Source organism: Biomaibacter sp. TOL (assembly GCF_059717795.1).
The window spans coordinates 692,058-749,728 of sequence record NZ_AP046092.1 but is presented as its reverse complement, the minus strand read 5'-3'; the positions used below and the strand labels follow the sequence as shown (position 1 = coordinate 749,728).

Below are 57,671 nucleotides of genomic sequence, written 5' to 3'. Positions count from 1 at the left end.
AGAAGCGAAGAGTCGGAAATAAGAAAGCTGGCCTGCCGGGAAGACATTCTTGCCTGGCAGAACCATGTGGCGCAGGTGCCTGTGGCAGCCAGTGTCAAGGAAAAAGCCGTCAGGCTCATGCTGGAAACCCATCCTGACAGAACTTCCTTGAGCATTGTAAAGGAGTACGTGAATTGCGGCGCCAGCCCCCGCGGCCTGCAGGCTGTGCTCAGGGGTGCCAGGGTTAGGGCGCTGGCAGAGGGGAGATTCAACGCGTCCTTTGAAGATGTGGCAAAAATGGCATATCCTGCCCTGCGGCACAGGATATTTTTAAATTTCAAGGCTTCTGCGGAAAAAGTCGATGCCGACGTGATTCTGGATGAAATCCTCAGGAGGATAAAGTGACATGGAGGATTTTCTGAGGGAAATGGCGCGGTTAAAGCTCGCCCTGCCGACGGCGGTGATCAAAGGCGGAACCGGCGTGCACCGGGGGGCGGGAGCGGGGCATTCGCAGGAATTTTACGGCCACCACGGCTACATTCCCGGAGAAGACATAAGAAAAATCGACTGGAAGGCGTATGCCAGAACAGAGCAGCTTTTTGTCAAAGAATTTACCGAAGAAAAACAAATGCACGTGAGGATAATTCTGGATGCCAGCGCTTCCATGGGTTTCGGAGGCCGGTGCAAGTGGGAAGCGGCAAAACTAATATCGCTGGGCCTGAGCCATATCGCCTTAAAACAGGGTGATCGCTTGAGTTTTGTGTTGGCAGGACAAAAAATGAAGGTGCTCAAACAGGAGAAGGCAGGCATTGAAAGCTTTTTCGAGCTTGTGCGCCTACTGCAGGATATAAAGCCCGAAGGTGCTGCCGATTTTGAAAGAATAATGGAGACGATGACCGGCAGCACAGCTATGACGTACGTAATCTCCGATTTTTTCGGGGAATGGGTTGGAAAAACCGTGGATTTCCTCGGGAAGGACACACAGTACAGCGTGCTGGTGCAGACCCTGGCGCAGGAGGAAATATCTCCTTCCATAGAAGGCGATTTAAAGCTGATAGACATGGAAACGGGCGCTGTGCGGAGAATCCGTGCCACCCGGCAGCTGAAGGAAAAATACCGGCGCCGGATGACGGAATTCATGAGCCGCATTAAATATATGTGCATGTCGAGGGGCATGGGCTATTTCATGGCTGAATGCGAAGAACCGCCAGTAAAGCTCATAAAAAGCATACCGGGGGTGTATGCATGAGCTTTGCACAGCCGTTTAACCTCTTGTACGGAATTTTCCTCGCCGTTATTGCAATTTTTTATCTCAGGAAAAAGCAGGCGGCAGAACACAGGGTTTCGTGGATAAGGATGTGGGATGAAGTGATAGTGGAAGAAGCGGGTCTTAACGTGAGCCGCCTGCGGCAGAACCTGCTTTTAGCGATGCAGCTTGCCTGCGCGCTGATGCTGGTGCTGTCCTCCGCAAAACCCCTGCTGGCAAGGGGAGAGCAGGAAAAAAGAGTGGTTATAGCCCTGGACGGCTCCATTTCCATGAACGCCCGGGAAAACGGCTTGACGCGCTTTGAGGAAGCGAAGGCTGCAGTGCAGAAGTATATAAAAGCCCTGCCGGCTGATGCGGCTGTAAGCCTTCTGCTTCTAAAAAACGGCGCGGAGGAATATCTGCAGGATGCGGAAAAAAGCAGGGCGCAAAAGGCGCTGCAGGGGCTCACATGCACATCAGATAGTCTGGATGCGCAAAAAGCAGTAGCAGTGCTGGAAACTTACCCGGGCGAAAAGGTGGTGTTCACGGACAAGGATCTGGACTTTGGCACAACTTCCGTAAAAATAGGCGGCAGGCTGGACGATGCAGGCATCGCAGGAGCAAGTTTCGATTACTACTCCCGAACTCTTTTGTGCAGGTTGAAAAATTACTCGGACAAAGGCAAAACCATTGCCGTAAAGGCCGAAGATGATCGGGGCGGGAAAATAATAGGCAGGGCATACGTTCCATCCGGAGGGGAACAATACATAAGCTTTGAGCTGGATCGGATTCCGGATATGGTGAGGCTGAGCATAATAGGCACAGACATGCTGGCGGAAGACGACAGCTATGTGCTGCCCCTGGGAGATGAATATAAAACAAAAGTTGTGATGATAGGGGAAAACCCCTATATGGAGGCGGCGCTGCAGTCCATGGCAGAGATACACTTCGAGAAGGCTAAATCATTCGACGACATAAAAAAAACCTTCGACATATTCGTACTGGCCCAAAAGCAGGGTCCGGCGCATCTTCCGGAGGAATGCTGCGTGTGGAAGCTGTATCCGGATGAGGGCGACTGCGGAGTGGCCTTTGACCATGCCGTGCCTTTACAGCCGGGTAACTCCTCCATATCGTCTGGCCTTGCTCTGGCAGGCATCTATGCGGACAAGGGATGTTTTCTGAAGCAAAAAGAAGGTTTTAAGAGCGTGCTGCTGGCCGACGGAAGGCCTGTCATGATTTGCGGAGATGAAAACGGCCGGCGGCAGATAATCTCTTCCATAGATTTTTCCGGAACCAACATGGTCATGACCCCCGCTTTTCCGGTGCTGGTTCACCGCTCTATAAAATGGCTTTCGGAAGGCATGGCGAAAAGCTTTGAAGCAAATCCCCCCCAAACCTTCGTCACCGGAGCCGAATTCCTTGACCGAAAGGGAACTGCTCGAAAGGGTGCAGCCGGGATGAATCCCGTTACCCGGGATGTCGGCCGCATGTTCGCACTGACAGCCATGGTTTTCATGGCGCTGGAACTGGAGGTCTACAGGCGTGAGCTTTGATTCATCGATAGATACCATAACAATAGCAGTAGCTTCGGCAGTGCTGCTTTATTATATCTTTTGCGCCGGGATTTTTTACAGGGCTTTTTCCAGAAAAAAATTCATCCTGTGGGCTGCGTTTCGATTTGCCGCCCTTGCATGCCTCCTGCTGGCCCTGGCCGGGGCGAGGCTTATTATGCCGAGCAGGATTACAGCCACAATATTCCTGGTGGACCGTTCGCTGAGCGCCAGCCAGAATCAGAGCGAGGTGGAGGAATACATAAACCGTCAGCGGAACAACAAAAAAGCGCGAGATAGGGTGGCGGTGGTAAGCTTTGCAAAAGAACCCATGATAGAGATGGCCTTTACCGGCGAGCCCCGACAGATAAAACTGCAGACAGCGCCCGACCCAGAAACCACCAATCTTGAAAAAGCGCTGGAATTTTGCCGGGATTACTTTCCCTCCAATGTCAACAAGAGGCTGGTGGTCTTCACCGACGGAAAAGAAAACATCGGCAGTGCGGCAAGGATGTGGAAGAGCATGGAACAAAGCGGGATAAATGCGGTGCTCTACCGTTTGAATTCCTCGCAGGGCGGGGATGTGCAGCTGACTTCCATAGAGCTGCCGGAAAACCTTCACCATGGGGAAAAGGCGCCATTGAAGATAACGCTGGATTCAAACATGGAAACCGAAGGCTATTTTTACCTTTACAGAGACGATGATTTAATAATGCAGCAGCCCCTCCGGGTGCAGAAAGGCACCGGCGTATATGAATTTGAAGTGGACTTAGGGGGGAAAAAGGTTCCCTCCTTTAAGGGGGAGATACGCTTTCAGGAAGACACCTGCCCTCAAAACAATACATTCACCCTGGTTCCGTCAATAAAAGGCATGCCGTCTGTCCTGGTTATTGGCGAAGAAAAAAATGTTAAAAACGTCGAGCACCTCCTCGACAGCCTGGGCTTGGAACATAAAACCTATGCTCCGGGTAGGGTGCCGGACACTCTCACATTTCTTTCATCCTTCAGCGAGATTATACTGGCAGATGTGCCCCATGACAGACTATCGGAGAATTTAGAAAAAAACCTTGAACTTTGCGTGAGGGAAAAAGGCACGGGTTTAATCGTGGTGGGCGGCGGGAATGCATTCGCGCCCGGCGGCTACAAAGACACCCTGCTGGAAAAAATGTTGCCGGTATCGTGTACGCCGAAAGGGAAGAAAAGGCAGCCCGATACGGGTCTGGTGCTGGTGCTGGACTGCTCGGGCAGCATGGACGAAGAAAGCGCGGGCGCAAGAAAAATCGATCTGGTAAAGCAGGCTGCCGTAAAGGCGGCACAGGTGCTGGAATCACAGGACGAAATGGGGGTGATTGGTTTTTCCGATGTGGTGGAGTGGGTTCTGCCTTTCAGCCCCGTGGGGGACAAAGAAAAAGTCCGGCAGGAGATGGAGAGTCTGGCGCCCAAAGGCGGCACGCTTATACTTCCGGCTTTGGAAAAGGCCGTGGAAGCCCTTGAAGATGCTGACGTGAAAGTGAGGCACATCATCCTGCTCAGCGACGGGCAGGCGGAAAAGAGCGGGTATGAAAGCATATTGGAAAGATTGAAAAGAGCAAACATCACTCTATCCACTGTGGCCGTCGGCAAGGATGCGGACGCTTCCATGCTCAGGGCCCTGGCCCAGCAGGGCGGGGGCATAAGCTATGTGGCTGAGAACATGTCGGAAATACCGGAAATTTTTGTTAAAGAGACTTATCTGGGTACAAAAAAGTACCTGAACAATGAAAGGTTCATTCCTAAAAAGGTTGATTCTGGCGAACTCTTCAAAAATAAAGCGCTTCCGTCGCTTGATGGGTATACGGCCACCGGCATCAAGCAAAAGGCAGAGCTTATATTGAAAAGTGATTCCGATGACCCGGTGCTGGCACAGTGGTTCTACGGCCTGGGGAAAGTGGCGGTATGGACCTCTGATTTAAGCGGCCAGTGGAGCAGGGACTGGATTATGTGGGAAGGCTTCCAGCGCGAATGGGGCAGGCTGGTAAACTCATGCCTGGCTTTCCAGCCGGAAAACGACCTGGATGTGAGAATAACCCGCAGGGGATGCGATGCACAAGTATATGTGGCCACAAATATTAATGACCCGGGCCAGTCGGTGGAAGCCAGCCTCCAAAGCAGCCAAGGCTTCATGAAAAAAATTCCTCTTGTTCAAATAAGACCCGGCCAGTTCGAAGGAAACATTGCCATGGAAAAGCCGGGAGAGTATTTATTGGCCGTGAGCCTTACAGAGAATGGTAAATCTGTAAAAGAAGCCTCTCGCATAATCCATCTGGATTATTCGCCCGAATACAGCATCTGGGAAGAAGACAGCCAGGCGGCGTATCTGCTTGCAAAAGGAGGTATAGCCAATAAGGACACGGATGTCTTTCGTTTACCCCTGCAGAAAAAAAACTGGAGCCAAAGCCCTATGGACTATATACTGTTGCCGCTGGCCCTGCTGTTTTTCACCATGGATATCTGGACAAGAAAGTTTTTGCAATGAAAAAGCGCGAATACAGAAAGAATTATATTATGGAATAATTAAAACTTATTAAAAATCTTGACGATGTGCGAATTTTGATATAATATATATTACAGACAAGCTGATGAGATTGTTATTGTGCGGCGCCGACCGAACAACGGAAGCACTGCCTGGAAAGGTGGTGCTTTTATTTTTGGTATAGGGTCATCTTCGGCAGCAAGATAACTTTTCACACAACAACTATATTCTTTAAATATTACAAAATATTAGAAAAAGAGGTGGGGAAGGTTGCAAAAGAAAAGGTTTAAAGCACCTGCTTTGTTGCTCGTGTGTATATTGATTGTTCTCATCTCGTATACAGGCAACATCCAGGCGGCGCAGAGCAGCATTACCCGGGAGGATGTGCGCGCTGCCGCTCAGAAAACCATCGATTATTACTACAACACATTTAAAAAGGAGCAGTTTAAAGGTGTACTTGACTGGCCTGCGCTGGGGCTTTTCGGATTCGGGGAAGATGTTAGCGGCCCCAAATGGACCACCGCCGACGGGAAAAACGGCGCTTACTGGCGAGAGCAGGAGGTCAAAAACGGAGTCGGACTTTCCAAGACAAAGAACACCGACTTCCAGCGAACCATCATTGGGATATGCGCCGCAGGGAAAGATCCCAGGAACTTCGGCGGCCTCAATCTGGTGGAGATAGTCAAGAATACCATGTTGCCCAGCGGCCACTTTGCCGACTCGGTAGCCGACAACAAAACCGGAAAACCCGTGGGCGAAGACCTGGTAAACGCCCATATATTCGGAATCATAGCCCTTCATTGTGCGGGCGAACCCATACCGAACAGGGATAAATGCCTGCAGTGGCTGGAAAACCAGCAACACAAGGATGGGGGATTTACCTGGGATGTGAAGTATTTTGACGACCCTGCGGATTATGATTTAGTTGATTCAGACGTGGATATGACTGCCGCGGCCCTAATGGCGTTTGCCATCCTCGGGGAAGATGAGTCAAATCCGCATGTGGCAAGAGCGCTGCAATTTTTAAAAGAAAAACAGCTTGACAATGGCGGATTTTATTCATGGGGCACCGAAAACCCGGAAAGCTGCGCGTGGGTTATTCAGGCACTGACACTTCTGGGCCAAGATCCCATGGGGCCGGAATGGACAAAGCCATCCGGCGGGAACCCGGTGAGCGCCATGCTTCGGTTCCAGCTCCCGGACGGCAGCTTCTCACATGTGCTGAGCGAGGAGGACAACCTGCCCGTATATGATAACGGAATCTCTACATATGAAGCTCTGTATGCGCTGGCGGATGCGTACAACGGGAAGGCCGCATACGACATGCTGCATGAAAAATATCGGCCTGAAGCGGAAAAACACCTGTTTTCGGATTACAAGCCCGGGGATTTTGGTTTTTCCGAGACCATGGAATTGGTTTACGACTATGTTTTATCGGGCAGAGCCGACGGCACCTTCGGTCCGGAACAGCCTGTGACGAGGGCGGAGTTTGCAAAGTATCTCGCATACGGCTTAGGGCTCAAAAAGCAAATTCAGGACGCGAAAGGCTCCAAGCTGTTTTCCGACGTGCCGGAAGGCCACTGGGCCGACGGTTGCATCGGGCTGTGCGCGGAAAAAGGCTTTGTCAGCGGCACCGGCGAAAAAACCTTTTCGCCCGGCCAGAGCATTACGGGCGAACAGCTCATGGCCATGCTGGTGAGGGCTGCGGGGCTCGAGGAAGAGGCGGCTGCCTTGAAAGAGACCAAAGACAGCTGGGCAGATGGATACATTAAGGTTGCTCAGAACCACGGCTTTTTATGGCCTGGTTTTGACGCCAAAAAGCCTGCTACCCGAGCCCAGTGCTCCTGGGCGGTGGTTCGGTTGAAGGAATATATAGGGATTGAGTAAAGAATAAAGACTAAAGTCAGGCGAATTCATATTCGTTCAGCTCTGAATCCTTTTAAATGATCTTGACAATGTGCGAATTTTGATATAATGTTCAACCAAGCCAAATATCACTAGCCCTGCTTCAAAGCAGGGGCTTTTTTGTTTTGAAAATTAAAACGGATAGTGTAAAATTTTATTAGGTCAAAAAGCAGGAAAACGGATAGTGTAAAATTTTATTAGGTCAAAAAGCAGGAAAACGGCAGGCGTACGTAGAAAAAAGACCTCACCATCCTCCAACAGGATGAGTTAAAAACTCAACAGAAAGGTGAGGTCTATATGAGAATAATTCAACTTGTATTACAAAAATTCCTGCTTGTTGTAGAAAAAATAATTGAATTACTGGATGGCAAATGCACCTATCCAGAATTTGAAGCGGAACTGCGAAAACTGCTAAATGAGCTGGGGCGGGAAATCTGTACAGAAGTACTTAATGAACTTGATAAAAAAATATATAAAGACAAACAACAAAGGAAAAACTGGGTGGTGGTTCAAAAAGATTGTCAAAGGACAGTAACAACAGCATTTGGAGATGTCACATATCAAAGGCGGTACTATAAAAATAAACAATCAGGGGAAACCGCATACCTTACAGACAAAGCAGCGGGTATACAAAAATATGAGAGGATAGATGCTGCCCTAAAAGCTGATATAACAGATCTTTCCACGATACTCTCATACCAAAAGAGCACCCAGGAACTCAAAAGGGGCGGGGCAAACTGCAACATCAGCCGTCAAACAGTAATGAACACATTAAGAAAAATCGACAACCTTCAAGCCTACGAAAAACCGAAGAAGAAGAAACAAATACAGACTCTATACATAGAAGCCGATGAAGATCACATTCACCTTCAAAACGGCAAAGCCGGCATGGTCAAACTAATATACGTTCATGAAGGAAAACAAACAATAACAAAAGGCAGAAATGAATTAAAAAATCCCGTATACTTTTCCGGAGTTTACGAGAAAGAAAAAATAGAAGACCTATGGAAACAGGTCTGGGAGTACATCACAAACACCTATGACGAAGACCAAATAAAGCGCATATACATATCGGGAGACGGAGCCGAATGGATAAAATTCGGAGCAAAATACCTGCCCAATGCCATATACGTATTAGACCTTTTCCACCTTCAGAAATACATAACAGCGGCTCTAAAAGACGACAAAAACTCCAAAAAAGCATTATGGAAAGCCATTTTAAAAACAGATAGAGAAAAAGTCAATGAAATATTAACACAAAAATATAATGAACTCGGGCTAAAAAACCCTGAAAACCCCGTAACAAAATGCCAGGCCTATATCAATAACAACTGGAATGGAATATGTTCATACAGCCTTTACAAAAATGAAATAGCAGGCTGCAGTGCAGAAAGCCATGTAAGCCATGTACTTTCAGAAAGACTCTCCCGAGGACCCATTGCATGGAGCAAGGACGGAGCCCACAAAATGGCCCAATTAAGAGCAATAAAAGCAAACGATATATCACTCAAAGATGCCATATTAAAACAGCAATATGAAGCCTTAAAACCGATTGAACTACCAAAGCAAACCCTATATAAAGCAAAACAGCAGCTCAAAAAGATTCAATCAATATATGGGACCATAACAAACCTGCCCATTCTGTTAAACAAAAAGACATTTACAAGCATGGCTATAAAATCTTTATTGTCGCAATGCATGATTTAAAGGGCCGTTCATCGTAGCGTAGCGAAGACCCTTGACATGGAGAATGCCCATGTTAGCCTTCAACGGCTCGGGCCACTAAAGCGAAGCTGGGTGGCCCTCTGGCCCCAAGGAAACATGGGTGCGAGGCTCCATGTCAAGGTCGGCCCTGAGTTTAAGTTAAATACATTCTCATCCGCAATATGATGGTGAGTCTTTTTCAAAAAAAACCTAAAAATACTTGACACGATCATTAAAACGTAGCATTATTGAAAATCATCACTAAGGATGATAATATAAATATAAAGGGAGATTGATATGGAAAACGGAAAAAAGAGTGTTATTCATTATGATAAAATCCTGAAAAACCTGTTTAACATCTCGACGAGACTCACAATATGCGCCATAAACGCCCTTTTTAAAAAGAACTTCAAAGAAGACGCGAAAATAGAACAACTTAATCGGGAATACATAAGGCTGGACAAAACCACCGCCATAGCAGACACCGTCTTGAGTATAGAAATAAACGAACAAAAAACAAAATACCACATAGAATTCCAGACATTAAACGACAGGACACTAATAATCCGCATGATAGATTACGGATTTAGAATAGCCATAGACAACCTGGACTACAGCAACCTAAAACCAGATGAAGAAATAACCGTAGAATTTCCATCTCAAATCATCATATTTTTAAAACACAACGAATCCATACCTGATAAACTAAACCTTACAATAAAAATGCCGTATACAGAACAGAAAATAAAATACATAGTACCCACATTTAAGATCTGGGAATACGATCTGGACTATTATAAAAGGCAAAAGCTTTACATCATGCTCCCGCTGCGGATGATAAACTTAAGTGAGGAACTCGAAAACCTGAAAAGAAGAAAACTTCATGAAGAAGAAATAGCAAAGCTTCAAAACGAATATCGAAGGAAAATAACAGAAGTAATAGAGAGCATAATAAGAGAATTAAAAGACGCCATTGAAACAGATGACATTATCATAGAAGAATGCAACAAAATACTTCTGGAACTGAGCAACCTGGCTGGAGAACTGTTCAGCGAAGAGTTAAAAGATATTGAGCAGGAGGTGAATGAAATGGCAAAAATGATAATCGACCCTGAGATATACAGAAGAGGGTTCGAAGAAGGCTTGGAAAAAGGACTTGAGAAGGGCGTTGAAAAAGGTATTGAAAAAGGCATAGGGAAGGGCATGGCTGAGACCATAATCAGGCAACTGTACAAAAAACTTGGAGAACTGCCCTCTGAGTATAAAGCAAGAATCCTGGGTCAGGACAGGCAGACTCTTGAATTAATAGCGGAAAACATTTTTGACATTGAGTCTTTAAGCGACCTCGATAGATTTTTAAACCAGTGAAAAATATGAACTGCTGTTTGACTTTATTTATTCAGCCCTGATTTCCATTAAATGATCTTGACAATGTGCGAATTTTGATATAATATAGAAAATGAAATCGATGGACAAGCAATAAAAAGATATTGCAAAGCGGCGCCGACCGAACAACGGAAGCACTGCCTGAAAGGGTGGTGCTTTTTGTTTTAAAATGACGGTTTGTATTAAAATTGGTTCTGTCGCCAGCAATGCCGTTTTGCAATATAGATATTCGTATGAAATTTTAATTCTTTCACCAAGCTGACTTTAAGTTAAAATTCATTTTTCCTTATACTGCTTGGCGGCATGGATATTCAGATGTGAAAACCAATTTATATTACGTTATATTAAGTGCTGTTCAGTGCAACGTGAAAATTTAATAGACCACACCGATAAGGTAATCCGATGCAATATGGATTTTAAAAGGGAACCGGGTGAAAATCCCGGGCGGTCCGGCCACTGTGAGTGGGGAGATGCTTTTCAAAAGCCACTGGATATTCTCCGGGAAGGGGAAAAGCAGCGAGGAACCACGAGCCAGGAGACCTGCCTTATCGGCATATCACAGCCTTCCGAGAAAAGGCCGACAGTGAGCGCAAAGTCTGAACAGGTGGAATCGGGCTTTACATATTCTTCGTACCCCGGCTTTCTACGGAAGCCGGGGCTTTTTGCATAAAGATAAATGTATATGCAGGAATATACAATCTCGCATATGCTAAAGCAGTGCGCTTTTTCAGGGGATAAAAAGGGGGAATAAGCTTGAATGACAAAAATGCCGTAGTAAAGAAGGATGCATTTATGCTGACCGAAAAGGAGAGAAAGCTTATCGAGCTCATCCACAGCATGGAATATGGAGAAGTGAGCATCTTCATCCAGAATGGGCAGCCCGTGAGGGTGGAGGAGATCAAAAGGTCCATCAAGCTGTAAATGCAATGCCGACCGGACCACCGGAGGTGCGACGAACCACAATCACAGCCATTTGTTCCTGCCGTAAAAGGCGGGAGCTGTGGCATAGCCTGCCTCCGGGCAGGCGGGGAAGTTCCGGAAGGCGAAAGCAAATGCTACCCCAAAGTACAGTCAAATCAAAAAAATGATAAGGAGTGGATGTTCGATGAAGAAAAAAGTATTGGCCCTGCTGCTTATAGCAGCCCTGTTCTGCTTTGCCGCCACGCCAGCCCTGGCATCGCCGAGGGAATTCACCTACATTTATCCGGACAGCAGTGACGACTATACCTTTGTCTTCAATGTGAGCGGCGACAGCGTGAGTACATCGGCGATTAACATAATCGGGATGCTTCCCGATTATTCGGAAGACGAGCTGACAGCGGAAGAAGCAGCGCTGCTCAGATGGAGCATTCCAAATGACGATGCGGCGCAATTTTCCAATGGGCAAAAGACATATACCGGCAATGGCCCTGTCATCACTGTAACGGGCCGCGACGAAGGCATCACCGTGACTTGCTACTATGACTATGACAATGACAATGTTCAGGATGCCACCGAACCTTCAGTTCCCATATTCCTGGTTGGGGAAACGAATGCCGACAGCAGCTTCACTGTAAGCGGCATCAGCGTGACCATCGATGGGACAACTGTGCCGGATGTGAGCTACTCTGGTTTAGTTCCCCGCTTTGATGTTGGCATGGTGACCGGGGATGACGATACCGACGTGCTGAATAACAATCCCAGCGCGATCCATGCCCTGCTCTATGCCCTGGAGGTGGCCAACGACGATGATGATTATGTCTGGGGAGATGCCGGCTGGGACTGGGACTATGTGACCCCGGCCAATGTGACTTTGATCTCCCAGGGAGGCTATTTGTCAGCAGTGTATAATGACAACAGCGCCAACGGCTACTGGCTGTATACCGTGAATGGCGCTGATCCCGGCCATGCCGCCGGCGCCCACCAATTGCATACGGGTAACGCCGTCGTGTGGACCTACCATCCCTATTAAACATGGAGCAATGCCCGGATAAGACCGGGGAAAATCAACGCCTTCCGGAAAGACCTTCCCGGCAAGGACGGATATCCACCCTTGCCCTTTATCATATCATGTTTATGGGATTTATTGTTTTTCATCCGGACTCATCCCTGCTTTTCTGCAGGGAAACATATTTTCTGCGGAGGAGGGGAATGCAAGGAACATGAGAGGAAAAAAAGTTTCGAGAAACAAGCAGTACAAAGCGGCGTCCGCCCTGATGCTTGTCCTGGTGTTGATGGCCGGGATGGTGCCGGTTCTCGGAACGCCTGCTGCCCGGGCCGACGGGGGAGAGCCGGACCTGAAGGTGGAGCAAATTTCCGTGCCCGCAGTTTTGCAGGCGGGTCAGGCCGCTACAGTCACGGTTCAAGTATATAATTCCGGGGAAGGATCAGCAGGTTCCTTTGGCGTCGCTCTCTACGCCGGGGAAACGGAGGTTGGCACACAGACCGTGGCCTCTTCGGTTTACGGTGGCGAGAAGAAGACGGTAAGCTTTACATGGACCCCGGCGGCTGCTGGAACGGTTACCCTCAGGGCGGTAGCCGACAGCGGCAATACCGTGGCCGAGTCCAATGAGACCAACAATGAAATGATAAAGGAAGTGACGGTTGGGGAGGCCCCGGGGCCTCTGGCCCTGGTAAGCACCACCCCGGACTATACCATAGCCGCCCCGGGGAAGACCATCTCGCCTGACAGCGAATTGAGCCTGCTATTCAACAAGCCGGTGGAGATCGTGGACAGTGCCGCCACGGAGTTGACTCTCTACTGCAACAATTCAAATGCTACAAGTTTGGCGAAAAGAGCCGCCTCAAATTATAAAATAGGAGATTTTGACGGAGTGCTCAGGGTGGACAGCTACAATCCCTGCAAGGTGATTGTCAATTTGAGAGATGAAAACAATAACCCGATTCTCAAAAGCAACCGGATTTATGTGATTAAGCTGGGCAACAACGTGATAAAGGCCCGGGACAGTACGGAATACTGCACTTCCTTCAAGTCCAGCCTTGTGTCCAGCCTTTGGAAGTTTAATACGGGAGCTGTGCCATATCAAGTTCTTCTAGAAGGACCGGAAAGGCTGGTGGCAGGACGCACAAGCAGACTGACGGCCTTTGTTGCCGATATTGAAGGGAAAGCCATCGAGGGGTTAAACCTTATCTGGAACACAAGCAACGAGAATGTGGCATCGGTCAGCGATTCGGGGCTGGTGACCGGAAAACAAAAGGGTAGGGTGACCATTACCGCCCTTTACCGTGATGAGAACGGGTATTATTCCGATAAGAGCGCAAGTTGGTCGATAGATATTCGCGCGGATTATGACTATAAGCTCTCTACGTCCTGGCTGTATGAAATACCTGAGAAGGACGATATGAGGTATATGGGGGTGCCGGTGCCCGGTTCCGATGGTTCGGTATATTATGCATGTAAAGAAGGGGCTTTTGGTACATATACCCTTCGGGCCCTGGACGGGGACGGAAACCCTAGGGACGGCTTCAAGAACCCGGCGATTACCGTGGAGCCGGTGGTAGCCACCATCGGAGGTACAGAATATATCTTGACGGCCCGGGATAAGCTTTTGCTGGCCCTGGACCCTATGACAGGGGAAACCATTTGGTCGGTGGAGTTGCCCGCGAATATCGTGCTTCCGCCAGCTGTTACCCACGGAGGGCTGGTGATCGCAGGCTGTGAGAACAATGTGTTTTACGCCATTTCGCCGGATACCCGCGAGGTCCGGTGGAAATACAACGCGGGCAAGGACTTGCGGGCCATGGGCTCAAGTAATTATAATAATTTTCAAATGGTGCCCACAGTAGACGGGGCAAACCGGGTCTACCTGGTGGCTGGGGATACCCTGTCGGTGGTTGACGGCGCCAGCGGCAGCCTCCTGTGGCGATACACCGCTGCCTGGCCCATACTGGCCGAGGCAGGGGTGGCCCCGGACGGCACCGTGATCCTCCTTGCAGGGGATATTTCGGACGGCACCCTCCGGTATCTCTATGGGCTGACTCCTCCGGCAGAAGTAGGTGGCAGCCCGACGGTAAAATGGTCCCGCACGGATCTGGACAGTTTGTGGGATTTGGGCAAGAAGCCGGTGCTGGACCCGGAGGGGCATGTCTATTTCCTGGTTAAGGAGACTGCTGCCTCGGACATCTTTATTGCCGGCTTTGATCCCGTGGACGGCACCATTGCCCGGAGGCTTTCCGGCACTGCCGGATTTGGGCTGTGGGGCGCCGACAACCGGCTCTATACCAATAGCGAAATCTACAGCCCGGACGGAGAGGGTATGGCATATTATGATGATTATCCCAACAATTTGGATTTCTTTCATTACGGGTATTTTTCTCTGGGAGAAGCAGGGGCCCTGTACCGCTTCTGGATGATAGGAAGTGTTCTGGTAGGAGTAGAAAAAGCGGGACTTTACGACCTTTCCGGTTCGGAGCCCGCATCCCTGATAGTGGATGAGGACAGCCTAACCTTGCAAAACGGGGCCAGCAGGCGCATCGTGCCCAGGGTGCTGGACCAGAACGGCGTGACACTGTCAGGAGCGGAGCTTGTGTGGACAAGCAGCGACGACAGCCTTGTCACGGTGGCGGACGGCCTGCTAACCGCATCTTCCGTGAACACCGGACAGGCGGTAATCACCGTGAGCGTCAAGGACTACCCTGAGATCAGCGCCGCAATCTCAGTAACCGTGAGGAATGTTCCGGTGCCTGCCGGTATCTATCTGATCGAGGAAAAGGGCGACTTCGGTAGCCTGAAGACCGAGGAAGCCGCCCGGGCCTACAGGGTGGAAAAGATAAGCGGCCAGGTGGGAGAAAGTCTGCCGTCGGTGTCGGCCTTCGTCTACGATCAGCATGGGGAGATCATCACCACAGAGCCTTTGACCTGGACCCTGGCGGACGGCGAAGTGGCCAGCATGTTGAACTACCAGGGACTGAGCAGCATATATGACATCCGCTATGATGCCAGCCTTCGGGGGAAGAAGGCTGGAACCACCACCCTCACCGCCACCCTGAAGAATTACCCGGCCCTTTCCTGCACCATCGGGGAGGAGGTGGTGCCGGCTTCCTATGATATCCTCTGGAGCATCGAGCTGGAGGGAGGTTGGTGGAAGAAGTGGGCCCAGCATGTTATGGGCCGGGACGGAAAAATATTTTACGTCAACAATAACCAACTGAAGGCGGCGGAAAAAGCCACAGGCACGCTGCTTTGGACTGCGGACCTTGGGGATCTTTACGGTATTTCCTTGGGGCTCAGGCCCCGAGTGGGACCTGACGGCACCGTATATGTGTTCAGCACCACTAACACCATGGTGATAGCCGTAGATCCTGATACAGGCCAGGTGAAATGGAAGTATCAGGCCGGAAGAGACGGCGTGGCGGACCTGGCGGCCGGGGCGGACAGCATCTATGCCCTCACCTCCGGAGGCAAGCTTTACAGGCTGGACCCGTCGGGACAGCCCCTCTGGGATAGTCCCCTGGACCTTGGCAGCGATGACGGAGGCTTCCTTCTTGCGGAAGACGGTTCGCTCTATGCCGCCGGGGAACAGGGCGTCATGCGGGTGGAAAGAGACAAGCGGCAAACCCTGCTGAATGCTCCTGAGGCCGGTGAGACTCTGTCCTTGAAGACGATGACCCCAGACGGGGACCTGCTGCTGCAGCAGGAAAGGGGAGGAGCCTATACCCTGGTGTGCCTCAGCCCGAAGGGAGTCATAAACTGGACTTATGCGCTGAAACGGTCTGCGAAGGTATCATGTTCCGGCGATGGCGACATATATCTGGTCTATCCCAAGGATATCGTTACTGGGGAGAAAACCTCATTCGTTTTCCTGGACGGCAGGGGCAAAGAACGGTGTTCGGGAATTCTGGACCCGGGAGGGGTTTGCATACATGTGGGAGCCGCCTACGCAGCAGACTTTACGCCGGTTCCGGGAGAAAACGGAGAGGTCTATCTGGTGGGGGACTGGATATATGTTGTGGACGATGCCACCGGTCAGGTGCTGCGCACCATCCAGATTGGGGACGAGTATTCCCTCATGCCGCCCCAGAGCCTGACCGTGGATGAAGACGGCATACTCTATGCCACCTGCGGGGAAGTTGGTCTGATCGCTATCAAGCAAAACGCATACTACGGTCAGGGCGTAGAGATCGGTATTGCCCACAGGGAGCGCTGGAAAGGCAGTTCTCTGGGAGAACTGAGCCTGAAGGTGAAAAATACCCTGGGTGAGACTAAAGATGTTATCATCCTGGTGGAACTGGTGGGAGAAGATGATGCTGCGCCTGCCCGAACCAGGATTGCATTGAATCTGGCGGCGGGGCGGGAGGAGGAGCTGCCGCTGGGGCTGCGCCTTCCTGCTTCCGGATACTACCGATTGCTGATTACCGCCCGGGACGCTGAGACGGGGGAGACCTACGCCAGCGTCCAGGAAACTCTGAATCAATAGGGGAGGAGCGATGAAGATGAAGAAAAGGGCAATACGGATCCTTACCTGGTTTCTGGCAGCCGTAATGCTGGCCGGTATCTGGCCCGTGGTCCCTGCCTGGGCCGGGACAAGTGAATCCCCGGTGATGGAGTGGGTGCGGGATACGGCCGGGCAGCAGCCCTGGATGAGCAGGGGGGAGCTCGTCTTTCCCGAAAATTCCAAGCTGAGGTATGACGAGTGCCCCTCGGTGGACGAGGAGGGCAATGTCTATCTGACGCCGGAAAACGGCTACCTCTACTCCATCAGCCCCGACGGGGAAATGAACTGGAAGGTGGACCTGGACCAGGCGGGGGACTGTTATAAGATTGGAGGCAAGGGGCCCGTCTTTGATGGGGAAGACAACTGCTACATCGCCTCCGGCAACGGCCGCCTTTATGCCATAGATTCAAAGGGAAACGTGCTCTGGACGTGTGAGGTGGGGGAGGTTTGCACCGGCACTTCGCCCGCCCTCTCTCCGGACGGGAATACGGTGTATGTATCCACCAAGGATTATTACCTTCATGCCGTGGATAGGATCACGGGAGCGGAAAAATGGCGCTTTTACCTGGGAGGAACAACTAACAGCAATACCCCTGTGGTGGCCCCGGACGGCACCATTTACGTGGGGATAGGCAGTGTCATCAGCGCCGTTAACCCGGATGGCTCCCGCCGCAAATGGCTCAAGTCGTTTGCCAATTACAGGATGCATGTTTTAGGCGCCAGTGGATATGCCTGGAGCGGTGAACAGCGCATGGCCGTGGATGAGGAGGGCGACCTGTACCTGGCCATGAGCAACCGGGAAGTGGCCAATATAACAGAGCGTAACGTCCTGGTGGCCTTAAACGGTGGAGACGGCAGCGAGAAGTGGCATCTGGACGTGAACCAGCTTCTATCCGCTCCGGCGGTGTATGGGGACACACTATATTACAAGACCGCCGACAATGTGCTCCACGCCCTGGATACGAAGACCGGTGAGGAAAAATGGTCATATGAAGCAGAAGGCAAACTCCTGATGAGGGAAACATACTATGGCCATCCGCCCCGGGTGGATGCGGACGGCACAGTGGTGGTATCTCTGGGCACGGCCCTCTATGCCATAAAGCCCGATGGCAGCCTGAAGTGGACCACTGGGGACACGGGATATGCCTTGAATGCCCCATCCGTTTACGGCCCCAGGGGAGAAATATACGTGGTGGGCTTTGGAGACGGCGGAAAGGCTCAGGCACCTTCTCTCCTGAAGTTCGCCGATGGGAGCTATGCCCCGGAGCCGGTGGAACTTTCCCTGCCTGAGGGAGATTTCGGGATGCTGGCAGGGGGCAGCTATACCTGCCGGCCGGAGATTACCGACGGCTACGGACGCAAGGTGTACCGTGCGGGTCTTATTTGGGAAAGCAGCGACCCATCGGTGGCTACGGTAGATGAGGACGGCCTGGTCACGGCCCTGGCGCCGGGCAAGACTTTGATCAGCGTCAAGGGTGCGGACAATCCGCAGGTCCAGGATGCCGTTACTGTGACTGTATTTTCCGAAACGGATGGACTGAGCCTCCGGGTGAGTTCCACGGTAGACCAGATTGAGATCGGCAAAGCGGCGGCCCTCAAGGCAGAGCTGCTGGAACCGGGCGGAATGGCCGTGCTGGGTGAGCCGCTGGAGTGGGCGAGCAGCCTGGAGGCGGTGGCCACCGTGGATGGCAGCGGCATCGTAACAGGCGTGGCGGAAGGCCAGGCGGTGATCCGGGCCCGGGTCAGGCGCTACCCTGCCCTGGAGGGGAAAATCACCCTGACGGTGAAGTCGGCAGCAGTGGAAACGGTGTCCCTGGATGAAATCCGCAAGGCCCTGGAGCTGACCCTGAACTGGTACAGGAAGAATCAGGGCGCTCCAGAGGATTGGGCAGCCTTCGGCCTCAACGCTGCCGGCGAGGATATCACCGGAGCGCCTTATGTGGACAGCGAGGGCAAGACCTATCTGGAAAGACAGGAAGAAGATATTGCCAAATCCGGTGTTGGCAGTTTGATGACCGATTACGAGCGCACCGTGATGGGTGTGGTATCTGCCGGCGGGGATCCGACCAATGTGGGAGGGGTGGACCTGATCGACGCCATTGTCCGCTGGCCCGGAATGGGGCAGGGGATCAATGCCGCCGTGTGGGGGCTGATCGCCCTGGATGCGGCCAATGCCCCGGATCCTGTGGTAGAAGGCCTTCATAATAGAGAAGAATTTATAAGCTATATCCTGAAAAATAAGGCCGGCGACGGCTGGGCTTACGGCAGCACCACTCCGGACCCGGATATGACCGGGATGGCCCTCTATGCCCTGGCGCCCTACAGGGACCGGGTGGAGGTGAAGGCAGCGGGGGAAAAGGCCATAGCCTGGCTGAGCAAGAATCAGAACTATAATGGGAAATTCGGTTCCTGGGGAAGCCTGAATTCCGAATCCTGCGCCCAGGTCATCATGGGGCTTACAGCGTGGGGAATCGACCCACAGGGGCCGGAATTCACCAAGGGCGGGGGCAACGCCGTGACGGGTTTCCTCAGCTTTCAGATCACCAGCGGATCAAACGCCGGTGTTTTCAAGCATACTGATACGGCAGACCCGGGTATGGCCACAGACCAAGCTTTGCAAGCGCTGGCTGCCTTGGTTCAGTTCTACGAAGAAGGAGTTTCCACCATTTTCTACAGGATACAGGCGGTGGGAAGCCCGGCTACAGGGGAGATTACCTCCCTGGATGTATATCCCGCCGGCCTGGTGCTGAAGCCGGGGCAGAGCATCCGCATCCGGGCAAAAAATCAAAAGGGACTTTTTGTGGATGACAGCCTCATTTCCTGGCAGACCGGCGACGATAACGTGGCAGAAATCACGCAGGAAGCCGATTCGGAAGGCAATATATCCTACCGCGTAAAGGCGCTTGCCCCCGGAACGGTAAAACTCACCGTGACCCTCAAGGATGACGGGACTATCAGCGGCGCCGGCAGCCTGACGGTGGCCGGGGATGATTTTGCCGTGGAAAAACTGGAGGAAGATGAAGGGGACGATTATATGAAACTCGGCGTGGCGGTGACCAATGTTTCATCCTCCACCCAGGCGGCAATCATACAGATCAACGTTTATGACAGGAACACCGGCGGGATGGTGTACCAGACCTTTGCGGGCAAGGATTTTGCCCCCGGGGAGACTTACCGGGTTACCGGGTTTTATAGGGTGCCGGCAGCGGACCGTGACCGCTATATAATGAAAGTCCTTATTTGGGACAAATGGCTGCGGGCAAGGCCGCTGGCCGACGTGATTGCTGAGTGAAGGAGGGAATACTTTGGCGGGGAATAATATCATTAAAATAAAAAGCTACTATTTTTTGACAATTTTCTTGATGCTGGCCCTGGCTCTGGGGGCGCTGCCCCCGGCAGTCCGGGCCACCGACTACCTGACTGCAACGGTGGCGGTGGATGGAAACAGGGTGAGTGCCGCTGGCACCACCACGCCTGACACCGATGTGACTTTGCTGGTCATTCGGACCACCGATGAGAACAAGAGCTATACGGACCAAACCCGGTCAGACGAAACGGGAGCCTTCTCCTTTTGCTTTCAGATGGAAGAGGGCACTTATCAGGCTACCTTTACCAGCAACGGCCTCACGGTGCAGCGGGACTTCACCGTGAAAAGCACCTACACTGGGACGGTCACCGTCCGGGTGGAGGGGGCGGAGGAGAACCTGCTGCCCGAGACGGCGGTTGAGATCACCATAGGGGAAACCACGCTGCTAGAGGCTATTAAGTCTGCATTTGAAAAAGCCGGAATCGCCTATGAGATGTCCAACGGCCTGATCAGCACCATTGAGGGTGAAGAGGGCTGGCAGTGGATGCTTAACGGAAAGGGGGGCCAGGCCCTGCCGTCCACCCTGCTGGCAGACGGGGACTCCATCGTGCTGGTGGACGACGCCCTGTGGGACCCCGTTTTGACTTCCCTATCACTGTCTGAAAACAGGGTGAGTGTGGGTGACAATTTTACAGTAACGCTTGAAAAGATAACAGGAGAAGGCAATTCTCCTGCCGCAAATCAATCCGTTTTTTTCAACGGAACAGAAAAGACGACCGACGCCCAGGGAAAGGCTGAATTTACGGCAACCGAGGAAGGCAATTTTTATGTAACGGCTGAAACGAAAGAAAGCCTCGTCAGGCCGGTACCGGCTTTTATTACGGTTGGCAAGCCCAGCATAATTCCCGACAACAATATAGATGTAAAAATAAGAATCGAAGGATATAAAAAGACCGTCTTCGACGACGTTGTAACGTTTGATCCGGAAAGCTACAAGGCCAGCGACGGAAAGTACAGAATTACCGACCCTGACGGTGAGGAACATGTATTTTCAAAACCCACCGTCATGCTGGCCACCATTGTGGCATGGAATAAGAAAAATATAAAAGACAATTATATAGGATACAATGACAATTACATCGCCCGAATGGCGGGGGAGGAAGAATTCGATTTTAAGAATGAACACCCCACATGCGGATGGCTTGTGAGGGTAAATAAGTATCTCATCAATCAGGGTGCCGGTGTATGGCCCATTAAAGACGGGGACACTGTAGAATGGTATTATGGAGACCTTGATTCGCATTTTGGAGAAATTGATGTTTCGCCCACGACCTTAGATCCAGGTGAGACCATTAAAGTTAAGGTTACGGGAAGGTCGAACAAGGAAGAAGACTTTGGAGGCTACGGCGAAAAGCGCGCTATTGAAGACGCCACCGTTTATGTAGGCAGCAGAGAGTATACCACCGATAAAAACGGAGAAGCGGAAATCACAATGTATACGCGGGGGACGTATGAAGTATATGCTATAAAACTAGACAAGAATTCTAAAAACGGGAATTACTATTTTCCATTAATGTCCAGGACGGAAAAAGTCGAGGTCAAAGTAACCGGATCTGCGTCCTCTTCATTAACCTTGCCGGAAGGAGTAGAAGGCTATACCTTTGAGGAACTGCAGAAACTGCTGGAAAAGGCTGGTATTATCGAATTGTCTGCAGATAAGGTAAAGGTTGAGTCGGGGAAAGCCGCCGTACATCTTGAAGCCTCGGATATTGAAAAAGCCATGGCCCAGACGGATCAAATCCTGCAGACAATGATAGAAAGAGGGCTCATTAAAAAGGAAGATGTTCGATGGCTGAAGACAAAAATTACAATTGTAGCGCCTGAAGTTGTCTGTGATGAAATCAAAATAATCATCGACAAAGAAGCTGAAAAACTGCTCAAACAAATCGATGCACTGAGGGTTAAAAGCAGCATTGCATTTTTTGAAATAACCCCGCGCACATTTGGCGAACAAGCCAATGGAAAAGAGGTTGCTCTTCTAGCCAGGCGAATAGATTATTCAAAACTTGCAGAAAAGGCGAAGGCCGTGGTGCCGCAGAATGCCCGTGTTGTTGAATTTGAAGCGCAGGTTGAATCAAATGCCTTCAATGGTTTCAATGAACCTTTGTGTGTCGGAATTCCCTGCACAGATGATTCTTCTTTAAAGGAACAATTAGCCGTATTTCTTCTCCATCTGGATGGAACGGCAGAAGCGGTGGGCGGACTTTACGACGAAGGTACCGGCATGGTGAAATTCATTGCGAATCACTTCAGCAGATATTTTGTAAAGCAGAGCGTAAAACAATTTTCGGACTTGCAAGGCGTTTTGTGGGCAAAAGATGCCGTTCAGAATCTTGCTGGCAAAGGGATCATCAAGGGGAAGAGCGAATCCATATTCGACCCCAAATCAGGCATTTCTCGTGCCGAATTTTGTGCTCTGATTTCCCGCATGATGAAATATGAACCGAACTATAATACGGTATTGCCGTTTAAAGATGTTGCCAGGAGCAGTTGGTATTACGATGCTGTCGCGGCTGCATATGAAAGCGGCCTGGTGAACGGAAAATCGGCAGATGCATTTGATCCTTCAGGGATTATTACCAGGCAGGAAATGGCAAAGATAATCGGCAATCTATTGGAGAAAAAGGGCTTTAAGCCCGGCGAAGAAAGTCAACTGGAAAGTTTCAAAGACTGGGATAAAATTGATTCCTGGGCTAAAGATGCTGCGGCGATTGTAGCAAGGGAATCTATTATGACCGGCACACCGGAAAGAAAATTTGAGCCTAAACGCCCCACAAGCCGTGCTGAAACGGCGGTTATACTGCTCAGGCTTTACAGGCTTATATTGCACTGACCGAAAAGGAGAGAAAGATTATCGAGCTCATACACAGCATGGAGTATGGTGAAGTGAACATTATACATGGGGCTTTTTTATAATAAGACAATTCATTAAACTTAGCCTCATAGCTTTGAGGCGATTTTTTTTGACACTGGAGTTTTTTTACACTATAATTGATTATGTGATTTTTGTATAAAACTAGAGCTGGCAATCTCGGACAATAAAGCGACTTTCTGCACCAAAATCATTCGGCACAGAATTTTACATATCAGGGTGGTTTTCGTGTTTACCGTAAATGAGGGTATGATTTCAGACATTGCTTCTGAAACAATAAGGCGGCGCGGGTTTGACTATTACAGGAGCGGCGCGGTAAAGAAGGTCTTTTTTGTAGACAAGAAGGTTTACGCCATAGTCAGCGGGGAAAAAGATTATCAGGTTATTTTATATACTGACGGTCAGCGCCTGCAAAGCGCCCTCTGCAATTGTCCCTATTTTATCCAGAATGAAGCAGTATGCAAACATATCGTGGCACTGCTTTATTATCTGCAGAACTCCAACTCCATAATGACGGAAAAATCAGACCCGAAACAGGAATTTATCGATAAACTGCTTCGTATGCGCGCGGATATTGAAAGTCAGGTGCTGGACGAACTACTGAGCTATGATATAAATGAAAACAAAGCTGTGGTAAACGTCGATTACGAGATAGATTTCAACGGTTATCACGACATGGATATTATTGCTGTAATGCGCATGAAAATTGGAGTGGAGCGCATGTACAGCATCAGGAATTATTATGATTTCCTTCAGGCTTATCTGCAAAAAAAACCTTATGAGTTTGGCAAACTGTTTGCTTTCAATCCCCTACTGCACGATTTTGCAGAAGAAGATAAGAGAATCCTGGATGTTTTACTGGAGCTGTATCGGCTGGAGGGCAGCATCGGGAGGTTTGTCCCGTATAATTCCAAAGTTTTCATGAAGGGAAAGAATTTAAATTTAAACATGCTCTTTTTGAAGAAAATAGCTTCAGCCATGGGCGAAAAAAGATTTACTTTATGCTTCCCTCAAAAAAACATGCAGGCCCATTTTGAGTGCAAAATTCCTTTTTCAATAGTCATGGACAGCAAAGAGGATAAAATTTCAATAAAGAGCGAAGAATTTAAAGGCTGCATCCCGCTCGACAGAAACTATAACTTTATACTAAAGGGAGATACAGTTTACATAATCGATGAAAATGATCCTGTTTATCCCATAGTAAAAGGGTTTATCAGGAAAAACAAACCGGAACTTGTTTTTTCGGATGAAGGCTTAAAAAAACTGATTCATATTCTGCCCAGCTTGGAAAAAAGCCCGAACATTGCCATTGGACGAAATTTGAACGAGTTGTATATCAAAAAGCCGCTGAAAATTCAAATGCACTTTGATAAGTATAAACAGGGCATATCGGCAAAACTGAAGTTCTTATACGGCGATCATCAAGTGGACCCGTTTGATGAAAATAGCGATGCAGCGCGGTTTATTGTCAGGGAATACGATAAAGAAAAGCATGTGCTGGAACTACTTGCGGGGTGCGGTTTTAGACGTAATAATGATATGCTGTATCTAGAAGATGATGATAGTATTTATACATTCATAAAGGATGTGGTGCCGCGCCTTGCGGAACTGGGCGATTTGTATTATTCTTCTCAAGTGAAGCACCTTTTTTCTATAAAATCCCCAAAAATAAAGTCTTCCATAAAATCGCTGGGCGGGAACCTTCTCGAGATAAATTTGGATGTATTGGGCATTGACAGGAAGACCGCGGGAGATATTCTGAAATCCATCAGAGAAAAAAAGCGCTTTTTTAAGCTCAAGAGCGGCGAAATCTTAAGCCTCGAAGATGAAAACGTAAAAAAGCTCGGAGAAATACTGAGCGATATCCCAAGAGAGGAAATAAAGGGAAATTCAATAAACATTTCCAGATACAGAATGATGGGGATAATTGGCAAATACCGGTCGGATGTCCCGCTTCTGATAGAAAATGCTGATTCATTGAACAGGGTAATAGATGACATTATTGAATCCCGAAATATGAAGATGGAACTTCCACGGGGTTTGCAGGCCAATATGAGGGAATACCAGGTGACCGGCTATAAATGGCTTGGCGTGCTGGCAAACAATGGGCTGGGAGGAATCCTGGCCGACGACATGGGCCTTGGGAAGACTCTGCAGGCGATTGCACTTTTGCTTTCGGCAAAGGAGAAAGACGCCTCCTGCCACCCGTCCCTGATTGTGGCGCCTTCCACTCTAGTATACAACTGGGAGAGCGAGATTAAAAAATTCGCGCCATCCCTGAAGACTCTTGTGGTTGCCGGGAACAAAAGCACCCGCACATCGCTTGCAGAAACAATACCAGAGTACGATGTGGTTATTACTTCGTATCCTCTGATAAGAAACGACATAGAGCTTTATGAGCGCCACAAATTTTACTGCTGCATACTGGATGAAGCGCAGCATATAAAAAATTTTGAATCGCAAAATGCAAAGAGCGTAAAAAGCATTATTTCAAAAGCAAGGCTTGCCCTGACGGGAACCCCCATGGAAAACTCACCGGCAGAACTATGGTCTATTTTTGACTTTATCATGCCGGGATATCTTTATTCTTATAAATATTTCAAGGAGAATTACCAGAAACCGATTATAGAAGGCGACAGCAAAGCCTTAAAAGAATTACGCAAGCTCATTGCTCCTTTTGTGTTGCGGAGGACAAAAAAAGAGGTGCTGAAGGAACTCCCGGAAAAGATAGAAACGACTCTAATGGTTGATATGACCCCACAGCAGAAAAAGATATACCAGGCTTACCTTATGAAAGTGAAGGAGGAATTGGAGGAGCGCATACAAGAAGAAGGCTTTGAAAACAGCAGAATGCACATTTTTTCGGCTTTATTGAGGCTCCGGCAACTATGCTGCCACCCGGGAATCTTTATAGAAAACTATAAAGGGGAAAGCGGCAAGATGGAGCTTCTGAAGGAACTGCTGGACGAGCTTTTGAGCGCCGGGCACAGGGTGCTTCTGTTTTCGCAGTTTACCTCGATGCTGGATATAATTAAGAAGACCCTGGACAAAATGGACATAAGATATACGTACCTTGACGGAAGCACTGCGGTTTCAGAAAGAAAAAAGATTATTTCGGATTTCAACAGCGGCTCAGGTGAAGTATTCCTTCTATCCCTCAAGGCCGGAGGAGTGGGATTGAACTTAACTTCTGCGGATACCGTAATACACTTTGACCCCTGGTGGAACCCCGCGGTGGAGGAGCAGGCCTCCGACAGGGCTTACAGAATCGGGCAGAAAAACAATGTGCAGATATTCCGACTTATAACAAAGGGGACAATAGAAGAAAAAATCGATGAGCTTCAGAAAAGAAAAAGGGATCTGATTGGTTCCATCATCACAGAAGGCGAAGTATTTATAAACTCCCTTACAAAAGAAGAAGTGATGGAATTGTTTAAAGCCGGAGTTGATGCGTGAAAACTTATCTGAATACTTTCTCAAGGTCTGCGGTCAACCCCTGAAACACAAAGGACTTTGCCGTTTCATGCCCCCTGAATGTAATATCAATAGATAAGCCTGTATTTTATCCGATTGATTATTTCAAAAGATTATAGTATTATAAAGAACAAAGCTATCAGACATTTTCATAATCGCAATATATTAACAACAATTTCAAATCAACTGCAACTACAAGGAGGTTAGATGATGGATTTGACGGCAGCGCATATAGCAGGCATTGCGGCAACTTTGGCAGCCATTACCGTGGTGGGGGTATATTCCGGCAGAAACATAAAAAGCAATGCAGATTTTTCCGTGGGCGGCAGAAAGGCCGGCTCTCTTGTGGTGGCTGGCATAATCATAGGGACCCTGGTGGGAGGTGCATCCACCATAGGGACTGCACAACTTGCTTTCGTATATGGTTTTTCAGCCTGCTGGTTCAATCTCGGAGCGGGCATCGGATGCCTGATACTGGGGCTGCTGTTTGCGAAGCCCCTTTATAATACAGACAAATACACTGTGCCCCAAATGCTGGCAGAGGAGTTCGGGCCGGCGGCAGGGCCCGTATCCAGCCTTTTTTCATCGCTGGGGATTTTTTTGAGCGTTGTGGCCCAGGTTCTATCGGCAGTGGCACTTCTTACGGCTATGTTCAATATGCCGCCCTTAGCAGCTGCCGCTTTTTCAATCATATTGATGGCGGCTTATGTAGGGTTCGGCGGCGTATGGGGCACCGGCCTTGTAGGAATAGCCAAACTTCTGCTCATTTATCTTTCCATGCTGGTGGGGGGCACCATTGCTTTTTCAGGAGGAGGGGGAATTTCTGGATACATGGCTGAATTGCCAGCTTTTCCCTATTTCAGCCTTTTCGGCAGGGGATTCTGGGTAGATTTTGCAGCAGGCTTTTCTCTGGTGATAGGAGTGCTGTCCACCCAAACTTATATACAGGCTGTGATTTCCGGGAAAAGTTTAAAAGAGGCGAGAGCCGGAGCGTTAATAAGCGCTGCTGTAATTCCTCCCATCGGGGTGGCTGGAACTTTCATAGGGCTTTACATGAGAATTCATTTTCCCGATATAAATCCGGCCTTGGCGTTTCCATATTTTGTGCTTAAAATCATGAATCCGTGGTTTGGAGGAATCGTGCTGGCGACTCTCCTTATAGCTACCGTTGGTGGTGGAGCTGGGTTGACCCTTGGAATCAGCACCATACTCACTAATGACATTTACGGCCGTTATATAAAAAAAGATGCAGACGATATATCCAAATTAAAATTTACCCGGTTCATGATAATGTTTGTGCTGTCGCTTACCCTAATCTTCATAATGGGAAATATTAAGTCCATGATATTGAACTGGAATTTCATGTCCATGGGGCTCAGAGGAGCGGGAATTTTTATCCCGCTGTGCGCTGCGCTTTTTTTTAAAGGCAGGGTTAATAAGAATTTTGCCATCCTGTCCATGATAATGGGGCCGCTTTCCATGCTTGCTGGTAAAAACCTATTGCCTGAAAATATCGATCCGCTCTTTCTTGGGATAGCGGTAAATTTTATTATCATTTTAATGGGTTTCGGGCGGGAAACCTTGAATAAAAGAGCATCGAAGAAAATAAGTGCTGTTGACTTCTCTCGGCAAGCTTAATTAATTATTTAAATTTTGTTCAACGGGGTGCTGACTTATGGGAAAAATAGATAAATTTATGAGCTTTATCTGGCTTCTAAATGCTCAGGTAAACAGCTTGTGCGAACCAATGCTGCTTACTCAAAAAGCCGTGCAGCAAGCAAAAGACTATGAGAATACTTTAAGGCAACTCGATAAGGAAGAAGCCGGTATTATTAAAAAAGAACTTGAAAGTTCCCTTTTTTATATCAAAGAGACGAGCAAAAAATTAAATGAGCTGGAAGATGAGATTTTTGCCATGCTGGAGAATTTGACGGAAATGATAAAGGCTGCAGCAGATTAAAACCAAGCTCTATACGGTTTTAGCTTCGATTCTTTCGGAAAGGGCATTCCTGATCGGTAATGGTTCTGGAACAGGTGAAGCAAGTCACTTGCGTTGGAGGTGTTATCTTGAATAGTGATATAAATAAAAAAGTCATGACCGCGCAGGAGGCGGTAAAACGTTTCATAAAACCCGGAACTCACATAGCCTTCGGAGGGTTTACCATTCTCCGACGCCCCATGGCTATTGCCCGGGAAATAGTCAGGCAGGGTATCGGAGAACTTTTCGTGACCATGAATGGCGGCACCCTGGTGGAAGAAATGTTGGCCGGGGCGGGGCTCATCAAATGGCTGGAAACTACATATCTGGGTCTGGAGGGCGGCATGCCGGTGGCTTATGCCATAAGGCAGGGAATTGAGACGGGCAAAATAGAGCTGGTGGAAGACTACAGCAACTGGAGCTTTGCCCAGCGAACCCTGGCTGGGAAATACGGCCTGCCGTTCATGCCTTGCATGGGTGATTTGGGAAGCGATATTTTGAATTACGACACGTTTGGGAAAGCGGGCCTCAGGGGCAGGGATGAAAATGGGGAATTCATACATCCGGGAATCCCACCAAAAAAATATGAAGTAATAGATGATCCCTTCGAGGGTTTCGGTCTGCGGCCCAGGAGATTTAATGCCGGTGAAGATACGTGCGGCAACAGGACGAACGCGTATAGGGAAGGAAAAATAAAGTCCGACAAGTACACCGGCAGAGAAGGCGTCAAAGTCCTGTTGGTGCCGCCGCTTCTGCCGGAAGTGTGTGTGATCCACGCCCAGCGGGTGGCCATTGACGGTACGGTGAGGATAGAAGGTTTAATCGGACCGGATGTGGACCAATCTTTGTGCGGCAGAATCCTTATCGTGGAATGTGAAAGAATATGTCCGCCGGAGGAACTCCGGGCGGTGCCGGAACACAATCAGATTGCGGCCCACTTCGTCCATGCCATAGTGGAGCAGCCTTTCGGGGCATATCCCAGCGCTGTTCCGAATTATTACGATTACGATTACGACTGGTTCAGGCAATATGCAAAAGAGATTAACCATCAGCCTGTGGAAAAAGTACGTGAATTCTGGCACAAGCATGTGGGAAGCACTGCCGATGAATGGGATTATTTTTACAACAAAATCGGTATGAATAAACTTTTTTCTCTAAGGACAAAACCGGAGTATCATTACAATCCAGAACTGGATAGATTTAGGACCACGCGCAAAAGCAGCTAAAAGCTGCGGCGCCGGACCATCTTGCCTGGAAACTGACTTCATGTCTGAATTACATTTTGTCTGAAAGGAGTCATCAGACAGTGACAAACGTTGATATCGGCGAATACAGAGATTATCTTGAAAAAATGGGCCTTGAAGAAGATAAATATACCAACATGGAACTTCTGGCGGTGGCCACCGCCAGGGAAATGCCAGACGGCTGCTTTGCTTTTGTAGGTACAGGCCTGCCGCTTATGGCGGCCATGCTGGCCCAGCATATGCATGCGCCTGATATGACTATCATTCTTGAAGCCGGGACCGTTGGGCCGAAGATAGAACACATCCCCCTTTCGGTGGCAGACCCCAGGGCAGCCTATCAGGCATCGACCCTATCCACCCTGGCGGATGCCTTCGGTACCATAGCAAACAGGGGCTTTTGCACTCTTGGAGTATTGGGGGCTGCAGAGTGCGACAAATATGGCAATTTGAATTCCACTTCCATCGGAGGGTACTGGCCAGCCGGAGTTTCGGGACACGGGAAAGGCCCTGAAGTTAGACTCACCGGCAGCGGTGGAGCAAATAGTATAGCATCGGTGGCAGATAAGATCATTGCCATGATGGTGCATGAAAAGCGTCGTATGCCGGAGAGTGTAGAGTATCTCACAACGCCGGCGGGAATGAGGGGCCCGAAAGGCGAGACGAGATTCGATTACGGGCTTTACCGGGGAGGAGACCTGGTAGTGATAACGGACCTTTGCAAAATGAAGCCCCATCCGGAAACGGGAATACTGTGCATGACCGAAATATATCCGGGTATAGATCCGGATTATGTAAAGGAGAACACAGGCTGGGAACTAGATGTGTCCAGAGCAAAGATCATGGATCCGCCCACGCATGAAGAATTAATGATACTTCGAATGAAGGTGGATCCCGACAGGATATATCTTGGCAGAAAGCCCAAAAGGAAAAATTGAAGGCTTTAAAAAACGTCGAGATATTTTGATATATATAGTAATACCAGTATGACCGGCTGATGGACGAGATAAATGATGAGGGAATATCGGCCCGTCTCGGACAATAGATTTGGTTTTAAATTAATGGACAGAACCCTATTTCCACGCAAATACACCAGTCTGTAAAATACGATTCCTAAAATAAACACCCCCATATATGGGAAAAGAGGATAATAATCAAGAGACGCAAAATCTTTGCCCATAAGACCCAGAGGATATAAATATGGGGAAACGACTGTAATCTTATAAAAAATATCGCCTGTTATTATAATAATTAACCCCATAAAAAGAGATATTCCGGTCTCAAGTTTTTTAAGCAGAGGAGATAACAAATAACCGGCCCCCATAAAATGTAATATGCCGAACTTTATATACATTTTTCTATCAAGCAAAAAAGTAATAAATGTGAGCAGCATGCCGAGGGCGAATATCATGAGCCCTCTTTTTGTGGTCCTTTTGCTGAAATTGGAGCTTATCCCGGCTATAAATATGAACATAAGGGCCGAAAGTTTTCCTTCGTAGTACCAGAAGCCTCTAGTAAATTCTATATCCATGCCGAAAAAATAATTCAGATTGAATACCGTATGAAAAATCATCATCAGAAGTATGGCAATTCCCCGAAAAAAGTCGATTTCGACTATCCTTTTCACAAAAACCCCCCGTTTTTGTTTCGAATCGAAATCTTAGTGCTTTTTTTCCTGGATACCATTTTATCATAATTTATATTAATAGTGTTAAAATTAATGTCACACGATTATTCAACATTATTTCAAAAGTATAATCCAATTTTGCCACAATAATCTTGAAATATGTTAGACTTTTCATAAAAGTAATACCGGTATATAATTTAAAATGAGAAGAAAGGATGGGCCGATGGAAAATGGATGAAAGGTGCGCACAACTTTTGAATACCATAATTTCGGCCGAAAAGCCTGTAAAAATCTCCAATCTTGCGGAACAATTCCGTGTATCGCCCAGGACTATCCGGTATGATCTGGACAGGATAGATGATTTTTTAATGGACAACGGTTTGCCACAATTATTAAGAAAGCCAAACTGTGGCGTGGAATTCCCCGGTTCTCCCAAATTAAAAGAAAAAGCCTTATCCCTGCTTGCCGGTATTGACAGTTATAACTATGTGCTCTCGCCTGAAGAAAGGCAAAAAATTATACTGAGCGAACTTTTTCAGGCAAAGGATTATATAACCATAGAACATCTAGCGGAAGTGCTTTGCGTCAGCCGGGGGAGCGTGATAAATGATCTGAAAAAGGTGAAGGAATGGCTTAAAGATCAGAATCTGGAACTTGAATCCTCGCCAAGGTATGGCATAAAAGTCCTGGGAAACGAAAAAGACCTCCGCCGGGCTGTCGTAAACCTCCTTACCGAAAATTTGGAAATGGAAAAGGCCCTTAATATAATAAAAGCTCCCATTCACCGACGTGTAGGTGTGGCGGTGGATCTCCAGATAAGGAAATTGTTTGAAGACCTGGATTTAATTCCTATTGAAGAAGCCGTGCGCCTGGCGGAAGAACAACTGGGGACGGTATTTTCAGATGGAGCATATTCGGGCCTTGTCATACATCTGGCTCTGGCTTTAAAGAGGATCCAGTTGGGAAAAGATATTACCATGCCGAGAGAAGAGCTATCGGGCCTCGGACTCACAAAAGAATTCGCCGTAGCGTCAAGCATGGTTAAAAGATTGGAAGAAAGTTATAATGTGAAAATTCCGACGGACGAGATAGGATATATTACCATCCACCTGCTTGGCGGCAAAGTTGCGGTATCGGAAATGTATATGAAGGAAAATTGGGCACTGCTCCAGACTCTAACCGCAAAAATCATAGAAGATATCCAGAGTAAACTTGGGATAGATTTTTCGGCGGATGACGAACTTTACAAGGGCTTAATGGAACATCTGGGGCCCACCATATACCGCTTAAAGCATGGATTGCCTTTAAAAAACCCCATTCTCGAAGAAATTAAGATAAATTATGAACACATATTTCGAGTGGTAAAAGACGGACTGAAAGCGCTGGAAAATTTCGTGGGAGCCAAAATCCCCGAAGAAGAAGCAGGTTACATCACCATCCACTTCGGCGCTGCGCTGGAGAGGTGCAAATCTTCCAGCGTCGGCATTTACAGGGTGCTGGTGGTCTGCGGCACAGGCATCGGTACGGCAAAACTGCTGTCCTCCAGATTAAAGGCGGAATTTGCAAATATTCACATAGTCGGCACCATAGCAAGCCACCAGGTTAAAGAAAAAATCTTGAATCACGATAAACATGTAGATCTCATTATATCCACGGTGCCCACTTGCTGCGACAATCTGCCTGAGATAATTGTAAATCCCCTTCTGCCGCCGGAAGACGTGGAAAAGATAAACCGGTATATAAGCCTTCATACTCCAAGAAGCTCTGAATCGGAAAAGGAAAAGGTTTTTAAGCCTTCAATGGAAGAAATCCTGGCAATTATAGAAAGATACTGCACCATCAAATCCCGCAAAGAACTTATTTCGGCCCTAGCAGAATATTTAAAATTGCCGCTACATGAATGCTCGAAGGGAGTTGTCAAGCCGGTGTTAAAAGATTTGCTGACAGAAAAGACCATAAAACTAAATGTAGAAGCGAAAAGTTGGGAAGAGGCCGTAAGAATAGGAGGTGAGATATTAGTAGAAAATGGTTTCGTGGAGCCCCGTTATGTGGATGCCATGGTCAGGACCGTCAGAGAAATGGGTCCCTACATCGTCATCGCCCCGGGCATTGCCATGCCCCATGCCCGCCCGGAAGACGGGGTAAAACAGGTCTGCATGAGTTTAATCACCCTGAAAGAGCCGGTGAACTTCGGGAATGAGGCAAATGATCCGGTGAAATTGGTAATAGAATTTGGGGCAATTGACCATAATGGGCATTTAAAAGCTTTATCGCAATTAGTGAAGTTATTGAACGACACAACTTATATTCAAGGAATTATTAGAGCTTCAGAAAAGCAACATGTGTTAGATATCATCGAAAAAAATTCTGCAGAAAATTAACATAACGGTGGTGAAAAAATGAAAATTTTAGCGGTATGTGGTTTGGGTCAGGGTACTAGCCTCATATTGAGAATGAATATTGAAAGTGTGTTGAAAAAGTTAGGTATTACTGCAGATGTAGATAATACTGATGTAAGTACAGCACTGTTTGAAAATGCAGATCTAATTATTACAAACAAAGAGTTGGCGGAAAATCTTTCAAAATCATCAATACCCGTTTTAATAGTAAAAAATTATTTTGATAAAACCGAAATCGAAAAAGTTTTGTCATCATATTTTAAAAAATAGATGGGAGGAAAGATCAATGTCTCTGGTATTGTGGTTTGCGACAAATATATTGGGGCAACCATCAATTTTAATTGGGTTGGTAGTACTTTTAGGCTTGATTTTGCAGCGGAAAAATTTTAGTCAGACCATGAGCGGTACATTTAAAGCGATAATAGGGTTTTTAATAATAAGTGGAGGCTCAGGGATTATTGTTAATGCTCTCAATGTATTCCAGCCTATGTGGAAAGAAGTGTTCGGCCTGGGAAGCCAACAATTGGGTAATTTTATAGGTCAGGCAGCATTCAATCAAAAATATGGAACAGTTATTACGCTTTCAATGGTGTTGGGATTTTTAGTAAATGTGCTGTTGGCCAAGATTACGAAATGGAATTATATATATTTGACAGGGCATATGATGTTCTGGACTGCTGTAGTTTTTTCAGGGATAATCATAAATATCGCTGGGGCAGTGCCTTCATGGAAAATGATCCTGTTTTTGTCGATTTTTTTAGGTCTTTACTGGACCATTCAACCAGCATTAGCTCAACCGATAATGAGAAAGATTACAGGCGGAGACCAGGTTGCACTTGGACATACAAGTTCGTCGGCTGCTTTGATAGGCGCCTTGCTTGGTCGAATAATTGGAAATAAAGAAAACGATGCAGAATCATTTAGAATACCTAAAGGATTTGAGTTTTTAAGAGATTCAAATGTAATGATAGCTTTAATCATGGGGCTGCTGTACGTTATAGGTTCAATTTTGCTTTTAGTTAGACAGAAAACACCTGGAATTGAAGAGCTATTAAAAGCAGCAGGCGATCAAAATTTTGTTGTATTTTCATTCATTCAAGCTCTCCAATTTGCTGCAGGCATTGCCATAGTTTTATTTGGAGTTAGAATGTTGATTGGTGAAATTGTACCGGCTTTTAAGGGTATTGCTGACACGATTGTGCCGAATGCAAAGCCTGCTCTTGACTGCCCTATCGTATATCCTTATGCTCCAACTGCTTCTATACTGGGATTTGTAGGAGCTTTTGCCGGGTCTTTGCTATGGCTTTTAATAATAGGGAAAACTGTCGGGTATGTTTTTGTACCTACGATGATAGTGTTGTTTTTCCATTCTGCGACTGCAGGCGTATTTGGAAATGCAACAGGTGGTATCCGAGGAGCGTTGATTGCCGGATTTATTACAGCAACTATAGTGGCATGGGGACAATATTATATGGTGACATATCTGATTAATAGCACAATACCGGATACGGCTATGTGGGCTGCAGATTCGGACATGTTTATTCTTGGCCCGATTGTAGCCCTGCTGAGCAAGTTATTTTTCTAATTCTAATTTATATTTATTAACTCAACTTTCGCAGGAACAAAGTGCCAACTTTTCCTTAAGGAAAGTGGGCAGACAAGACATAAAATAATCTAAAAACTCACTGATTGCTTCCTTTGAAAGCACGAGCTTTTCACGCAAAGCAGTCTTAAGAGCATCAATCAATAGCTGCAAAGCTTCCATGAACTTTATATCCTGAAGCTCATCACAGAAGTAATAGAACAAGCCTCCTATAGTCCGCAAATCCTTGTTATTGCGGTTTTCAACAGCCAGCATTATGTACCTTGCAAAAACAATAGTAGTATGGGCAACAATGGAATCATAAGAACGCCCCTGAAACTCTTTTGCAAGACTAAGGTAAGACTTGCATATCTTGAAAAATATCTCAATATCCCAGCGCTTGCCATATATCCTTATGATTTCTTCATCAGAAAGCGTTGTATCTGTAGAAATAATGGCAAGCCAGTTGCGAGATCTGTTGCGATCCCTTACAAATACAATCTTTGCAAGAACTTCATTACCATCATTGTCAGTGCCGATACCAACTACAACTGATGAAAGTATCTTTGCCTTACCGCGTTTTTTTCTTACGCAAGAATATATAGACTGAAGGCTCATTCTTTTGCCTTGAAAACTGTAATAAATTTTCTTCATGTTCTTAACCATGGCTATGACGTGGAGGTTTAATCCGAGGATCTTCAACAATATGCTTGGGTAAGTAAACCAGCTATCAAACAGCACATATTTTGCAGGGATGTTATTCTCCACTGCCTGTTTTAGCAGGTCTATCATGGCATCGGTTTCTTTCGCGAGTGAAGAAATTCGGCGCTTGTAGCCTATGCTCCTTTTATCAATTTCACTGTTCATAGGTTGCAACCTGTTTTCAGAAGTTTGTGCACTCAAGAGGTTGAATCCGAGCGGGATGAAGGTATTTCCATCAGACCATCCAAGGGTGAGAAGTCTGAATCCCTTAACGTATTTTTGTGCCACATGGTCTCTTACTCTGGCTAAAAGTTCGACAACCTTGCTTCTATTCCTACTGTATATAGAATCGTCTATTATTAGGACATTGACACGATGTCAAACATACCAACTTGCTGCGGATTATGGATGATGCCAGCAACATAAGAAACTTCTGCCAGTTATAATATATAGAGTTCAGGAATCTATATATGACATCCTTGGCAAAGGGCAAATTGGAATTTTGCGACTCCAGAATCCTGTAAAGATTCTTACCGGAGAATACAAGAGTGAACAGGAACTTGAAAACAGCATAGCATGAAATTCCCTTTTCCTTATAGAAATTGCTCTGTTTTAGTAGGAACCCTATGCGATTTTCTTTTAAAAAATTGTCGACAGTTGAGGAAAAGCGGTTTTCATTTTCGTTATAATGTGATATAATGGACATTGCAAGGATCTTCCTTTCTTGTGTATTTTGTCCAATTCCATTATATCACAAAAAGGAAGCTCCTTGCATTTTTGTTTGCTTATTTTTATTGATTTATCAAGGTTTGTAGTTATAGTTTGATCTGCGAAACTTGAGTTATTAAATTAAAATTAAGGAATGATTTATAATGAGTTTTATTCGCACTTTTGATGGTGATATTAATCCCGAAAAAATTGGATTGACGTATTCTCATGAACATATAGTCTGTATTCCACCTTATTGGAAAGAAAAAGAGGAAGAAGATTTGCTTTTGGATGATGAAAATAAGTCGTTGCAGGATGTAATAGATTTCAAAGAAGCAGGCGGAGATACCATAGTAGATGCTACGGCCGTAGATTATGGAAGAGAAGTGGAATCAGTAAAAAGAATATCCGAAAAAAGCAGAGTTAAAATTATAGGGACTGCAGGATTTAACAAAGGCTTTCTCTGGAGTGCAAAACTCAAAGATAATGTAAGACAAATTGTAGGTAATTATGAAACTTATGGTGAATGGATTGAAAATGCCACTGTAGAAGAACTGGCAGAATATGTTATAAGTGAAATCGAAGAAGGTCTCGAGGGCACAAAAGTTCGTGCAGGGCAATTGAAGTGCGGGACAGGATATAACTCAATTTCTCCTCTGGAAATAAAAACATTTAAAGCAATTGCAATAGCTCATAAAGAGACAAAAGCCCCTATTCATTGTCATACAGAAGCGGGTACTATGGCACTTGAACAAATCGAATTGTTTAAAAATGAAGGAATAAACCTGGAATATGTCTCTTTCGGTCATATGGACAGAAATTTGGATCCTTATTATCACGTCCAGATTGCAAAAACCGGTGCCTTCTTGTGTTTTGACGGCATAGGAAAAATTAAATATGGACCGGAAAGTGATCGTATTAATGAGATTATCTTTTTAGTAAAACAAGGATTTAAAGATCAAATCTTAATTAGCGGTGATATGGCGAGAAAAAGTTATTACAAACATTACAAATATGGATTGGGCCTGGATTTTATAATAAAAAAATGGATACCAAGATTTATAGACGAGGCCGACCAGGCCGGTCTCGACGGGCCGGCTTTAATAAAAGATTTTTTTGTCAATAATCCCCGGCGCTGTTTTGCATTTAAAATATAATTTAGGTGATACGGAAATGAATTTAAATTCAATGACTTATATAGAAGTGGAAGAACAAATAAGGAGAACTAAAATTGCCATTTTGCCTATAGGGGCCATCGAAGCCCATGGCCCCCATCTTCCTGTAGGTACGGATAATTATTTGGCTGAAAGGATGGCTCAAAAAGTTGCAGAAAGAATCGAAGCACTGGTCCTTCCGACATTCGCTTACGGGCAAGTCTGGAGCCTTCGAAACGTCCCTGGCAGTATTTATATCAGTAACGAACATCTAAAGGCTTTATTAGTAGACATAGGAACAAGCCTGTTCAGTTTTGGAATCCGTTGTTATGTTATTATTAATGCACATCTTGGAAATAATGTGGCAATCAAAGAAGCAGCGAGAGAATTATATGACAAAATTCCTGAACTGAAAGTGTATTACTTTTTCTACCCCGGAGTATCTCATATTATAAATGAAGTGAGAGAATCAAAACCTCTCCCCGGCGGTTTCTTTCATGCATGCGAAATTGAAACATCTTACATGTTATATCTTGCTCCGGAATATGTTCAAATGAAAAAGGCAATAAATGATATGCCTAATTTACCGGAAGATTTTGAATATACTCCAACTCCCTGGGATAAGGTTACATCAACGACAGTTATGGGAAATGCGGTTTTGGCGACAAAAGAAAAGGGGAAAAAAATAATTGATGCCGCGATTGACCATATAGTAAAAATATTAAAAAAGGAATTGATGACTAATGAAGGGGATATGGTATGATTGAAAAGTATGTGGAAACTATTAAAGGATTATTAAATGAAATTGCACGGGAAGAACAAGGTAAAATGGAACATATTGCCGAAAAAATTGCAGAAACGATTCCCGAAGGCGGTGTCGTACATCTTTTTGGAGCAGGGCATTCTCATTTATTATGTGAAGATGTGTTCTATCGCGCAGGTGGACTGGTGCCAATAAATCCTATCTTTGATGAAAATTTGATGCTCCATAATGGGGCACTTCGATCTTCGAGACTTGAAAGAATAAGCAATTATGCTCATACCTTTATGCAGTCCCAGGACGTCCGGAAAGGAGAGGTATTTTTTGTTCTCTCAAATTCAGGAAGAAATGGAGTGCCAATTGATGTAGCTTTGTATGCAAAAAGCAAAGAGGCATATGTAGTAGGAGTTACGTCAATGCAATATACTACAAAATATCCATCAAAGCATATTTCTGGCAAAAAGTTATATGAAGTGGTCGACATATATGTTGACAATCACTGCCCGCCCGGAGATGCCTTATTTCAACTGGATGGTCTCGAAGAGCCGTACTTTCCCGGATCTACAATAGCTGGTTCCTTTATTATTCAATCAATATTGGCTATATCAATCGAAAAGATGATTAAAAATGGTTATACCCCTCCCGTTTTTTTAAGCGGAAATATAGATGGAGCAGACGTGCATAATCAGAAATTGATAGAAAGATATAAACAAAGAATTATTTACTATTATTAACAGGTCGATAGGAAAAATATACGAACTATGGGTTATGGTTTTTGAATAACAGTTCGTATCCGTTTGCGAACATCCCCCTAAGTGTTTGCCTTAGGGGGGATTTTTTTGCTAATAAACGACCCGGGCTTAACAGAGCCGGTGGATAATTGTAAGGAGGAATTTTTAAAACTATGTCAAATTAAGTTAAGGAAGATGCGATTTGTCAGAAAAACGGGCAGGTGAATATTTTATGAAAAATAAGGATAGAGTATATGCTTTATTGAAGTCATTAACTGAAAATATGAACATACAAAATAAAACGGGATTTACTGCTAATGAAATAGCAAATAGGCTGGGACTTAAGAGGAACGTTGTAAGTCATTTCTTAAATGAATTATATAAAGAAGGGAAAGTAATTAAAATAAATACGAGACCTGTATTTTTCATTGATAAAGAAATATATGAGAAATATTCAAAGCTAAATAATAAACAGACTGATAACCAGAATTCATTTCAAAATCATGTCTCCGCTGATGATCCGTTTAAAAAGCTGATAGGCTATAATGGCAGTCTTAAAACACAGGTAAAATTATGTAAATCAGCGGCAGCATATCCACCGAATGGATTGCCTATATTATTATCTGGCAATACAGGCGTTGGAAAAAGTTTTATGGCCCAGCTTATTTTTGAATACGCAAAATCTATAAATGTAATTAACGAGAACGCACCATATGTAGTCTTTAATTGTGCAGAATATGCGGACAATCCTGAGTTACTTACTGCTAATTTATTTGGATATGTAAAAGGTGCTTTTACTGGAGCTGATAAAGATAAGCCAGGGCTATTAGAGGAAGCGAATGGCGGTTATCTTTTTATGGATGAAGTTCACAGGTTATCACCTGAGGGGCAAGAAAAGTTATTTTTGTTTATGGACAAAGGTATTTTTAGAAGACTAGGTGAAACAGGAAATTGGAGAACTTCAAAAGTAAGGTTTATATTCGCTACTACTGAAGACCCAGAAGATAGTTTAATAAAAACTTTTTTAAGAAGAATACCATTGATAGTGAATATTCCTTCGTTATCCGAACGCCCCATATATGAACGTATACAGATGATATATAATTTTTATAAAAATGAGTCTAAATCCTTGAATATGGATATTATGATTAATAAACAAGTATTAAATATTTTATTGAAAGCAAAAATATCTGGTAATATTGGCAGACTGATTAATATAATCAAATATAGCTGTGCCCAGGCTTATACTCAGTTAATGGTTGAAAAAACAAAAATTCTGAGAATCCATTTATATGATTTGCCGAGAGATATACTGTCTGAATTAGATAATATTGGAAAAGAAAATTATTATTTTAATGGGATGTTCGTATCACATAAACAAAAGAATGATTGTGTTCAAATAGATTTTAATAATGATGATAAAATAAGAAATTTGACAAAAAAGTTGATAGATGCATTTATAGATTATAAAGAAAAAAGGATAGGAATTGATAAGTTAAAGAAGGAATCAATGGAATGTCTTAATAAAATAATAGATTCGATTATTTTTGACAATGAAGAATATAAAACCGATTCGGTGGTATTTAACACACTAAGAAGGGTAATAGAAAATGTATTATCTATTGCAGAAAAAATGTATGGAGTTAAATCTTACGGTAATACCGCTATTATAGTTACCAATTTAACAAATAGGTTATTAGAGAATTTATCGTGGAAATATAAATTAGAAGATCATGTTGAGGATGTAATTCAGATAATAAAACAAATTTATACAAAAGATTTTTTAATAGCAAAAAAAATAATAGAATTGCTTGAAATCAATCTTGATGTAAAAATTGATAAGCTTGGTTTAGTTTTCTTTACTTTATATATAGCAAGCATTAATCCTAATGACAATATTAATTATATTACTTCTTTAATTATAGCCCATGGTTATTCAACAGCTAGCAGTATAGCCAGTGTTGCAAATAGATTGTTAGGTCAATTCGTTTTTGAAGCATTTGATATGCCAATAGAAATGCCCACAAAAGAAATTATGTTAAAAGTAGAAGAGTATTTACGAAATATTAATACTTTACCTGGTGTAATAATTTTAGTGGATATGGGCTCGTTAGAAGAAATTTACAAATCGCTGGCAAATATTGTAAGTGGTGATATAGGTATTATTAATAACATTACGACTCAATTAGCCATAGATGTAGGCAATAGAATTATTTCAGGGCAATCAATCGAACAAATAGTAAAAGAATCCGCAGAAAAAAATAATTGTCGTTTTAAATTTATAAAATCCAGTAAAAATAAAAAGAACGTTATACTAACTACATGCATAACAGGAATTGGAACTGCTCAAAAGATAAAAGATCTTTTAAATCAGTGCCTTGCAAATGAAAATATTGAAATCATAGCTTACGACTTTAACAGATTAAAAGGTAACGGTGTGAGGGATGAAGTGTTTAAAAATTATAATGTAAAGCTTATCATCGGAACTACAGACCCCGGTATAAAAGAAATCCCGTATTTATCTCTGGAAGATTTAATAGGTGGGCATGGTAATGATGTTCTTAATAAAGCTTTAAAGGATATTATTAAAGAAAAAACAATTGAACAAGTAAACCGGGCAATTGTAAAACTTTTCTCGTTGCAAAACGTATTAAACTATCTAACTATTTTAAATCCAGATAAAATTGTCGACCAAGTTGAAAAGGCTATTTCAAATTTAGAGTTAAATCTTGGTTATAAATTTTCAAACGATTTGAAGATAAGCTTATATATTCACATTAGCTGTTTAATAGAGAGATTAATAATGAAATCCCCGATTATGTCATATAATAATTTAAATGAGTTTAAACAGTGTAATAGACAGTTTATAAATTTAGCGAAATCTTCATTTAGTGTAATAGAAAATTTGTACAAAGTAGAAATACCCTTATCAGAAATCGGCTATATCTATGACATTATATATTCAAAAATGAAAAACGAAAGAGCTTAAAAAGCATGCCAAGTACATTACACTACTTGGCATGCTTTTTGCGTAGAAAAATTTACTGATAAAAGTAAAGATCTTAATTTAAAAGCACAGGTAAAGGAGAGATGGCTGTTGCCAAACATAGTATTAACAAGGATAGATAACAGATTGATTCATGGTCAGGTAGCGGTGACATGGTCATCACATGTTGGTGCTAATCTAATAATTGTTGTGGATGACGAAGTAGCAAAAGACAAGACGCAGCAGATTTTATTGGATTTGGCAGCGCCGCCAGGTGTATCCACTCGTTATTTTACAGTAGAAGAAACAATAAAAAAAATTCACAAAGCAGCTCCCCATCAGAAAATATTTATTGTTGTAAGAGATGTAAATGTTATAGTAAAACTTGTTGAAGGGGGGGTTCCGATAAAAGAAGTAAACGTTGGTAACATGCATTTTAAAGAAGGTAAAAAACAAATTTCTTCTACCGTATCAGTTGACGAAAACGATATCACAGCATTTAAAAAATTGAACGAATTAGGTGTAAAATGTGAGGTAAGAAGAGTACCTTCGGAAAAAGGTACAGATATTATGGAATTAATTAATAATATAGGAGGGTGAATTGATGTTAATAAAAGCTTTGTTAATAGCCTTGTATGCCGGTCTTGCTGGGATAGACCTTTTTGATGTTCAATTGCATTTTCATCGGCCGGTTGTAACTGGTCCAATAGTTGGCTTAATATTGGGGGATTTTACAAAAGTGTTTCCTCCCACTCTTTTTGTCTCCTTCCTGCTCAAATTTCCTGACCGTTTTAAGAAGGAATTTAACACCTATTGAAGAAATAAAAGAGAAAGAAGCAAGTCATGGGAGGGAGAAAAAAGAGAAAGCCTTCAAGTAAGGTGATAGTTTCCGACCTACCCTTACTGAAGGCCTTCTCCATAATATCAAGTCACTATGATTGTAACATTTTTAGGCTCAACAGTAAAGGAGTATCGTAATATTTTTTTGCATAAATTAGCTCAAATGAAACTACACTGTCCCATATGCGGTAGCGCCCTTGTAGGTTATGGGATGTACCTTAGGAAGATAAAGACAACGGCCGGGAAAGAAGAATTCCCAATAGCCAGATACTACTGCCCGGGATGCAAGAAAACCCATGCGATAATACCGGATTTCATCTTGCCCTATAAGCATTACCCGGCAAAAGTGATTGAAGAAGCGGTGGAAGATGTGGTGGAAAAACGGATTTCACCGGAATATACAGAGGGAGAGCAGGACATATCCACCACAAAACGCTGGGTAAAAACATTTAAACTCCTCTCAAGCGAAATTGTAGGCACTCTGGAGAGCATAGCGTTCAGACTGTATGGCAAGACGTCATCCATAGTCGGGGAAATAGAAAGCTGCTTTAGCCGTTTAAAAACCGTTTTAAAACTATTACCCGATATTCTTTCCTGCTGCCTGTTCGGAAAGATTAACACCTGGCTTTTCGTGGAAAACACAAACCTGTGGCTTTTAGGAAAAAAATCAACATAGTTTGCTCTTTTGGCCGTCTCCCCCTGGTGGTAGTCTTTAGATAAACAAAAAACAGGGGAGATGACCAAAATGAACAAAGAAAGTATGGAAAAAGCCCTGGAGCGCTTCGCACTAATCTCACCCCTTCTGGAAGAAGACCTTGAAGCAGCGGAAAGAAGGAAAAGAAGAAATGAAATACTGTCAAAAGGCCAAATCTCAGAGAGGACCCTGCGCCGCTACTTACAGGCCTACAGGCAAAAAGGCCTTAATGGATTAATGCCAAAAGAGCGCTCCGATAAGGGACAAACAAGAGCCATACCGGAAGATATCCTAAAAGAAGCCATAAGTCTAAAACAAGAACTGCCCCAAAGAAGTGTTACAAGGATACTTCAGATCCTGGAGGGGGAAAAGCTCATATCCCCCGGGGATGTAGCAAGATCCACCCTTACACGGTATCTTGCAAACTTAGGTTTAACCCAAAAAGAATTAAAGCAAAAAGAGCCCAAAGCCCTCAGGAGATTTCAAAAAGAGCACAGAAACAAATTATGGCAAGCTGACGTCAAATACGGCCCCTACCTTCCGGACCCGGCCAATCCAAAGAAAAAGATACGCTCATACCTCATATGCTTCATCGATGATGCCACAAGATTAATATGCCATGGTGAATTTTATCTAAATCAAAAGCTTCCCATACTGGAAGATTGTTTCAGGAAAGCTATACTTAAACGAGGCATCCCCGATGCGGTATATGTAGACAATGGCAAGATATTCATCTCACACTGGTTTAAAGTAGCCTGCGGTAAACTGGGCATCCGCCATATAAATACCCCAATATATTCCGCAGAGTCTAAGGGCAAAATTGAAAGAATTAACCGCACCGTAGAGGATTTTTTAGCCGAGGTAAGCCTCCAAAACCCCGGGACATTGGACGAATTAAACAAAGCCTTCTTTGCCTGGGTGGAAGAAGGATACAATCATCATTCCCACAGCTCCTTAGAAGGTGAAACCCCGGCCGGTCGATTCCAAAAGGATACCCGACGCTTGCGCTTTGCCAATATTGACGAGCTAAGGGATGCTTTCCTTCGAGAAGAAAGCCGAAAAGTTGATAAAACCGGCTGTGTAAAACTTTGCGGCAAAACCTATGAAGTGGGCCTTGAATGGGTAAGAAAGACTGTGGATTTACGCTATGACCCCTTTGACCTTGAAGAAATAGAAGTATGGCATAAAGGTCAAAAACGGGGTTTAGCAAGGCCGCTTATCATAGGAGAATACAATGAAGTGTCCTATAGCAAAAAAGATGCCCCAACTCCTCAAAAATCATCCGGTTCAAGACTTTTGAGCATATTGGAAAAACAAGCTCAAAACCGCATGAAAGACAAATTAGGTGCCATCCCCTTCCGCCGTATGGAAGGAGGGGAAAACAATGTTTGAGCCTTTCTTTGGATTTGAAAAAACTCCTTTTCAAAAAGATGTGCCTGTAGGAAAACTGTTCAGCACCCCGGCCTATGAAGAGTTAGTATCAAGGCTAAAATACACTGCAGAAAAACGCCTCTTTGCCCTAATAACAGGCGAAGTGGGCTCGGGGAAATCCACTGCTTTAAGAAAACTTCTTGAGCTTTTAAATCCGAATAAATACAGGGTTATCTACATCAGCGACTCAGCCCTTACCCCCAGGCATTTTTACTGGGAATCTTTAAGGCAGCTTGGATGTGAACCAAAGTTTAACCGGGGCCAGGCTAAAAGACAGCTTCATCAGGTAATATTGGACCTTGCGGAAAATGAAAGAAAAACACCAGTCATAATAATCGATGAAGCACACCTGTTGGATAAAGAAATGCTGGAAGAAATGCGCTTTTTACTCAATTTCCGGATGGACTCCTACAACCCTTTGAGTCTCATACTGGTGGGCCAGCCGGAACTTAAAAGGGTATTGCAGCTTCAAGTCTATGAAGCCATTGCTCAGAGAGTAAATCTCCGGTATCACCTACCACCCATGGACAGGCAGGAATCCAAAGAATATGTTTGCCACCATCTGAAGATTGCCGGAGCAACTTCCTCAATCTTCACTGATGATGCTCTGGATGTTATCTATGAATATTCCGGAGGCATTGCAAGAAAGATAAACAATGTCTGCCTTGCCTGTCTGCTTTCGGCCTCAGCCAGTCAAAAGCGTTTGATAGATGACCATATGGTCAGGATTGTAATTGAAAATGAGTTTGCGGTATAAGCTATTTATCCCTCAAAAGACGGCAGGAGTGAATGCTTGCCTCTTTTGAGGGGGATTTTCAAGGTCCGGGTTTTATGGTCAAATAAAGTGAGTTAAATTTGCGGACGTTCAATTTGAGCAGAATGCGGTCAGAAAGTGTGAGAGGCTACAACAAAAGGTTTAGTTGTTGGAGCAACATTAGAACTAGTATGGATGGGAATGGTTCCATTAGCAGGGGCTCAGCCGCCGAATGTTGTTATAGGTGGTATTTTAGGAACAGCATTTGCCATTTTGACAGATGTGGATCCTAAAGTTGCTGTAGGTATAGCTGTACCATTTGCTGTGGCTGTACAGGCGGCAATTACGTTTATTTTGACAGTTTATTCTTGGTTTATTCACAAAGCTGATAAATATGCTGAAGATGGTAATGTTAAAGGGGTTGAGTTTATCAATCTTGCGGGTATGATTCCATTGTTTATTTTTTATGCATTAGTTGCTTTTTTACCATTATATTTTGGGGCAGATGTAGCAAAAAGTATAGTAAATTCCATACCAAAGGTGATAATTGGCGGTTTGCAGGTAGCTGGTGGAATAATGCCTGCAGTTGGTTTTGCAATGCTTTTAAAAATTATGTTAAAAAAGGAATTTTTCCACTTCTTGCTATTTGGGTTTGTTCTTGTAACATATTTTAAATTATCGTTAATTGCTGTCGCAATAATAGGAATAATTGTAGCCGCGTATACTTATTTCAATGGAAATGCAAAAAATGCTGAGGGAGGGACAATATCCGATGGCATATAATTCAAATGAAAAAATATTGACTAAGAAAGATTTATATAGCATGGCATGGCGTTCGTTGTTTCTTCAGGCATCCTTCTGCTATGAGAGAATGCAAGCTGGTGGCTGGCTGTACAGCCTTTTACCTGCTCTAAAAAAAATTTATGAAAATAGGAAAGACGATTTGAAAAAGGCAATGAAGGATCACTTGGAATTTTTTAATACACATCCTTTTTTAGTAACGCCTATTTTGGGTATTATAGCGGCAATGGAAGAAAAAGGTGAAGATAGGGATGCAATAAGAGGTGTAAAAATTGCACTAATGGGACCTCTTGGCGGCATCGGAGATGCAATTGCCTGGCTAACGATATTACCTATATGTGCAGGTTTAGGGGCTTCTTTGGCAATACAGGGAAATGCTTTTGGCCCAATATTATTCCTCGTTTTATTTAATGCAATACACTTCGCATTAGTATTTGGAGGAATAAATTATGGATATAACACGGGATTAAACGCGCTGGCGACACTTAAGACCGGTACAAAAACTGTTTCCTCTTTAGCTTCAATAGTTGGTCTTACGGTTGTAGGAGCATTAATTGCTTCATATATAAATATGAAGACACCACTTGTCATCCACGCAGGTAAAGCTACGGTTGCATTACAAGAAGGAGTTTTAGATAAAATACTACCAAACATGTTGCCGTTGGTATTTACTTTCTTTGTTTACTGGCTACTTAAAAAAGGATTATCACCAACAAAAATAATAGGTTTAGTTATATTAATAGGAATTGTTTCTAGGTACTTTGGAATATTTTAAGACAACGATAAAGAAAGGAAGTTCTATGAACTTCCTTTCTAAATACTTTACAAAAGTTTTATGGAGGTTGTAATGGTTAGATTAATCGTAACAGGACATGGGAAATTTGCAAGTGGATTAATTAATGTGGTGGAATTCATAGTTGGAAAACAAGAGAATTTAATCGGAGTAGAATTTAATAATCAGGATTTAGGAACTTATTCGGAACAAATTGAAAATGCCATAAAAGAAGCCAAAGCTAATGATGATAATGTGCTAATATTGACTGATTTAATAGGTGGTACTCCATTTAGAATATCGGCATCAATTAGTGCAAAATATAATAACGTTCATGTAGTCGCAGGAACAAATATTCCCATGTTATTAGAGGCTATATTTAACAGAAAAAAACTCGAAATTGATGAGTTTATCAAATATATCGTTGATATGGGTAAAAGGGGGATAGAAAGCCTTGATAACCTTCTGAAAGAAAAGCGAGGGAAATGTGATGACGACTAAATTGGGTGTGGGAAAAAGAGTAATTACCCCTGAGGAACCGTGTTTATTGGGAGGATATATAATGGATAAAGAAATTCAGACAAAAAAACGGATTGCTTTAAGGTGATAGATTGTATAATAGTCATATGAGAAAAACATACACAGGAGAATTCAAAACCAAAGTCGTACTGGAAATTCTTAAGGAAGAAAAAACCATTTCCCAAATCGCATCCGAGTATGAAGTTCATCCAAACCAGTTGATAAAATGGAAAAAGGAGGCATTAGAAGCTCTTCCTCAACTTCTTGAAGATGGCCGCAGAAAGGGGGATAAAGAAAAAGAGGCATTAAAAAACCATATTCAAGAACTTTACACACAAATCGGTGAGCTTTCCACTAAGCTCAACTGGCTCAAAAAAAAATCTGGCATCAAGCTCGACTAGAGCTGAAAGAATTGAACTTGTGGACTTTGAAAACCGGAAATTGCCACTTACGGTCCAGGCAGAACTTCTTTCATTAAACCGTTCAAGCCTTTACTACAAGCCTGTACCACCTTCACCTGAGGAAATCGCTATAAAGCACGAAATTGACCGTATATACACAGATGACCCATATATGGGCTCAAGACCAATTACAGCCATACTGAACCGTAATGGCTTTAAAATCAGCAGGCCAACGGTACAAAAATATATGCGGGAAATGGGGATATCCGCAATCAGACCCGGGCCGAACCTTTACCGCCGCAACCATGAGCACAAGATATACCCTTACCTGCTCCGTGACATCACGGCAGAATACCCAAACCACATATGGGGCACCGATATAACATATATCCCCATGAAAAATGGCTGGCTGTATCTTGTAGCCTTCATGGACTGGTTTTCAAGGTACGTAGTGGCATGGGAACTGGATTATACCCTTGAAGTAGACTTCGTATTAGAAGCCCTCAACAAGGCATTAAAAATCAACAAACCAGAGATTGCAAACAGCGATCAGGGAAGCCAGTTCACAAGCCTTAAATACACAAATATATTGCTCGAAAACAATATAAAAATAAGCATGGATGGCCGTGGCCGGGCTATGGACAATATATTCACAGAGAGGCTCTGGCGTACCGTTAAACACCAGGAAGTATACATAAACGATTATGCAAGCCCAAGAGAAGCTCGCATAAGCCTCACAAGGTTCTTTGACAAATACAACAACTACAGGCCCCATCAATCATTAAAGTATTTAACGCCAGCAGAAGTATACTACGGGAACTATACATTGAAAGATTTTGAATAAATACCTTCAGCTGAATAACTACCAGCTGTTGATACTGCCGGCCCTGATGGATTTGTGTGCAAGTCGGAAAAACAAGACTTGCACACAAGCTCCACAGTGCCTTGGATAAGTCTCGCAAAAGACATGCTCGACTTATCCACAGTATCACACAGCTCCGACTACTAATTTTTGCCAAAAGCTTAAAAGAAAATTTCCAGTTAATATATTACATTTGTGTATTATATTACCAAACTTTAACAAAGGAGGATGAGAATTTTATCACCTTATATAAGGTCAAAAAAATGTCTTGACAACTTTAGCCACCATATGGAGCACAAGTTTTGGGCGCTTATGTAGAAGGGCCATTTATAAGCAAGGAATTCAAAGGCGCTCAGGATGAAAACCATATATTAGAGCCTAATAAAAACCTTATGGAGCAGTTTATCGAGGCATCACATAATAACATAAAAATAGCAGCAGTAGCTCCTGAAAAAGATATCGATGGAGATTTTATTAGATATTGCATACAAAGAAATATAAAAGTTTCATTGGGACATACAAATGCCACTTATGAAGAGATGAAAAACGCCGTCGATAATGGAGCTTCCATCGCTGTTCATACTTATAATGGCATGAGAGGTCTGCATCATAGAGAGCCAGGTGCATTAGGTGAAGTATTTTTAGACGACAGATTATATAGTGAATTGATATGCGACTTTATACATTCACACCCGGCATCAGTAAAGATTTTAGTTAAGATGAAAGGGATTGATAAAATTGTATTGATTTCTGATGCAATGCCAGCATGCGGATTAAATGACGGTGAATATTTGTTTGGAGGTCAAAAGGTTATTGTAGAAAAAGGCATTGCAAGGATAGAGAATGGTTCTATAGCTGGCAGTACGTTGACTTTAGACAGAGCGGTAATAAATATAATAAAGCTTGGAATATCTTTATCAGAAGCTTTGAAAATGGCCTCTATTAATCCTGCGAAAGTGATTGGAATTGAAGATAGAAAGGGCAGCATCAAAATTGGCAAAGATGCTGATATTGTTATTTTAAATCATGATTTGAGCGTAAGTATGACAATTGTAAACGGCAAAATAGTTTATAAAAATTAGCAGGTGGTGTTGTGTGAAAAAAAAGTGTGTAATATTTGACATAGACGGGACATTGATAGACACCGAAGAAGTCACTGTCAAAGCGTTAAAACTTACACTGAAAAAACTTTATGATAAAGAATACAATGAAGAAGAACTTTCTTTTGCTATAGGGTTACCGGGCAGGCATACGCTGGCTAGACTTGGAGTTGAAGATATAGATAATACACTTTTGCATTGGGGTGAGCAAATACAAAAGTTTTCAAACAAGGTTAGGATATATCCTCAAATAGAAGAAACAATTAATATATTAAAAGAGAAAAAGATAAAGTTAGGTATTGTTACCTCAAGGTATGATTTTGAAGTAAAGGAAGATATTATACTGAACAAAATGCTGCATCATTTTGATGTAATAGTGACATATGACGAAAGTTTAAAACCGAAGCCTTATCCTGACCAATTGCTGAAAGCATTAAAAAAGTTTGATATAACACCAAAGGATGCAGTATATGTTGGTGATACACTTTATGATTACGAGTGTGCGAAAAACGCCAGTGTGGATTTTATTCTGGCCAATTGGGGTAAAGTTGATCGAAAAAATAACTTTGATGATAATAATATAAAAGTATGCAATAAACCAACAGAATTATTGGATAACATCATGGGAGGCTAAAAGATGGCATTAGTCAATTCAAGGAAGATGCTAGAAAATGCCCGGATAAGCGGCTATGCGGTCGGAGCATTTAACATCCACAATATCGAAACTTTAAAAGCTGTTGTAAAGGCCGCATCTGAGATGAATTCGCCTTTAATATTACAGACGACACCGGGGACAATAGAGCATGCTGGAGAAGATTATATAGCTGCAATGGCAAAAATTGCATCCGAAAAATACGATATACCGGTAGTGCTGCATTTAGACCACGGAAATTCCTTTGACCTTGTTGTGAAGTGTATCCGAGCCGGATACACATCCGTAATGATCGATGGTTCGAAGCTTCCTTATGAGCAAAATATCGCACTGACAAAAAAAGTTGTTGAAGTAGCCCACGCCGCGGGCGTTACTGTCGAAGCGGAGCTTGGCAATATAGTAGGTGTGGAAGATGACCTGTACGTAAATGAAGATATGAATGCATTTACAGACCCAAAAATGGCTGTGGATTTTTTAGAAAAGACGAGAGTTGACTCACTGGCTGTAGCAATTGGCACAGCTCACGGGCTGTATAAAGGGGAAGTAAAACTTGACTTCGACAGATTAAAAGAAATAAGAAGTTTGACAAATATCCCGCTGGTACTTCATGGTGCTTCGGGTGTACCGGATAATTTGATAAGAAAGGCAATAGAGTTAGGTATAAACAAAATAAACATAGCCACAGAATTGAAGATTTCTTTTGCAAATGCAATTAAAGAAGTATTTAAAAGCAATCCCGATGAAAGTGACCCAAGGAAATTTCTCGCACCTGGTGAGAAAAGTGTTGAAGAAATAGTAAAAGAAAAGATAAAGCTTTTTGGATGTGGTGAAAAAGCATGATACTGACAGTTGCATTAAATCCTTCAATTGACAGAAGCTACAGGGTTGATAATTTTCAACCTGGGAAAATTTTTAGAGCTCAGGAAGAAAACAGTGTGGCTGGCGGTAAGGGACTTAATGTTGCAAAGGTCATAAAGGCATTGGGAGAAAATGTAAAAGTAACTGGCTTTTTGGGTGGTAAGGCGGGAGAATTCATAGAAGATGAGCTTAGCAAGATAGGGGTAGAATGCAGCTTTATTAAAATAGAAGGTGAAACGCGTACATGCGTAGCGATATTGGATCCAATATCAAATACCCAGACAGAAATTTTAGAGCGCGGGCCTCAGATATCTCAGGAAAATATGGATAAGTTTTTACGCAATTTTAACGAGTTATCTAAAAGCTGTAAGATCATAGCAGCATCAGGGAGTGCACCATCCGGTGTACCGGAAGATATCTACATAGAATTAATAAATATCGCCAGGAAGAACGGTGCACGGTTTATTCTGGATACAAGCGGTGAATATCTTTCAAATGGTATTAAAGCTAAGCCTTTTATGATTAAACCGAATAAAGAAGAATTAGAGAAATTGCTAAATAAAGAAGTAAGGGATATCGAAGATGTCAAAAAAGCAGTATTAGAACTTAATCAGTACGGTATTGACATTGTATCTGCGTCTTTAGGAAGTGAAGGTTCTGTAATTGCGAGCAATGAGGGAGTATTCTGGTTTAGATCACCTAAAATAAAAGCAGTAAGCCCAGTTGGGTCGGGCGATGCTTATATAGCAGGTATGACGGTGGGAATAGACAGAGGATACAGCCTGATTGATTCGGCCATTCTTGCAACTGCTTGCGGCGCTGTAAATGCCATGTACTATAAGACTGGATATGTAACAATAAGAGATGTAAATTATATAAAAAATAATGTCATTGTAGAAAAACTTTAAAATAAAATGGGAGGAATGAAATCATGTTGCTTGGTTACAGTGAAGAACAATTGAAGGAAAGAAAAGGCTATGCAACGGCAAAAGAAATAAATCAGCAGCCCCACTTGTGGGGTGAACTTTATAACATTCTTTTAAATCAAAAAAGTGAAATTCTGGAGTTTTTAAATCCGATATTGAAAATAAAAGGTATAAAAATTATTTTAACAGGTGCTGGTACTTCTGCATTCGTTGGAAACAGCAGTGAGGGTTACTTGAGAAAAAATATGAGAGCAGATGTAGAGGCTATTGATACAACAGACATTGTTGCTGCACCGCAAAATTTCTTTTTTTACGATAAACCAGTGCTGCTTATTTCCCATGCAAGGTCCGGTGATAGCCCTGAAAGCTTAGCTACTATTGAATTAGCGGAGAAAATAATTAAGGATGTTTACTTTTTAAATATAACCTGTAACAAAGATGGCCAACTGGCAAAAGCGACAATGGGTAAGAAAAATTGTCTGAATATATATATGCCGGATGATTCAAACGATGAAGGTTTTGCCATGACCAGCAGCTTTACATGTATGCTTTTAACCGATTTGATGCTTCCATATATCGAACATATTGAAGATAAAAAGGGTCTATTTGAAAGATTATCAATGGAAGCAAATAGGATATTGAGAGAAGATTATGGCACAATCATGGAAATAGCCGAAAATGAGTATGAAAGATTGGTTTATCTGGGAAGTGGTGATTTAAAAGGATGTGCAAACGAAGCGGATTTAAAATCCCTAGAGTTAACTCATGGCGAAGTATATACCAGTTCAAATACATATCTTGGCTTTAGACATGGGCCAAAATCAGTAATTAACGACAAGACGGTTTTAGGTTTCTTTGTTTCGCAAAATCCTTATACACAAAAGTATGATCTTGATCTTATACGTGAAATTGCCGGTGAACCCGGCGGCAGAAAATTAATTGCATTTTTACCAGGTGAAATAGCAATAGATGGCCTGAATTATACCTTTCACTTAAAGGAAAATTTTAATGACTTAGATGATGCCTTTTTAACACCACTTTATATTATATATGCACAAATGCTTGGCTTTTATAAGTCATTATTACTAGGAATAACACCGGACAATCCAAATCCCGAGGGACGAGTCAACAGGGTGGTAAAAGGTGTAAGAATATATAAATATTAATCGTTATTCATGAGCAGGATGGGGTTAATTACCCTCTCCTGCTCGATTATATAATGGGTAAAAGTTATCAAGACATTCTTCAATCGAATCATATCAAAAACTTCAAATTGTTTCATCACATAATCCCGATCCACAGAAGTATTCAGATAATAATATCGGAGTTTTTTTATATTTATACTATGCTCTTTTGGCAGGAAAATTGGAAATGGATATAGAAAAATTAATTCTGGGGAGGAGGAATTTAATGCTGGAATTTTTAAACCATATTTCACCGATTTATCGCGGAATCATATTAAGCATATTAGCCGGTATGGCAATAGGTTTGGGGGCTCTGCCGCTTCTTTTCGTTAAGAAAAAATTTTCCGCAGACATTATCGATGCGTCCCTGGGGTTTGCAGCGGGAGTGATGCTGGCTGCTACGGCGTTCAGTCTGGTGCTGGCTTCCATAGAAGAGGGAGGCATGATCCCCCTGATCGTGGGAATGATGATGGGAGTCCTGTTTGTGGACCGCATGGACAAAATAATTCCCCACAATCATTTCGTTAAGGGTCATGAGGGCCCAGGCGTAGGTCGCCTTAAAAAAATATGGCTGTTTGTTTTTACCATAATCATACATAATTTTCCCGAAGGACTGGCTGTGGGGGTGGGAGGATTTTCAAAGCACGCCTATTCTCTGGCTATTGCCATTGGCGCACAAAATATCCCCGAAGGACTTGCAGTGGCCGCCGCCCTTTTTGCCGCTGAATATAAAGTCGGTTATGCCGTATGGATAGCATTTCTTTCAGGTCTAGCGGAACCCGTGGGAGGGATAATAGGGGCTGCTCTGGTGGGTATAGCATCGTCCATATTGCCGTATGCCCTGGCCTTTGCGGGAGGTGCCATGCTTTTTGTCATAAGCGATGAAGTTATCCCAGAAACCCATTCCGGAGACCATCAACGGCTGGCTACTTTTTCACTCGTCTTGGGATTTATTTTGATGACCATACTGGACACTCTATTTTGAACGAATATGAACCTTGCCTGCTGCAATACAAAACAATATAATTTAATTGTATTGATTTTGATTTAACCAATTATTCGCTGTGCTATTGGTGGCGCGATCAGCAATAAAAATTTCCCAAGCAGGACTTTTTTAGTAAAGGGTGTTGCTCTTGGAAAGTAAGAATAAACAAATCTTACTGGAGCTATTGCATGACATGGAAGACTTTGCACATCTGAAGGGAATAGAATGTCCCGCCATTTACTTGATTGGTGGAGCAGGTTGCATCATAGCGGGATATCTGGAAAGAGCAACGGTTGATTTTGATTTTATAGATATAAATTATCCGGCAAAGTTTGGGAGATTGTTTAAAATCCTGGACAGGTTTAACATGCTGGATTTATATGTAACGCCGGTGGCGCCAGGATTTGAAAAACGGGCAGTTAAAATAGACGGGTTCGATGCTGTGTATGTTTTGTCTAGAGAAGATATAATTGTAAGTAAACTGGGGCGGTATTCTGAAAAAGATAAAGAAGATATAAAAAAACTTATGGCAGGTGCCGACAAAGGGCAGTTGAAAAAGCTGATTGATATGGTTGCCGGCAGAAAAGACTTTAGCCCTGTAGTAAAGCGCTATTTTATTATAAACGCCAGGGGTTTTATGGAGGCATATGATGTATAGAAGGTTTTGCAATAATTACAGGAATTTCATTAATATTAATAGGGATGGTTTGGAGAAAAACGAATACCGTTTGAAAATAGCGGAATCTATCAAAGGCCTGGCTGATTTGGAAACGTATAAAGAATGGAAACAAAAAAATGATATGAGGTGCATTGAGATAGAAAATATTGTTTATGAAATAAAAAAAAGAAGAAATGCATATCCTTTCAAATCCTTTTCCTGGGAGCTTGAGGGTTACGGCTTTGAAGCAAAAAAAAGCGATACGGTTGACAGAGAAAAGGTCGAAGAACAGATCAAACTTATTGATATACTTTTAGGCACGGCATATTGGTCTGATGGTGCGGATAATGAGATGGACAAAAAATAGGGGCCGCTGTTGGGCCCGGGCGACATGGGTCGGCGACACGCGACACGCGACACGCGACACGGGGACGGTTCTCTGATTGTCGTATAAGAGAGGGATGAGAATGAGCTTATTGTTATGGATTCTTGAATCCGTTGAAAATGACAAATTTCCTTATAGACTTACCATTCAAAAGGACGGCAAAGAAGTTCTTAGCCTGCGGGTGCAAAACGCTGGCCGGGAGCAGGCACCCAGATTTTTTGTCTGAAGGAATCGGAGGAATATTCCGATCCGGTGGAAGAAATCGAAAGGGTCCCGATAATATCTTTGAACCGCTATGGGAAGCGATTTTAACGACATAGCCATACTGCACCAGAAACTTGGGGAGCTTGAGGCTTATAAGCATTCCGCGCTGGTGGTGGAGGCCAATTATTCCGATTTTTTAAATCCCGGGAAATTGACGGTATATACGCCATCCTATGCGGCTAAAGTTCTGGCGGAGCTTTCCGCCCTGCATCCCGGCACCAAGATAGTGTTTGCAGGCAGCAGGAAGCTGGCGAATGAATGGGCACTGAGATATTTTCAAGTTTTCTTGCATCCCACCAGAGCTTTCTGGGGATGTTGGGCCATTTTTCAGAGGTAAACTCCCGCTTCAAAGGTCGCAGCATTAAATTCCCCGAGCTTAACCAGAATCCTCTCGGCGGTCCGAAGCCAGAGGTTTGCCCGGCATATGGCAGTCTCATCGCCTTTGAAGGTTACTCTGCCGTCTTCTACCGTTACATCCGTATATCCCAGCTTTTTCAGTTCCCGGGCTGCTACAGACTCTACCCCGAAAAGCGTTGGCGCGATCAATTCAATCTCTGTCATTTTAAATTGTTCTCCATTCGGCATGTTTGGCAAAGCTGATTCTTATTTCACTACAAAAACTATTATACCAGATTATGCGAATGAAACAAAATGCATTGATTTTTTCTGATAGATGCTAAAAAATTGTGCAATGATTATGATATAATAAAATATATTCTGGTGTAAAAACTAAGTTTGCTGTCCGAGATGGACAAATGCACCGGAAAGCGTACCGTCGCCGATCTTGAGTTTAGAAAAAAAGCGGAGGGTAAGCGGCGGGCACGAGCCTTGTGACCGGCACACAAGGCACATGCCGAAATCTTATTTTTAATTGACTGGATGTGAGGGCATTATATATTTCAGACGGCGAAAGGCTGGGGATATGTGGTTTCTCTGGAGTTTTGCCGTCAGGAGATATTGGAGATATTGACCGATATTCTTTCCTGCTGTCTGTTCGGAAAGATAAACACCTGGCTTACCATGGAAAACACAAACCTGTGGCTTTTAGGAAAAAAATCAACATAGTTTGCTCTTTTGACCGTCTCCCCCTGGTGATAGTCTTTAGATAAAAAAAACAGGGGAGATGATCAAAATGAACAAAGAAAGTATGGAAAAAGCCTTGGAGCGCTTTGCACTAATCTCACCCCTTTTGGAAGAAGACCTTGAAGCCGCGGCAAAAAGGAAAAAAAGAAACGAAATACTTTCAAAAGGCGCCAAATCTCAGAGAGGACCCTGCGACGATACTTAC

At 44.1% G+C, this 57,671-nt stretch carries 42 protein-coding genes, 6 pseudogenes and 1 riboswitch (2 of these 49 cut by a window edge); of the genes and pseudogenes, 45 read left to right on the top strand and 3 right to left on the bottom strand.

Annotated features, from left to right (window positions below; all coding sequences use genetic code 11):
- From AC6I1H_RS03765 to AC6I1H_RS03685, 17 genes are all read left to right on the top strand, one after another.
- Window positions 1-384 carry the 3' end of an AAA family ATPase gene (locus AC6I1H_RS03765; RefSeq protein WP_497739672.1) on the top strand. 588 nt of this gene lie to the left of the window's left edge, so 384 of the gene's 972 nt are visible here — the last part of the coding sequence; the start codon falls outside the window, past its left edge; its stop codon occupies window positions 382-384.
- A gap of 1 nt (window position 385) precedes the next feature.
- Window positions 386-1,228: a DUF58 domain-containing protein gene (locus AC6I1H_RS03760; RefSeq protein ID WP_497739671.1), complete on the top strand. Its 843-nt coding sequence runs from the start codon at window positions 386-388 to the stop codon at window positions 1,226-1,228.
- The gene (locus AC6I1H_RS03755) at window positions 1,225-2,778 is read left to right on the top strand and encodes a BatA domain-containing protein (RefSeq protein WP_497739670.1); all 1,554 of its coding nucleotides are present in this window, start codon (window positions 1,225-1,227) and stop codon (window positions 2,776-2,778) included. Before AC6I1H_RS03760 ends, AC6I1H_RS03755 begins: the two co-directional genes overlap by 4 nt.
- Window positions 2,768-5,290 carry a VWA domain-containing protein gene (locus AC6I1H_RS03750; protein WP_497739669.1) on the top strand — a complete coding sequence of 841 codons (2,523 nt, stop codon included), beginning with the start codon at window positions 2,768-2,770 and terminating at the stop codon, window positions 5,288-5,290. The genes AC6I1H_RS03755 and AC6I1H_RS03750 overlap by 11 nt, the downstream gene beginning before the upstream one ends.
- A 267-nt stretch (window positions 5,291-5,557) precedes the next feature.
- On the top strand, window positions 5,558-7,174 hold the full coding sequence (locus AC6I1H_RS03745) for an S-layer homology domain-containing protein (RefSeq protein WP_497739668.1): 1,617 nt from the start codon (window positions 5,558-5,560) through the stop codon (window positions 7,172-7,174).
- A 315-nt stretch (window positions 7,175-7,489) separates the two neighbouring features.
- Window positions 7,490-8,899: an ISLre2 family transposase gene (locus AC6I1H_RS03740; RefSeq protein WP_497739052.1), complete on the top strand. Its 1,410-nt coding sequence runs from the start codon at window positions 7,490-7,492 to the stop codon at window positions 8,897-8,899.
- Between the two features lie 294 nt (window positions 8,900-9,193).
- Window positions 9,194-10,264 (top strand): DUF4351 domain-containing protein, encoded by a 1,071-nt coding sequence (locus AC6I1H_RS03735; protein WP_497739667.1) that lies wholly within the window; start codon window positions 9,194-9,196, stop codon window positions 10,262-10,264.
- Between the two features lie 393 nt (window positions 10,265-10,657).
- Window positions 10,658-10,844: riboswitch (cobalamin riboswitch) on the top strand.
- A 191-nt stretch (window positions 10,845-11,035) separates the two neighbouring features.
- Window positions 11,036-11,203, top strand: coding sequence for a DUF2292 domain-containing protein (locus tag AC6I1H_RS03730; protein WP_497739666.1), 168 nt, complete (start codon window positions 11,036-11,038; stop codon window positions 11,201-11,203).
- Window positions 11,204-11,387: 184 nt separating this feature from the next.
- On the top strand, window positions 11,388-12,233 hold the full coding sequence (locus AC6I1H_RS03725) for a DUF4430 domain-containing protein (protein ID WP_497739665.1): 846 nt from the start codon (window positions 11,388-11,390) through the stop codon (window positions 12,231-12,233).
- Between the two features lie 190 nt (window positions 12,234-12,423).
- A complete protein-coding gene (locus AC6I1H_RS03720) occupies window positions 12,424-16,698 on the top strand; it encodes a CARDB domain-containing protein (protein ID WP_497739664.1) in 4,275 nt (1,424 codons plus the stop codon).
- A gap of 10 nt (window positions 16,699-16,708) precedes the next feature.
- Entirely contained in the window at window positions 16,709-20,008 is a 3,300-nt protein-coding gene (locus AC6I1H_RS03715) for an outer membrane protein assembly factor BamB family protein (protein ID WP_497739663.1), read from the top strand.
- 13 nt (window positions 20,009-20,021) lie between these two features.
- Window positions 20,022-22,916, top strand: a complete 2,895-nt coding sequence (locus AC6I1H_RS03710; protein WP_497739662.1) for an S-layer homology domain-containing protein — start codon at window positions 20,022-20,024, stop codon at window positions 22,914-22,916.
- A 267-nt stretch (window positions 22,917-23,183) separates the two neighbouring features.
- The gene (locus AC6I1H_RS03705) at window positions 23,184-26,411 is read left to right on the top strand and encodes an SNF2-related protein (protein ID WP_497739661.1); all 3,228 of its coding nucleotides are present in this window, start codon (window positions 23,184-23,186) and stop codon (window positions 26,409-26,411) included.
- Window positions 26,412-26,639: 228 nt separating this feature from the next.
- Window positions 26,640-28,067 carry a sodium:solute symporter family protein gene (locus tag AC6I1H_RS03700; protein WP_497739660.1) on the top strand — a complete coding sequence of 476 codons (1,428 nt, stop codon included), beginning with the start codon at window positions 26,640-26,642 and terminating at the stop codon, window positions 28,065-28,067.
- A gap of 37 nt (window positions 28,068-28,104) precedes the next feature.
- Window positions 28,105-28,389 (top strand): hypothetical protein, encoded by a 285-nt coding sequence (locus AC6I1H_RS03695; protein ID WP_497739659.1) that lies wholly within the window; start codon window positions 28,105-28,107, stop codon window positions 28,387-28,389.
- A gap of 107 nt (window positions 28,390-28,496) precedes the next feature.
- Entirely contained in the window at window positions 28,497-29,633 is a 1,137-nt protein-coding gene (locus AC6I1H_RS03690; RefSeq protein ID WP_497739658.1) for a CoA transferase subunit A, read from the top strand.
- A gap of 80 nt (window positions 29,634-29,713) precedes the next feature.
- The gene (locus AC6I1H_RS03685; RefSeq protein ID WP_497739657.1) at window positions 29,714-30,586 is read left to right on the top strand and encodes a CoA-transferase subunit beta; all 873 of its coding nucleotides are present in this window, start codon (window positions 29,714-29,716) and stop codon (window positions 30,584-30,586) included.
- A 5-nt stretch (window positions 30,587-30,591) separates the two neighbouring features.
- On the opposite strand, the gene AC6I1H_RS03680 is transcribed toward AC6I1H_RS03685, so the two are convergent.
- Complete coding sequence (locus AC6I1H_RS03680) at window positions 30,592-31,275, bottom strand: heparan-alpha-glucosaminide N-acetyltransferase (RefSeq protein WP_497739656.1); 684 nt, start codon at window positions 31,273-31,275, stop codon at window positions 30,592-30,594.
- 230 nt (window positions 31,276-31,505) lie between these two features.
- Here AC6I1H_RS03680 and AC6I1H_RS03675 point away from each other — a divergent pair, with 230 nt between their 5' ends.
- The 3 genes from AC6I1H_RS03675 to ulaA are packed head-to-tail and all read left to right on the top strand — an operon-like array spanning window position 31,506 to window position 35,259.
- Window positions 31,506-33,656, top strand: a complete 2,151-nt coding sequence (locus AC6I1H_RS03675; RefSeq protein WP_497739655.1) for a BglG family transcription antiterminator — start codon at window positions 31,506-31,508, stop codon at window positions 33,654-33,656.
- An 18-nt stretch (window positions 33,657-33,674) separates the two neighbouring features.
- The gene (locus AC6I1H_RS03670; RefSeq protein ID WP_497739654.1) at window positions 33,675-33,944 is read left to right on the top strand and encodes a PTS sugar transporter subunit IIB; all 270 of its coding nucleotides are present in this window, start codon (window positions 33,675-33,677) and stop codon (window positions 33,942-33,944) included.
- Window positions 33,945-33,960: 16 nt separating this feature from the next.
- Window positions 33,961-35,259 (top strand): PTS ascorbate transporter subunit IIC, encoded by a 1,299-nt coding sequence (gene ulaA / locus AC6I1H_RS03665; protein WP_497739653.1) that lies wholly within the window; start codon window positions 33,961-33,963, stop codon window positions 35,257-35,259.
- A 21-nt stretch (window positions 35,260-35,280) separates the two neighbouring features.
- Here ulaA and AC6I1H_RS03660 read toward each other — a convergent pair.
- A pseudogene (locus AC6I1H_RS03660) lies at window positions 35,281-36,664 on the bottom strand (IS4 family transposase).
- A gap of 166 nt (window positions 36,665-36,830) precedes the next feature.
- On the opposite strand from AC6I1H_RS03660, the gene AC6I1H_RS03655 reads away from it, so the two are divergent.
- The 23 genes and pseudogenes from AC6I1H_RS03655 to AC6I1H_RS03545 all read left to right on the top strand — a co-directional run bounded on the left by AC6I1H_RS03655 (window position 36,831) and on the right by AC6I1H_RS03545 (window position 56,720).
- Window positions 36,831-37,823, top strand: a complete 993-nt coding sequence (locus AC6I1H_RS03655; protein ID WP_497739652.1) for a phosphotriesterase family protein — start codon at window positions 36,831-36,833, stop codon at window positions 37,821-37,823.
- 16 nt (window positions 37,824-37,839) lie between these two features.
- The gene (locus AC6I1H_RS03650; RefSeq protein ID WP_497739651.1) at window positions 37,840-38,583 is read left to right on the top strand and encodes a creatininase family protein; all 744 of its coding nucleotides are present in this window, start codon (window positions 37,840-37,842) and stop codon (window positions 38,581-38,583) included.
- Window positions 38,580-39,314 (top strand): SIS domain-containing protein, encoded by a 735-nt coding sequence (locus AC6I1H_RS03645; protein WP_497739650.1) that lies wholly within the window; start codon window positions 38,580-38,582, stop codon window positions 39,312-39,314. The genes AC6I1H_RS03650 and AC6I1H_RS03645 overlap by 4 nt, the downstream gene beginning before the upstream one ends.
- Before the next feature lie 229 nt (window positions 39,315-39,543).
- Window positions 39,544-42,300, top strand: a complete 2,757-nt coding sequence (locus AC6I1H_RS03640; protein WP_497740705.1) for a sigma-54-dependent transcriptional regulator — start codon at window positions 39,544-39,546, stop codon at window positions 42,298-42,300.
- Window positions 42,301-42,408: 108 nt separating this feature from the next.
- The gene (gene agaB, locus AC6I1H_RS03635) at window positions 42,409-42,897 is read left to right on the top strand and encodes a PTS galactosamine transporter subunit IIB (protein ID WP_497739649.1); all 489 of its coding nucleotides are present in this window, start codon (window positions 42,409-42,411) and stop codon (window positions 42,895-42,897) included.
- Between the two features lie 4 nt (window positions 42,898-42,901).
- Window positions 42,902-43,027 (top strand): annotated as a pseudogene (locus AC6I1H_RS03630) (PTS sugar transporter subunit IIC); the annotation flags it as partial.
- 204 nt (window positions 43,028-43,231) lie between these two features.
- Window positions 43,232-43,813, top strand: coding sequence for a DUF6431 domain-containing protein (locus AC6I1H_RS03625; RefSeq protein ID WP_497739391.1), 582 nt, complete (start codon window positions 43,232-43,234; stop codon window positions 43,811-43,813).
- A 60-nt stretch (window positions 43,814-43,873) separates the two neighbouring features.
- Window positions 43,874-45,223, top strand: a complete 1,350-nt coding sequence (locus tag AC6I1H_RS03620; RefSeq protein ID WP_497737976.1) for a transposase — start codon at window positions 43,874-43,876, stop codon at window positions 45,221-45,223.
- Window positions 45,216-46,019: an ExeA family protein gene (locus tag AC6I1H_RS03615; RefSeq protein WP_497737977.1), complete on the top strand. Its 804-nt coding sequence runs from the start codon at window positions 45,216-45,218 to the stop codon at window positions 46,017-46,019. Before AC6I1H_RS03620 ends, AC6I1H_RS03615 begins: the two co-directional genes overlap by 8 nt.
- A 156-nt stretch (window positions 46,020-46,175) precedes the next feature.
- Window positions 46,176-46,799: pseudogene (locus AC6I1H_RS03610) on the top strand (PTS sugar transporter subunit IIC); the annotation flags it as partial.
- The gene (locus tag AC6I1H_RS03605; protein WP_497739648.1) at window positions 46,789-47,592 is read left to right on the top strand and encodes a PTS system mannose/fructose/sorbose family transporter subunit IID; all 804 of its coding nucleotides are present in this window, start codon (window positions 46,789-46,791) and stop codon (window positions 47,590-47,592) included. The pseudogene AC6I1H_RS03610 and the gene AC6I1H_RS03605, both read left to right, overlap by 11 nt.
- Window positions 47,593-47,664: 72 nt before the next feature.
- Window positions 47,665-48,090, top strand: coding sequence for a PTS galactosamine/N-acetylgalactosamine transporter subunit IIA (agaF, locus tag AC6I1H_RS03600; RefSeq protein ID WP_497739647.1), 426 nt, complete (start codon window positions 47,665-47,667; stop codon window positions 48,088-48,090).
- Window positions 48,091-48,215: 125 nt separating this feature from the next.
- Window positions 48,216-49,353, top strand: a protein-coding gene (locus AC6I1H_RS03595) for an IS3 family transposase (RefSeq protein ID WP_497740697.1) whose coding sequence is annotated in 2 segments (ribosomal slippage) — window positions 48,216-48,488 and window positions 48,490-49,353 — 1,137 coding nt in all. Because the reading frame shifts where the segments join, the coding sequence is not laid out codon by codon here.
- 308 nt (window positions 49,354-49,661) lie between these two features.
- A pseudogene (nagA, locus tag AC6I1H_RS03590) lies at window positions 49,662-50,453 on the top strand (N-acetylglucosamine-6-phosphate deacetylase); the annotation flags it as partial.
- 13 nt (window positions 50,454-50,466) lie between these two features.
- On the top strand, window positions 50,467-51,105 hold the full coding sequence (locus AC6I1H_RS03585) for an HAD family hydrolase (RefSeq protein WP_497739646.1): 639 nt from the start codon (window positions 50,467-50,469) through the stop codon (window positions 51,103-51,105).
- A gap of 3 nt (window positions 51,106-51,108) precedes the next feature.
- A complete protein-coding gene (gene fba / locus AC6I1H_RS03580; RefSeq protein WP_497739645.1) occupies window positions 51,109-51,963 on the top strand; it encodes a class II fructose-1,6-bisphosphate aldolase in 855 nt (284 codons plus the stop codon).
- Entirely contained in the window at window positions 51,960-52,889 is a 930-nt protein-coding gene (gene pfkB / locus AC6I1H_RS03575) for a 1-phosphofructokinase (RefSeq protein ID WP_497739644.1), read from the top strand. Before fba ends, pfkB begins: the two co-directional genes overlap by 4 nt.
- A gap of 23 nt (window positions 52,890-52,912) precedes the next feature.
- Window positions 52,913-54,073: an SIS domain-containing protein gene (locus AC6I1H_RS03570; protein ID WP_497739643.1), complete on the top strand. Its 1,161-nt coding sequence runs from the start codon at window positions 52,913-52,915 to the stop codon at window positions 54,071-54,073.
- Window positions 54,074-54,317: 244 nt separating this feature from the next.
- Window positions 54,318-55,076 carry a ZIP family metal transporter gene (locus tag AC6I1H_RS03565; protein WP_497739642.1) on the top strand — a complete coding sequence of 253 codons (759 nt, stop codon included), beginning with the start codon at window positions 54,318-54,320 and terminating at the stop codon, window positions 55,074-55,076.
- A 148-nt stretch (window positions 55,077-55,224) separates the two neighbouring features.
- The gene (locus AC6I1H_RS03560) at window positions 55,225-55,734 is read left to right on the top strand and encodes a DUF6036 family nucleotidyltransferase (RefSeq protein ID WP_497739641.1); all 510 of its coding nucleotides are present in this window, start codon (window positions 55,225-55,227) and stop codon (window positions 55,732-55,734) included.
- Window positions 55,727-56,101: a hypothetical protein gene (locus tag AC6I1H_RS03555; protein ID WP_497739640.1), complete on the top strand. Its 375-nt coding sequence runs from the start codon at window positions 55,727-55,729 to the stop codon at window positions 56,099-56,101. Before AC6I1H_RS03560 ends, AC6I1H_RS03555 begins: the two co-directional genes overlap by 8 nt.
- 100 nt (window positions 56,102-56,201) lie before the next feature.
- Window positions 56,202-56,345 carry a hypothetical protein gene (locus tag AC6I1H_RS03550; RefSeq protein WP_497739639.1) on the top strand — a complete coding sequence of 48 codons (144 nt, stop codon included), beginning with the start codon at window positions 56,202-56,204 and terminating at the stop codon, window positions 56,343-56,345.
- 69 nt (window positions 56,346-56,414) lie between these two features.
- Window positions 56,415-56,720: a hypothetical protein gene (locus tag AC6I1H_RS03545; protein ID WP_497739638.1), complete on the top strand. Its 306-nt coding sequence runs from the start codon at window positions 56,415-56,417 to the stop codon at window positions 56,718-56,720.
- Between the two features lie 8 nt (window positions 56,721-56,728).
- Here AC6I1H_RS03545 and AC6I1H_RS03540 read toward each other — a convergent pair.
- A pseudogene (locus AC6I1H_RS03540) lies at window positions 56,729-56,944 on the bottom strand (class I SAM-dependent RNA methyltransferase); the annotation flags it as partial.
- Window positions 56,945-57,307: 363 nt separating this feature from the next.
- Between AC6I1H_RS03540 and AC6I1H_RS03535 the strand changes: the two are divergent.
- A complete protein-coding gene (locus tag AC6I1H_RS03535; protein WP_497739637.1) occupies window positions 57,308-57,448 on the top strand; it encodes a hypothetical protein in 141 nt (46 codons plus the stop codon).
- A gap of 58 nt (window positions 57,449-57,506) precedes the next feature.
- A pseudogene (locus AC6I1H_RS03530) lies at window positions 57,507-57,671 on the top strand (helix-turn-helix domain-containing protein) (its annotated part continues 164 nt past the right edge of the window); the annotation flags it as partial.

Coding starts and splice junctions, on each gene's coding strand:
- AC6I1H_RS03615 (WP_497737977.1), top strand. CDS start 45,216: ATGTTTGAGCCTTTCTTTGGATTTGAAAAAACTCCTTTTCAAAAAGAT.
- AC6I1H_RS03625 (WP_497739391.1), top strand. CDS start 43,232: ATGATTGTAACATTTTTAGGCTCAACAGTAAAGGAGTATCGTAATATT.
- AC6I1H_RS03725 (WP_497739665.1), top strand. CDS start 11,388: ATGAAGAAAAAAGTATTGGCCCTGCTGCTTATAGCAGCCCTGTTCTGC.
- AC6I1H_RS03645 (WP_497739650.1), top strand. CDS start 38,580: ATGATTGAAAAGTATGTGGAAACTATTAAAGGATTATTAAATGAAATT.
- AC6I1H_RS03675 (WP_497739655.1), top strand. CDS start 31,506: ATGGATGAAAGGTGCGCACAACTTTTGAATACCATAATTTCGGCCGAA.
- AC6I1H_RS03700 (WP_497739660.1), top strand. CDS start 26,640: ATGGATTTGACGGCAGCGCATATAGCAGGCATTGCGGCAACTTTGGCA.
- AC6I1H_RS03555 (WP_497739640.1), top strand. CDS start 55,727: ATGTATAGAAGGTTTTGCAATAATTACAGGAATTTCATTAATATTAAT.
- agaF (WP_497739647.1), top strand. CDS start 47,665: ATGGTTAGATTAATCGTAACAGGACATGGGAAATTTGCAAGTGGATTA.
- AC6I1H_RS03545 (WP_497739638.1), top strand. CDS start 56,415: ATGGGAAGCGATTTTAACGACATAGCCATACTGCACCAGAAACTTGGG.
- AC6I1H_RS03570 (WP_497739643.1), top strand. CDS start 52,913: ATGTTGCTTGGTTACAGTGAAGAACAATTGAAGGAAAGAAAAGGCTAT.
- AC6I1H_RS03720 (WP_497739664.1), top strand. CDS start 12,424: ATGAGAGGAAAAAAAGTTTCGAGAAACAAGCAGTACAAAGCGGCGTCC.
- AC6I1H_RS03695 (WP_497739659.1), top strand. CDS start 28,105: ATGGGAAAAATAGATAAATTTATGAGCTTTATCTGGCTTCTAAATGCT.
- AC6I1H_RS03755 (WP_497739670.1), top strand. CDS start 1,225: ATGAGCTTTGCACAGCCGTTTAACCTCTTGTACGGAATTTTCCTCGCC.
- AC6I1H_RS03740 (WP_497739052.1), top strand. CDS start 7,490: ATGAGAATAATTCAACTTGTATTACAAAAATTCCTGCTTGTTGTAGAA.
- AC6I1H_RS03605 (WP_497739648.1), top strand. CDS start 46,789: ATGGCATATAATTCAAATGAAAAAATATTGACTAAGAAAGATTTATAT.
- pfkB (WP_497739644.1), top strand. CDS start 51,960: ATGATACTGACAGTTGCATTAAATCCTTCAATTGACAGAAGCTACAGG.
- ulaA (WP_497739653.1), top strand. CDS start 33,961: ATGTCTCTGGTATTGTGGTTTGCGACAAATATATTGGGGCAACCATCA.
- AC6I1H_RS03620 (WP_497737976.1), top strand. CDS start 43,874: ATGACCAAAATGAACAAAGAAAGTATGGAAAAAGCCCTGGAGCGCTTC.
- AC6I1H_RS03760 (WP_497739671.1), top strand. CDS start 386: ATGGAGGATTTTCTGAGGGAAATGGCGCGGTTAAAGCTCGCCCTGCCG.
- AC6I1H_RS03550 (WP_497739639.1), top strand. CDS start 56,202: ATGAGCTTATTGTTATGGATTCTTGAATCCGTTGAAAATGACAAATTT.
- fba (WP_497739645.1), top strand. CDS start 51,109: ATGGCATTAGTCAATTCAAGGAAGATGCTAGAAAATGCCCGGATAAGC.
- AC6I1H_RS03655 (WP_497739652.1), top strand. CDS start 36,831: ATGAGTTTTATTCGCACTTTTGATGGTGATATTAATCCCGAAAAAATT.
- AC6I1H_RS03650 (WP_497739651.1), top strand. CDS start 37,840: ATGAATTTAAATTCAATGACTTATATAGAAGTGGAAGAACAAATAAGG.
- AC6I1H_RS03640 (WP_497740705.1), top strand. CDS start 39,544: ATGAAAAATAAGGATAGAGTATATGCTTTATTGAAGTCATTAACTGAA.
- AC6I1H_RS03715 (WP_497739663.1), top strand. CDS start 16,709: ATGAAGATGAAGAAAAGGGCAATACGGATCCTTACCTGGTTTCTGGCA.
- AC6I1H_RS03735 (WP_497739667.1), top strand. CDS start 9,194: ATGGAAAACGGAAAAAAGAGTGTTATTCATTATGATAAAATCCTGAAA.
- AC6I1H_RS03670 (WP_497739654.1), top strand. CDS start 33,675: ATGAAAATTTTAGCGGTATGTGGTTTGGGTCAGGGTACTAGCCTCATA.
- AC6I1H_RS03565 (WP_497739642.1), top strand. CDS start 54,318: ATGCTGGAATTTTTAAACCATATTTCACCGATTTATCGCGGAATCATA.